At 57.1% G+C, this 54203-nt stretch carries 45 protein-coding genes, 1 tRNA gene and 1 rRNA gene; 24 read left to right on the top strand and 23 right to left on the bottom strand.

Annotated features, from left to right (window positions below; genetic code table 11):
• Positions 1-977: DUF4231 domain-containing protein (locus tag GTP90_RS21830; RefSeq protein ID WP_161085515.1), on the top strand; the 977-nt coding region annotated here is incomplete at its 5' end.
• A gap of 18 nt (positions 978-995) precedes the next feature.
• Here GTP90_RS21830 and GTP90_RS21825 read toward each other — a convergent pair.
• Together GTP90_RS21825 and GTP90_RS21820 are read right to left on the bottom strand one after the other, a co-directional pair.
• Complete coding sequence (locus GTP90_RS21825) at positions 996-1706, bottom strand: DUF4386 domain-containing protein (protein ID WP_161085514.1); 711 nt, start codon at positions 1704-1706, stop codon at positions 996-998.
• 118 nt (positions 1707-1824) lie between these two features.
• Entirely contained in the window at positions 1825-3171 is a 1347-nt protein-coding gene (locus GTP90_RS21820) for a diguanylate cyclase domain-containing protein (protein ID WP_161085513.1), read from the bottom strand.
• A 171-nt stretch (positions 3172-3342) separates the two neighbouring features.
• On the opposite strand from GTP90_RS21820, the gene GTP90_RS21815 reads away from it, so the two are divergent.
• Positions 3343-4452 carry an alpha/beta fold hydrolase gene (locus GTP90_RS21815; protein WP_161085512.1) on the top strand — a complete coding sequence of 370 codons (1110 nt, stop codon included), beginning with the start codon at positions 3343-3345 and terminating at the stop codon, positions 4450-4452.
• Positions 4453-4465: 13 nt separating this feature from the next.
• On the opposite strand, the gene GTP90_RS21810 is transcribed toward GTP90_RS21815, so the two are convergent.
• Positions 4466-5212 (bottom strand): hypothetical protein, encoded by a 747-nt coding sequence (locus GTP90_RS21810; RefSeq protein ID WP_161085511.1) that lies wholly within the window; start codon positions 5210-5212, stop codon positions 4466-4468.
• A gap of 717 nt (positions 5213-5929) precedes the next feature.
• On the opposite strand from GTP90_RS21810, the gene GTP90_RS21805 reads away from it, so the two are divergent.
• The gene (locus GTP90_RS21805) at positions 5930-9775 is read left to right on the top strand and encodes an AAA family ATPase (protein ID WP_254451988.1); all 3846 of its coding nucleotides are present in this window, start codon (positions 5930-5932) and stop codon (positions 9773-9775) included.
• A gap of 1171 nt (positions 9776-10946) precedes the next feature.
• Here GTP90_RS21805 and GTP90_RS21800 read toward each other — a convergent pair.
• Both GTP90_RS21800 and GTP90_RS21795 read right to left on the bottom strand, forming a co-directional pair.
• Entirely contained in the window at positions 10947-11726 is a 780-nt protein-coding gene (locus GTP90_RS21800; protein WP_161085510.1) for a hypothetical protein, read from the bottom strand.
• A gap of 75 nt (positions 11727-11801) precedes the next feature.
• Positions 11802-13892 (bottom strand): DNA primase family protein, encoded by a 2091-nt coding sequence (locus GTP90_RS21795; protein ID WP_161085509.1) that lies wholly within the window; start codon positions 13890-13892, stop codon positions 11802-11804.
• Positions 13893-14625: 733 nt separating this feature from the next.
• Between GTP90_RS21795 and GTP90_RS21790 the strand changes: the two genes are divergently transcribed.
• The 3 genes from GTP90_RS21790 to GTP90_RS21780 all read left to right on the top strand — a co-directional run bounded on the left by GTP90_RS21790 (position 14626) and on the right by GTP90_RS21780 (position 16866).
• Positions 14626-15891 (top strand): hypothetical protein, encoded by a 1266-nt coding sequence (locus GTP90_RS21790; protein WP_161085508.1) that lies wholly within the window; start codon positions 14626-14628, stop codon positions 15889-15891.
• A gap of 141 nt (positions 15892-16032) precedes the next feature.
• Positions 16033-16194, top strand: a complete 162-nt coding sequence (locus GTP90_RS21785; protein WP_161085507.1) for a hypothetical protein — start codon at positions 16033-16035, stop codon at positions 16192-16194.
• Positions 16195-16299: 105 nt separating this feature from the next.
• Positions 16300-16866: a hypothetical protein gene (locus GTP90_RS21780; RefSeq protein ID WP_161085506.1), complete on the top strand. Its 567-nt coding sequence runs from the start codon at positions 16300-16302 to the stop codon at positions 16864-16866.
• Positions 16867-16907: 41 nt separating this feature from the next.
• On the opposite strand, the gene GTP90_RS21775 is transcribed toward GTP90_RS21780, so the two are convergent.
• Positions 16908-17357 (bottom strand): hypothetical protein, encoded by a 450-nt coding sequence (locus GTP90_RS21775; RefSeq protein ID WP_161085505.1) that lies wholly within the window; start codon positions 17355-17357, stop codon positions 16908-16910.
• Between the two features lie 178 nt (positions 17358-17535).
• Here GTP90_RS21775 and GTP90_RS21770 point away from each other — a divergent pair, with 178 nt between their 5' ends.
• The 4 genes from GTP90_RS21770 to GTP90_RS21755 all read left to right on the top strand — a co-directional run bounded on the left by GTP90_RS21770 (position 17536) and on the right by GTP90_RS21755 (position 20878).
• Positions 17536-18075, top strand: a complete 540-nt coding sequence (locus tag GTP90_RS21770; RefSeq protein ID WP_161085504.1) for a hypothetical protein — start codon at positions 17536-17538, stop codon at positions 18073-18075.
• A gap of 280 nt (positions 18076-18355) precedes the next feature.
• The gene (locus GTP90_RS21765) at positions 18356-19534 is read left to right on the top strand and encodes a radical SAM family protein (RefSeq protein ID WP_161085503.1); all 1179 of its coding nucleotides are present in this window, start codon (positions 18356-18358) and stop codon (positions 19532-19534) included.
• Positions 19535-19547: 13 nt separating this feature from the next.
• Positions 19548-20285 (top strand): hypothetical protein, encoded by a 738-nt coding sequence (locus GTP90_RS21760; protein ID WP_161085502.1) that lies wholly within the window; start codon positions 19548-19550, stop codon positions 20283-20285.
• Between the two features lie 296 nt (positions 20286-20581).
• Positions 20582-20878, top strand: coding sequence for a hypothetical protein (locus GTP90_RS21755; protein ID WP_161085501.1), 297 nt, complete (start codon positions 20582-20584; stop codon positions 20876-20878).
• 98 nt (positions 20879-20976) lie between these two features.
• Here GTP90_RS21755 and GTP90_RS21750 read toward each other — a convergent pair whose 3' ends face one another.
• Positions 20977-21213 (bottom strand): hypothetical protein, encoded by a 237-nt coding sequence (locus GTP90_RS21750; RefSeq protein WP_161085500.1) that lies wholly within the window; start codon positions 21211-21213, stop codon positions 20977-20979.
• 342 nt (positions 21214-21555) lie between these two features.
• On the opposite strand from GTP90_RS21750, the gene GTP90_RS21745 reads away from it, so the two are divergent.
• Positions 21556-22722, top strand: coding sequence for a tyrosine-type recombinase/integrase (locus GTP90_RS21745; RefSeq protein WP_161085499.1), 1167 nt, complete (start codon positions 21556-21558; stop codon positions 22720-22722).
• Positions 22723-22942: 220 nt separating this feature from the next.
• Here GTP90_RS21745 and GTP90_RS21740 read toward each other — a convergent pair whose 3' ends face one another.
• The 6 genes from GTP90_RS21740 to GTP90_RS21720 form a co-directional block, all read right to left on the bottom strand.
• Positions 22943-24028: a DUF3644 domain-containing protein gene (locus GTP90_RS21740; RefSeq protein ID WP_161085498.1), complete on the bottom strand. Its 1086-nt coding sequence runs from the start codon at positions 24026-24028 to the stop codon at positions 22943-22945.
• 44 nt (positions 24029-24072) lie between these two features.
• Positions 24073-26289, bottom strand: coding sequence for a DEAD/DEAH box helicase (locus tag GTP90_RS21735; RefSeq protein WP_254451987.1), 2217 nt, complete (start codon positions 26287-26289; stop codon positions 24073-24075).
• Positions 26246-26776 (bottom strand): DEAD/DEAH box helicase family protein, encoded by a 531-nt coding sequence (locus tag GTP90_RS37055; protein ID WP_254451986.1) that lies wholly within the window; start codon positions 26774-26776, stop codon positions 26246-26248. Before GTP90_RS37055 ends, GTP90_RS21735 begins: the two co-directional genes overlap by 44 nt.
• Before the next feature lie 20 nt (positions 26777-26796).
• Positions 26797-28368, bottom strand: coding sequence for a site-specific DNA-methyltransferase (locus GTP90_RS21730; RefSeq protein WP_161085497.1), 1572 nt, complete (start codon positions 28366-28368; stop codon positions 26797-26799).
• A 205-nt stretch (positions 28369-28573) separates the two neighbouring features.
• Positions 28574-29740, bottom strand: coding sequence for a helix-turn-helix domain-containing protein (locus GTP90_RS21725; protein WP_161085496.1), 1167 nt, complete (start codon positions 29738-29740; stop codon positions 28574-28576).
• A 4-nt stretch (positions 29741-29744) separates the two neighbouring features.
• A complete protein-coding gene (locus GTP90_RS21720) occupies positions 29745-30386 on the bottom strand; it encodes a hypothetical protein (RefSeq protein WP_161085495.1) in 642 nt (213 codons plus the stop codon).
• A gap of 434 nt (positions 30387-30820) precedes the next feature.
• On the opposite strand from GTP90_RS21720, the gene GTP90_RS21715 reads away from it, so the two are divergent.
• Together GTP90_RS21715 and GTP90_RS21710 are read left to right on the top strand one after the other, a co-directional pair.
• Positions 30821-33247, top strand: a complete 2427-nt coding sequence (locus tag GTP90_RS21715; RefSeq protein WP_161085494.1) for an AAA family ATPase — start codon at positions 30821-30823, stop codon at positions 33245-33247.
• A 60-nt stretch (positions 33248-33307) separates the two neighbouring features.
• Positions 33308-34072 (top strand): DUF4365 domain-containing protein, encoded by a 765-nt coding sequence (locus tag GTP90_RS21710; protein WP_161085493.1) that lies wholly within the window; start codon positions 33308-33310, stop codon positions 34070-34072.
• 224 nt (positions 34073-34296) lie between these two features.
• On the opposite strand, the gene GTP90_RS21705 is transcribed toward GTP90_RS21710, so the two are convergent.
• Positions 34297-34372 (bottom strand) — tRNA-Phe (locus GTP90_RS21705).
• A 77-nt stretch (positions 34373-34449) separates the two neighbouring features.
• Between GTP90_RS21705 and GTP90_RS21700 the strand changes: the two genes are divergently transcribed.
• The 7 genes from GTP90_RS21700 to GTP90_RS21670 all read left to right on the top strand — a co-directional run bounded on the left by GTP90_RS21700 (position 34450) and on the right by GTP90_RS21670 (position 42936).
• Entirely contained in the window at positions 34450-35667 is a 1218-nt protein-coding gene (locus tag GTP90_RS21700; protein WP_161085492.1) for an FAD-dependent monooxygenase, read from the top strand.
• Positions 35668-35705: 38 nt separating this feature from the next.
• Entirely contained in the window at positions 35706-36431 is a 726-nt protein-coding gene (locus GTP90_RS21695; RefSeq protein ID WP_161085491.1) for a DsbC family protein, read from the top strand.
• Between the two features lie 38 nt (positions 36432-36469).
• Positions 36470-36928: a (2Fe-2S)-binding protein gene (locus tag GTP90_RS21690; RefSeq protein ID WP_161085490.1), complete on the top strand. Its 459-nt coding sequence runs from the start codon at positions 36470-36472 to the stop codon at positions 36926-36928.
• A 10-nt stretch (positions 36929-36938) separates the two neighbouring features.
• Positions 36939-39158, top strand: coding sequence for a xanthine dehydrogenase family protein molybdopterin-binding subunit (locus tag GTP90_RS21685; protein WP_161085489.1), 2220 nt, complete (start codon positions 36939-36941; stop codon positions 39156-39158).
• Between the two features lie 10 nt (positions 39159-39168).
• Positions 39169-39735, top strand: coding sequence for a nucleotidyltransferase family protein (locus tag GTP90_RS21680; protein ID WP_161085488.1), 567 nt, complete (start codon positions 39169-39171; stop codon positions 39733-39735).
• 13 nt (positions 39736-39748) lie between these two features.
• The gene (locus GTP90_RS21675; RefSeq protein ID WP_161085487.1) at positions 39749-41569 is read left to right on the top strand and encodes a M61 family metallopeptidase; all 1821 of its coding nucleotides are present in this window, start codon (positions 39749-39751) and stop codon (positions 41567-41569) included.
• Positions 41570-41751: 182 nt separating this feature from the next.
• The gene (locus tag GTP90_RS21670) at positions 41752-42936 is read left to right on the top strand and encodes a GGDEF domain-containing protein (RefSeq protein ID WP_371875106.1); all 1185 of its coding nucleotides are present in this window, start codon (positions 41752-41754) and stop codon (positions 42934-42936) included.
• On the opposite strand, the gene trpC is transcribed toward GTP90_RS21670, so the two are convergent.
• The 7 genes from trpC to rpe all read right to left on the bottom strand — a co-directional run bounded on the left by trpC (position 42933) and on the right by rpe (position 49147).
• Positions 42933-43733 carry an indole-3-glycerol phosphate synthase TrpC gene (gene trpC, locus GTP90_RS21665; RefSeq protein ID WP_161085486.1) on the bottom strand — a complete coding sequence of 267 codons (801 nt, stop codon included), beginning with the start codon at positions 43731-43733 and terminating at the stop codon, positions 42933-42935. The two genes, GTP90_RS21670 and trpC, sit on opposite strands and share 4 nt — an antisense overlap.
• 13 nt (positions 43734-43746) lie before the next feature.
• Positions 43747-44406, bottom strand: coding sequence for a LysE family translocator (locus GTP90_RS21660; protein WP_161085485.1), 660 nt, complete (start codon positions 44404-44406; stop codon positions 43747-43749).
• A gap of 11 nt (positions 44407-44417) precedes the next feature.
• Entirely contained in the window at positions 44418-45455 is a 1038-nt protein-coding gene (gene trpD / locus GTP90_RS21655; protein WP_161085484.1) for an anthranilate phosphoribosyltransferase, read from the bottom strand.
• Positions 45456-45520: 65 nt separating this feature from the next.
• On the bottom strand, positions 45521-46084 hold the full coding sequence (locus GTP90_RS21650) for an anthranilate synthase component II (protein ID WP_090326971.1): 564 nt from the start codon (positions 46082-46084) through the stop codon (positions 45521-45523).
• Position 46085: 1 nt separating this feature from the next.
• Positions 46086-47582, bottom strand: coding sequence for an anthranilate synthase component I (gene trpE, locus GTP90_RS21645; protein WP_161085483.1), 1497 nt, complete (start codon positions 47580-47582; stop codon positions 46086-46088).
• 213 nt (positions 47583-47795) lie between these two features.
• Positions 47796-48479 carry a phosphoglycolate phosphatase gene (locus tag GTP90_RS21640; protein ID WP_161085482.1) on the bottom strand — a complete coding sequence of 228 codons (684 nt, stop codon included), beginning with the start codon at positions 48477-48479 and terminating at the stop codon, positions 47796-47798.
• A 2-nt stretch (positions 48480-48481) separates the two neighbouring features.
• The gene (gene rpe / locus GTP90_RS21635) at positions 48482-49147 is read right to left on the bottom strand and encodes a ribulose-phosphate 3-epimerase (protein ID WP_117015849.1); all 666 of its coding nucleotides are present in this window, start codon (positions 49145-49147) and stop codon (positions 48482-48484) included.
• A 181-nt stretch (positions 49148-49328) separates the two neighbouring features.
• On the opposite strand from rpe, the gene apaG reads away from it, so the two are divergent.
• Positions 49329-49703, top strand: a complete 375-nt coding sequence (gene apaG, locus GTP90_RS21630) for a Co2+/Mg2+ efflux facilitator ApaG/CorD (RefSeq protein WP_117015850.1) — start codon at positions 49329-49331, stop codon at positions 49701-49703.
• A 142-nt stretch (positions 49704-49845) separates the two neighbouring features.
• The gene (mltA, locus tag GTP90_RS21625; RefSeq protein WP_161085481.1) at positions 49846-51060 is read left to right on the top strand and encodes a murein transglycosylase A; all 1215 of its coding nucleotides are present in this window, start codon (positions 49846-49848) and stop codon (positions 51058-51060) included.
• Here the strand turns inward: mltA and GTP90_RS21620 are convergent.
• Positions 51057-51494: a universal stress protein gene (locus GTP90_RS21620; RefSeq protein WP_161085480.1), complete on the bottom strand. Its 438-nt coding sequence runs from the start codon at positions 51492-51494 to the stop codon at positions 51057-51059. The two genes, mltA and GTP90_RS21620, sit on opposite strands and share 4 nt — an antisense overlap.
• Positions 51495-51557: 63 nt before the next feature.
• Positions 51558-52790 carry an MFS transporter gene (locus tag GTP90_RS21615; protein WP_256369116.1) on the bottom strand — a complete coding sequence of 411 codons (1233 nt, stop codon included), beginning with the start codon at positions 52788-52790 and terminating at the stop codon, positions 51558-51560.
• A gap of 153 nt (positions 52791-52943) precedes the next feature.
• Here GTP90_RS21615 and GTP90_RS21610 point away from each other — a divergent pair, with 153 nt between their 5' ends.
• Together GTP90_RS21610 and GTP90_RS21605 are read left to right on the top strand one after the other, a co-directional pair.
• Complete coding sequence (locus tag GTP90_RS21610) at positions 52944-53720, top strand: enoyl-CoA hydratase (RefSeq protein WP_161085479.1); 777 nt, start codon at positions 52944-52946, stop codon at positions 53718-53720.
• 372 nt (positions 53721-54092) lie between these two features.
• Positions 54093-54203 (top strand): 16S ribosomal RNA (locus tag GTP90_RS21605); the annotation flags it as partial.

Here is a 54203-nt window from a genome sequence, read left to right as displayed (position 1 = left end):
TGCGCGCGGCCGGCCACGCCTACCTGGCCAGCCTGGCGCTGCCGGGCGTCGCCACACTGCCGGCCGGGATCGGGCTGGGACTGGAGCCGCTGCTGCGCGCCTTTTGCGCGGTCGACGTGCTGGCCGAGCGCAGCAAGCGCTACTGGAGTTATCGCTGGCGCCTGCTGGCGTCGGCGGCCGTGCTGGCGGCGGCCTCGTCGTCGCTGCGGCTGCTCAGTCCCGCGCACGGCGACCTGATCGAATCGCTGGCGTTCGCGGCCGGCGCCTGCGGGGCCGTGGCCATCTACCTGTGGGTGGCGCTGTCGCGCCAGCGCAATGCCTACCTGGACTACCGTGCGCTGGCCGAGGGCCTGCGCTTCCAGATGTACTGGCTGTGCGCCGGCGAACCGGCGCTGGTGACCGACCACTACGTGCACAAGTACAGCGGCGAGATCGGCTGGGTGCGCCACGCGCTGGACGCCTGCCTGGTGGCGCATCCGGTGTCGGGCCTGCCGGCGCTGCGCGTGGTGCGGGGCTGGATCGCCGATCAGCTGGCCTACCTGAACGGCAACGGCAACCGCCGCCGGCGCCGCCACCACACCCGCGCGGTGGCGATCGGCAACGATCTGCTGTTGTCCGGCCTGCTGTGCGCGGCGGCCGCGCTGACGCTGGTGCTGACGAGCGGGCGCAGCTACGCGTCGTTGCTGGCTTTACTGTTGTCGGGGATGAAGCTGGCGACCGGCGTGGGCGCGGCCTGGCTGTCGCTCAACAACAAGATGGGGCATGGCGACACGCTGGCCCAGGCCGACCAGCTGCGTGGCCTGTATGGGCGCGCCCGGGTGGCGCTGGAGGAGATCGAGGCGGGCGCCGGTTCCAGCGCGGAAAAGGAGCGCCATGCGCGCGACCTGCTGTTCGCGCTGGGCAAGGCGGTGCTGGAGGAAAACGCCGGCTGGCTGGCGGCCCACCAGCAGCGCCGCCTCAGCTGGCATGGCAAGTGACGGCGGGCGAGGGCAGGTTTATGCGGCCACTGCGGCGGGCAGCGCGGCGGCTTTCCCCTGCTTAGCGCCGCGCAGCAGGATCCACAGCGCGAAGGCGACCTCACCCAGCTGGCAGGGGAAGGCGATGCCGGCCATCATGTCGTTCCATTCCGGGCGCAGCAGGCCGGCGTAGCTGAGCGCCAGATAGGCGAAGCCGTTGATGGCCAGCCAGACCGCCAGGAAGCGCGGCAGGAAGCCGCTGCGGTACACCAGCGCCGCCAGCGGGAACAGCCACAGGCCCCAGAAGATTTCCGAGGCATAGGTCATCATGCCGTGCACCCGCAGGAACATGGTCGCCAGGCCGTCGCGCTGGACCTTGCTGAAGCCGGCCAGGAAGTCGGGGCCCTGCACCAGGATCAGGGTGGCCATGTCGTTGAGCGTGTTGAAGAAATACAGCGGCGTGTCCATGAAGCCCAGCATCAGCATCAGCAGGGCGGTGTTCCTGTTCACGTCCCGGAACAGGCGGTACAGCGTGAAGGTCAGCACCAGGCTGACGGCGCCGGTGACCAGGTCGCCGGCGATGCCCAGGCGGAACAGCTGTTCGTGGCTGGCAATGCCGGCGATGGTCGCGGCGGCGTCGCCGCCCACGAACAGCTTGCTGGGGATGTAGACCAGGCGTAACGGCGCGATCAGGATGACCAGCAGGTAGAAGAGGCCTGCGACCCTGGCGTTTTTGCTGAGTGTGTTCATGCGGCTGCCCTTGGCGAAAGTGGCGCGAAATGTGCGCTTGGTTAAAAGATTTTCAATTTCATGTGTCAACAATATCTGACATATGAAATGAGCGCAAGATAAATTTGATGTGGGCAGCCTAAGGCACGTGATCGTGGTGGGGGCGCGAGTAAAACCTGAAGCAGTTGCATCCGGCTTCCTTGGACAGGTACATGGCGTGGTCGGCGTCGCGCATCAGTTCCTCTGGCGTATCGGCGTCGAAGGGCGCCAGCGCGATGCCGATGCTGGCCGAGATGTGGATCGCCTGCTGCCTGACGTGAAACGGCCTTTGCATCTGGACCAGGATCTTGCGCGCCACGTTCTCCGCGTGGCCGTTTTCGTTCAGGTCCTGCAGGATGATGGTGAACTCGTCGCCGCCGAGGCGGGCGACGGTGTCGGTTTCGCGCACGCACGCGCACATGCGCGCCGAGGCGTACTGCAGCACCAGGTCGCCGGCGTCTTGGCCGAACCGGTCGTTGGCCGCCTTGAATTTGTCGAGGTCGACGAACAGCAGCGCGATCGGCCCGCCGCTGCGGGTGGCGTGCAGGACCTCCTGCTCCAGCCGGTTGTGGAACAGGCAGCGGTTCGGCAGGCCGGTCAGCGGGTCGAAGTTGGCCTGCTTCCAGTTCCTGATTTCCGCCGCCTTGCGGTCGGTGACGTTGCGCGAGGTGCCGGCCACGCCGTCCATGCGGCCGTTTTCATCATAGACCGGGGTGAGGATGTATTCGTACAGGTCGCCGTCGCCGGGGCGGTGCGCGAAGCAGCACTCGCCGCGCACCGGCTGGCCTGTCTGGATGACCTGCTTGACCTGGCGGTCTTTTTCGGCGGCGTTCGGCATGCCGCAGTCCGCGTAGGTTTTCCCGACCAGGCCGCCGAGCTGCATGCCCAGCAATTCAAGAAAGACCTTGTTGGCGTAGGTGAACCTGCCTTCCAGGTCGAAGATGCAGCTCAGATCGGGCGTGGACGACAGGATGGCGTCGAACAGGCGGATCTTCTGTTCCTTCTCGTCGTAGTAGCTGGTGACCGAGTCCTTCAGGGCCTGGTCGATCGCCTCGTTGAACCGCACCAGGTCGACCACGGCCTCCGGCGGCATGGGCTGGTTTTCGGGCAGATCCTCCCACAGCCGGGTGACGCTGGCGCGCAGCGCCCGGTATTCGGACACCGTCGCGTTCAGCGTGAAGCCGGACTCCTCGCGCGCCGCGCCGTGCAGGCTGGCCGCGCTGATCTCCGGCCCCCTCGCCAAGCGCCCCATGGATTTCTCGGTTTGTTCGAATGCCGATTCCGGAGTCAGCAGATCGGTGGCGATGGTTTCCAGCATCAGCCTGGCGTGATCGATCAGGGCCTCGCGATTGAATTGGCGCTTTTCGGGCACCAGGGTGGAGGCAAACTCGGCCCACTTGTCGAGGATGACGTCCATGTTTGCCAGGATGAAGTGTGAAAGTCCCATATTGCTTATCTCTTCTCATCGTCATCACTCGCGGGAAAGCAGAAAAGGCGGCGAGAGTCGTCTACTGACTTGGACTGCCGGCGGCGATAATAGTTCGGGCCGAGCGTCTGGCACGGACGCGCGCCCACTACGCTAGAATCGCATTTTCCTCATGTTCAGGGTTGTGAGCCGATGAAAAAAATTCTGATGGGCGGTGTTCTGCTGGCGTCGCTGTGCGGCGGCGTTTGGGCGCAAGAGTGCAAGAGCCAGGCTGAGTATGCCAAGGCGCGGGAAGTGATCAAGGACCTGGGCCGCATCGTCGCGCCGTCCGGCGTGCAGGAAGCCTACAAGGCCAGGATCGGCGGCATCGACCAATGGATCAACGTGCGCGGGCAAGACAAGGACAATCCCGTGATCCTGTTCGTCCATGGCGGTCCGGCCTCGCCGCTGATCCCGGCTATCTGGCAGTTCCAGCGTCCCCTGGAAGAGTACTTCACCATCGTCAATTACGACCAGCGCGGCGCCGGCAAGACCTTCAACGAAACCGCGCCGGACACCATCAGCGACAGCATCCACATTCCGCGCTACATCGACGATGCGATCGAAGTCGCCGAGTACATCAAGGCCCGCTACCACAAGGACAAGGTGATCCTGATGGGGCACAGCTGGGGCACGGTGATCGGCATGGGCGCGGCGCTGAAGCGGCCGGACCTTTTCTTTGCCTACGTCGGCATTGGCCAGGTGATCAGCACCCAGGAAAATGAGCGGATCAGCTTTGACTACGCGGTCGAGCAATCGAAGGCACACAACAACGAGAAGGCCGTCAAGGAGCTGGCGGCGATCGCGCCTTATCCCGGCGACCAGCCGCTCACCCGCGAACGTATCGTCACGGAGCGTACCTGGGCGCAGTATTACGGTGGCTTGAGCGCCTATCGCGACAGTTCGGAATACTTCTATGACGCAGGCAAGCTGTCGCCGGAGTATAACGACTGCGACGTTGGCGCCATTGACGCCGGCAATGTGTTCTCGCTGGGCCGCTTGCTGCCGGAGTTCCTCCGCGTCGACTATCGCAACGTGCGCAGCTTCCCGATCCCGGTGGTGATGTTCATGGGCCGCAACGACTACACCACGCCGTCGGTGCCGACCGACCAGTGGCTCAAGCGCGTCAAGGCGCCGTACAAGCGCGGTGTGTGGTTCGAGCATTCCGCCCACATGATTCCATGGGAGGAGCCGGGCAAGACCCTGGTCAGCCTGCTGGAGACGGTGCGGCCGCTGGCGGTGGCGCGGTCCAAACGCAAGTAGCCGTCCTGGATTTTCAATCCATCGCTGCGGAGACTACCCTCGACTTGATGGCCTGGATAATCGTGCGGTAGTGTTTTTGTATCGTCCCGTGCCTGCCGAATCTTGCTACCGCAGGATGCAGCGTCCTGAAACAGTCAATACGGCCGTACGTGAAATGCCACAGCTCTTTCGGCACGTGGACACGCACGGTCCTGCGCTTCGGCGCCCCGAACAGTGACTTGACGACAGCGTCGTGGGTTGCGCTGCAGCCGAGAATAATCACATCCGGCTGCAGTAGTTCAAGCTCGTAGCGGAACAGATCGGCGGAAAACTTCGTCAGCGCTGCCGAGTGATTCCGGGCGTTTCTGGATTTACCTTTTCCCCTGAATACGTCCATTTTGGATAAATTGTTCCAGATGACCGAGCCGGGGACGCCGCCAGCCAGTTCACGCTCGAGAAGGAGCCGCGTCTTCAGGAAGTGTGAGCGGCCGGGGACCCCAAGCAGGCTCTTTTCGTAACCGGCAAGCAGGGCGGGCATGCGGTACTCCGGATCATCGAGCACCTTCGGCAGCCGGCAAAGCCAGCCCTTGGTTTCCTGGCCTATGTACATGACCCGGGGGCGAGCGGTGAAATAGGCTCTTGCAGCGCAGAGGTTCAGCAGGAATGGGGCGGAAAGCATGGCCGCCTTTTCTTCCTGAAAATCCGGGGAATGGCGCAGGGCGGAGAGCTGCTCCCGATAAAAGCCGGATAACCGGGCCTGCATCGCGTCTACATCGGTCATGTCCGGCGCCGCCTTCCCTGTGTGATGATAACGGGGCCAGAAAGCAAAAACGCCAACCTGCAAGGGGTTGGCGTTCTGTTTTGACACTGTTCTTGGTGGCCCGGGGCGGAATCGAACCACCGACACAAGGATTTTCAAGACGGCTGCCCGCACTTTAGCCGACAGTCTACAACCTCAGCGCCAGCGCCATCCAGATAAAACCGTACAGGAGGCGGGCTTACAATGCTCAAGCCGCGACTAAGCCAATGAAAAATGCTCGAGGGGAGCGTTAGGTATTGTTTCAGGGCATACGCGCAGAAGTTGCTGATCTGCTTCAGGCGCTCATCAGGCGATCCTAGCCCAAAAAACCTGCTGCGGACCGCCGATTGGCTGGTTCTGAATTTGGCCCCGCCAACTACATTCCTGACCAAACCGTATTCGTGAGAATGCTAATTCCTCCGCTGGACCAGAGTCACAACCAGCTTGGAACCAGCGCTGGCTATTTCTCGCAATGACGATGGGGCAGTAGCAGTAAATTTGATCGACAAGCCTGCTCGTTAGATCAGTATATACTTGCTCCGGTGAATGTTTTTTCGACAATGGAATAAAATCAGAAGTTAGTCATTTTTTCGTGAAGGTTAGAGTGAAGAGAGCTGCCGTCCGTGCAAAAGATGTCGATTGTCTGCGTGGCTCTAGTCGATTTAAATAACAACATCAAGATTATCGTTAAGGGAAACCATGACTGAAGGTTCGCGCAAATTACCCGTGCAACATCTGACTATCCGCGTGCCTTGGCATGACTCCGGTTGGCGGGGCAATATCTGCCGGCAGTGTTGTGCCAATACGAGCTGCACGATCCTGCCGCGCATTGCAACTGGGCGTGATGATGCGTTTGAAACAGATCATGCGGACGAGAGCATAGAAAATTTCACGCAGGAACAACGGCCGCCTTGCGTCGATGAACACGGTACTTTCATGGCACCGTTCCCGCTCTCGATGCAAAAGAAGCATCCCTATGCAGAAAGCGCCACAGTCACCCACGGCCACTTCGCCGAAACACCCTACACGATTCGCCCGTTTTCAGTGGCAGCAATTCCTTTTCGTTGGATGTTGCGCGAGCATGTCGAGGGGAACAAATGGGTTGGGAAAGGCTTCAAAGAAACCCTGCAGTTTGACTACCAGGCGGATCGCGAACCGGACCTGACATTGAATCCGTCCTACAAAAAAGACGCGAAAACCTGGGTGCAAGCAGGTAACAATCAGCGCGCCATTCTGGACACTTTCTTCAGTGCTGCTAAGCCGGATGAATCTTTGGTGTTTTTTTACGCCAAGCGGACACCGCTGGTTGAAGACACCGGGCGAGTTATTGTAGGGGTTGGGCGCATCAAGTCGATAGGTGCGCCAATCGAATATCGCTATGCAGGAGGTGTGCGTCCAAAGGATAAGATCAGCGGATATCTGTGGGAGCGGAATATCGAGCATTCAATCCGTGTCCAAGGCGGGGAGGGTTTTCTACTGCCTTATCAACAATTGCTGCTGACTGCGGAAAAGGACGAGTCAATCGACCTCACCGCGTGTACGGCATTTGCACCCAGCGAATACTTTGGCAGCTACTCCTACGGCACAGAACACCTCGCGCATGACGGTGCGATTGCATCATTGCTGAGCATCGAAAAGGCTATCAAGGCGATGCGACAACATCTGCCAGACGTTCCTTGGGATGACTATCTGGCATGGATCGATTCGGAGTTAAACCGTTTGTGGAAAGTGCGTGGCGCATTCCCGGGCCTGGGGGCAGCGTTGAATGCCTTTGGTTTTGCACACGGGAATCTGCTGGCATGGTATTTGGCAAGCCATGAGGACGAAAAATTTGATCCGTGGCCGGTTTTGAGCGCCGTACTTAAGGCACCCGATACGCTGCCTGCATACCTGCGTGATGGCATCGGCGATACGTTACGGAAGAAATGGGAAAAGCTCCCTGATGAACGACGCGCGCTCCTGATGCTCCTCGCGCGATTCAATCTGACTGATTCGCAGGCTTCGCGTTGGTATCAACAGACTGATCGCGACAAAGCAGGTATCGAATTGGGTGACACAGCGATTCTGAGTAATCCGTATCTGGTGTATGAAGACGATCGCTTGCAGGCCGATCCAATTGCTTTCGAGATCGTAGACCGTGGCCTGTTCCCGCCCGAATCGATCCGTGCGGATTTCCCCCTTGCCGAACTTAGTCGAGTGCGTGAGGCGGTTGATGAGCGTCGAGTGCGTGCTCTTATGATCCTCACGTTGGAGGATGCCGCTAGCGATGAAGGCCACACCTATCTTGTGGCCAATTGGCTTGTGCAGCGTATTCGGGATCGCACACTGCAACCGGATTGTCCATTGGATATGGATACGTTGGCCGTCGTGGACGATCTGGCACCAAAGATTGCGATCATCAAATCGAAGGAGGTCACGGAAGCCTTCCAGCTCGATCGCTACGTCGAGACATCCTCCGTGATTAAGACAAAGATCCTCAAGCGCAAGAACGCTAAATTCAACCCGGGCAACCACGAATGGGCGAACTTGGTTGATAGCGTCATTGAAGAAGCTCAAATGCAAAATCATGAAACGCCTGAGGAGGATCCTAGCGATCGTGATTTGAAAGCGCGCAAGGAAAAATCCGCTGCACTTGAAGTTATTTTCAAATCCAAAGTATCTGTGTTGATGGGGGCTGCGGGAACAGGCAAGAGCACGCTTCTCAAGGCATTGTGTCGCATTGAAAGCGTGAAGGATGGTGGCATCCTGCTGTTGGCTCCGACGGGTAAGGCGCGCGTTCGTGCCGAGCATACGACTGGATTGAAGGGGCGAGGACAGACAGTTGCCCAGTTCCTGAACAAGTGGGAGCGTTACGACGGGAGTACCGGGCGATATTTCGTCAATACGGACGCGGATCGTTCCGCGATCCATCGTACTGTCATCATTGACGAGTGTTCGATGCTGACTGAGGAACAGCTCGCTGCATTATTGGATGCGGTTGAGGGAGTTGATCGACTCGTGCTGGTAGGTGACCCCAAGCAGTTGCCGCCTATTGGCGCGGGCCGCCCTTATGTAGACATTATCCGGTTTCTGAAGCCGGATATGATCGACAGTGTTTGGCCCCGGGTGGCAGACTGTTTTGCGGAACTGGCGGTGACGATGCGTCAGGATGCTGAAGAAGGAAAAACGCGTGACGATGTGCTGCTTGCCGAGGCTTTCAGCGGTCAACCTCTGGATGCCGGCTCTGACGAGATCTGGAACACGGTTATTAGCGGCCAATCGAAGTTCGTAAAGCTTGTTCAATGGAACAAGCCAGACCAGCTTTTGGATCTGCTTTTGCAAGAGCTGAAAACTGAGTTGCCGCTTGATTCAATAGATGACGAAGTGAAGTTCGAAGAATCGTTGGGTGGAGTGTTTTCAGAGTATGAAGGTGGGTCAACGGTCTTTTTCAATACCGAATATAAGGATCGACCAGGGGCATCCAAAAAAGCTGAAGCATGGCAGATCTTATCGCCGATCAAGCAGCTACAAGCAGGTGTTACTGCAATAAATCGCGCCTTGCAGCAGCAATTTAGAAAAAATTTCCTGACGATGGCGTCGCAGACCGGATGGAACAGGAAAATTACAAGCCCCGCTGGACCGGAAGGGATTATCTATGGGGACAAGGTAATCAATGTCGTCAACAGCAGCAAGCGTGAAACTTATCCAGAAAAAGATGACGCCTATGTCGCTAACGGCGATATCGGGATCGTGACCGGGCACCGCAAGACTAAGGCGAGAAACTGGAGTCCGAACGAAATTGAAGTTGAGCTGGCATCGCAGCCCGGGGTCGCTTACAAATACAAGTCTTGGGAGTTCGATTCGCAGGAGAGCTCACCGCCACTGGAGCTGGCTTATGCCCTGACTGTCCATAAGACGCAAGGCAGCGAATTTGGAACGACGTTTGTCGTAATCCCCAACCCCTGCCGCAACTTGTCGCGCGAGATGCTTTACACGGCGCTAACGCGTCAGAAAAACAAGCTCGTAATCCTGCATCAAGGAGATTTTAGGGAGTTGCTTCACTTCAGTCGTGAGACCGCATCGGAAATTAATCGGCGGATGACTAACCTGTTCGACTCTTCTTTGCCTGTTGAAATCAAGGTTCGTAACAAGTCGGTTTTCCTGGATAAAAAGCTGATTTACCTGACTGAGAACGGGGAGCTAGTTCGCTCGAAATCGGAATGGATCATTGCGGACAAGCTGAAGAATGCAGGTATCAAGTACCAATACGAGCAGCCGTTGATGCTCGATGGGGTGGAGCGTTATCCGGACTTCACGATACGTGACGAAGATGCTGGTACCGTCTGGTATTGGGAGCATAACGGCATGCTAGATGATGATGAATATAAGGCTCGTTGGAAGCGAAAAGAGGCTGCGTATCTCAAAGCGAAGATCTGGCCGTTATCGCAGCAGAGTAAAGATGATGAGTCCGTCGGTACTCTGCTTGTGACAGAAGAAGGCAATGGAACTGGCTTGGATCTGAATACAATTAATGCCAACATCAACCTGATTCTTGGATGTGTCTAATGCATAAAGCCATGTCGGGCATTGGTTGATTATCTGCAATGGCTAAAGCAGAATGATTCTGGTCCCTCTGTCGCAGGAACGGTGCAGTCTGATGGGGCAATTTGCATGCAAATTGCCCCATGTAAGAGCGAGAAATTTGAGGAAAATCAAAGCCTTGATAAGGCTGATTTGTACGATGTTTACCTGAAAATGATGTTTGAAAATTGCAGCCATTGATCGGTAATGATCGACTGAGGCGGCCGACCCTCGGTGCAAGCATCACACCGATTTCTTCGATGGATAGACGCCGGAGAAAAAATGGATTCATCAGGGGTGGAAAGTCGGCGTGCGCGATACGCTCGATATCGTAAGGCCGTGGCAATAGATCGCCTTCTAGGAACTAGATCTGCCGAGGCACAGCGATGGGCAACGCGCTGGGCAATTGCTTGGGGGCGTGTGAGCAAGAATCTGGCCCCAACATCTTCATAAGCACGCCGCCACGTAAGCAACGGGAAATTGACGTATCCATATTTGCGCGCTCGTACGCGAATCGGATGTGCCGAAGAGATGCGGTTGTCAGTGATACAGGTACGAAACAGTCATGGCAGTCGCCGATGGCGGGAGTAATCATGTCTATTCGCTGGCTGGATGCGGAGTGACGGCCCAGTAGTATACGGCGGAAAATACCATCTACTTTTTCTAGTATCGCCTTCCGCTACGCCGCCTTAGTGAATCAGGATGAATTTGTCGTTAAGGGCAGCGTGTAGATCAGCTGCTGTCAATATACGAAAGCAGCCGACGCCATTCAATGTAAGCCCTGTACTAGCATACGGACTGGACGTACTGCGACTCATCATGAACGAACTCGCGCGCGTGCTTGAGGGCACTGAGGCATAATTTGCCGAGGCACTCAGCATAGCGGCAGTCATCGTAGTAATAGTGGTGCCAGAGCGTCCTTTCACCCGCTATAGAAACTTGAATGTAAAGGCCGGGAGTACTAGGGTCCGGATATTCTCGTCCTGGCGGCAGTCTAAGAAATCGCGAGAAGTCACGCATTAAGTTTTCTTGCTTAGCGATCTCAAATTTTGATGGTTTCGTGCGGAAATAGTTCTGGCGGGTCATGATATTTTCATAGAAATTTTAATGCCTCCATCCTGTCGAGGATGGAGGGGAGCTCTTTCTTTTTAGCTGGTCACTTGCGCAGTTTTTTGCGCGCAGCCGCAGCCAAGTCGAGATTAGGGATCATGTCCTCCATGAACTCTTCAGCGATCTGAACTGAAATAAACGGCAGGGCGCGGATGCCATTTTTATGCTCAACTCGGGCTGCCCAATTTTCTTTGTACCTCTTCATCTGAGACGCGTAAGCAGCCAAATTCTTGACCTCTGATTGGCAGTTCGCTGGCGCTTTAGCCGAAAGTTTAATTGGTGCGAAGTCATGCTGGTCTCGCGTGGCCGTAGCTGGAATGATTAGTCCATTGGACAGGACGATAAGCTCACTAAGATACATTTCACAGACGCTGCCCGATGCGAGCAGCCTACCGCCCTTGATCCAATAAAGCTGGTTTCCGGCGTGGATTGTGACTTGACGTCCCTCCGTACCTTTAAATGGGAAAAAGAGATAAACGTTGAGCTTTTCGTGCGCGGCGGGGATTGCATCACAGGCGGCATCCATAAGAGCAAACGTGTGAGGGTTTGCCGCCTCTTTGCTGAGGAGTTTCATCTTGAACTCATCGCACTCAAGGACTTGTGCTGAATAGTCCACCATGCCCCCGTTTTCCCAAGTTCCAATATAGCCTCGCTCCCGCTGGACATAGAACTTGATTGCACTGGCATCCACCAACTTGCCACCGAAGGCTTGCATGAGATGTGTAATGTCCATCGCCATACATACTTCACGCTCAGAGCTGGCGATGAAGGATGCGGCCTGTTGGTCGAAGCAAGTGGTACGCGAATTCGAATTTTCGTTAAGCATATTGATTCCTTAGGGTTCGTGTGACGCCTGCCAAGTGAGAGGCGGGCGCGCTGCCGTGGTTTCGTATGAGGCGAATTAGCCTTCGGTTCCGGTCATCAAATCGTCGCCGAACAATTCGGCGGCGCTCACTTTGGTGCCGCTGCGGACCAGGTTCACTACCTTGCTGCCGGCCGTTGCTGAGATCGGCTGAACAGGTTGTTCGCTGGCCTCACGGAATTTGGCGGCACGGATTGGCTTACCGGCCGACTTGCGGAGTGTCGCGACACCAACTTCAGTCAGGCGGCGACCAAAGATCGCAACGTTAGTCGGGTGGAAGCCGTTGGTGGTGCAGTACTCGCGGTATTCGGCATAGAGGATGCCGGATGCAGTACCCACGTCGCATGCGTCGAGGCAGTCATGATTGAACATGGCGACGGAGTCTGCCTCAGTGCGGTACGTTTGCACCATGGCGTCAGAAGATGGCGGCGGCACGAAGCGACCGCGTTCGAGCAGACGCGCCAAGCCATCCAGCGCCCAGACCAGGATGCCGTCCAACTCGCCGGCAAGCGTCTCGGTGAGATTTGCATCTCGCTCTTCAGGCGCGAAGACTTTGTTGCAAGACAGGATGATGGCGCGACGCGCGAATCCACCCGACGTGTCCTTCAGGCGTGGCAGGTGATTAGTGCCTGCCACCAGCTTGACGGTGGGGATGAAGGAGTAGGGATCCTTGTATTTTGGCTCAGCATCGACCGCCTCGCCAGACGTAATGGACTTGAGATAGCCATCTGCCATGGTGCCATCGGCATTCATTTCAGTGGAGATGTTCAGCATCACGCCTTCGAGCGCGGCGCGGACAGCAGTTTTGTTTAGGCGGTCGAGATGTGCCCAGGTCGTATTCGCGTTACCGACCAAAGCCGCCATTAAAGCCAGCAGTACACTCTTGCCATTCGCTCCGGAGCCGACCAGCCACAGAAAGCGTTCAAACTTATTGCTCGGCAGGAGCGTATAGCCCATGAATTCTTGCAGGGTCTTAACGCGATGCTGGTAATCGTCCTCGGCGCCCCAGATCTCGTACAGAAACTTCAGGAAGCGCTTGGCCTTGGCGGAAGGGTTCCAGTCGATATCAAGGGCGCACAAGCGGCGGTGCTCCGGGCTATGCGGCAGCAGCTCACGGGTAACGGGGTCGAGGGTGCCGTTTTTCAGGCAGATCAGGCGGCGCATCACGTCCAGATTGGCCTTGTCGCCCACGCGGTTCGCTTCCTCGCCCAGTTGGGAGCACAGAATTTTCAGGGTCTCAGTGACTTCATAGGCACCTGCGGCCGACAGACCGGCGTAGCTTTCAAGAATGGCTTTAGTTACTTCAACGCGCTGGTCGATCTTGCGCCAGTAGCCGTTCTCGTACATGCGGAAATTTTCGTGGTAGTACCACAGGCCGCCTGCGAAGGAGGCTCGTACTTCTTCGGCGATGTCGCGACAGGAAAGGTCGTCGGACGAGCCTGCCGACGACTTCTTCCGGCTCTTCTTCACGACTTCTTCGATCACGGGCGTCAGGAGCAATTGGTCAACATCCAAAGGTTTGTCACCGTCGATAACTTCAATGAACGCCTCGCCTGCAGTTTCCTTTGGATGGCTTGGCAAATAGAACATGCGGCTCAGATCGCGCGTGACCTTGTCGGCATTCGCACCAAGCAAATAATTCATAGCATCCCAAACGATCTTCCACTCGCCCGGCTGAATGGCGCGCGAAGGTTGGAATACGGCGCGGAAGCATGGCTTGCTAGTCGTGTGGCTGTGGGTGGAGTAAATGATGCACTTCCAACCCAGCGCTTTGCACTTTTCTTTAAATGCCTCGACGTTGCCGCCATCAACGTCAAGGATCGCCAAGTTGAGCTGGATAACGTTTTCATTCTTGCGCGGCGTGTCCGGCTGGTACTCTGCGCCGGAAAATGCAGGACCGTCCTTGTCTTCGCGAACCTCGTGCGTGGACAACATGCCTTCCAGCTCAGAGCTATTAATTGACATTTGCTTCGGACGCTTGTCCTTGCAATTTTCGTAAGTGCTGATCGAAAATGACGGCACTTCATCAGTGCTGTTGACCGCGCTGCGGACTGCTGCTTGCACGTCAGTCTTGCGGGGCGCTGGGGTAGTAGCGGCTTTCTTCGAGGCGGTAGTGATAGATCTTTTCATGCTGTCGGTCCTATAAAGTCAATTTAGGGTTGTCCGACGCCGTTATTAAAACTGGGCCGCGAATTGCCAAATGCCTTGACGACTCGCAAGCGATACCCGCGTCGCTCTTTTGGGAGCGGAAGGGTTTTAGTGAGAGGGGAATAGCACCACGGCGCCGGCGACATGCCACGTTAGATAACGCTGCATGAAGTCCATCGAACCCGACATGACGTGACAGATTGCGCTAGTTAGCGCGCCTGGCAAGTCGTGTAGATGGGATCGACGATACGATTCCCAAAACACTAATCTCGGCAGATGTGTACGAACAAAATCAGTTCGCGGCATTATGCCTGGTGCTTTGCTGGTGCGATTGGATGCTAGGTCAGCCTAGTTCATCTGCTCGCTGAATCGTCCGTGCTGGCTTGAAGCCTTAGGACATGCCTGTCTGTATAGGGTTGTGTTGCATGAGAATGTTGCGGCGCTCGCGACAGGCGAGAAAGAGCTGCTCTCAATGCAGTAATGAGCCGAAAGAATAGCCGAGTAACTTTCGAGATGTCAACAACTATTTTCAACCCCATGTGCAGTGTTTGTTCGGCGAACCCAGTGCGGGCTAGCTAAAGTTCGGGGGGATTTGTATCGATCTGTGACCAAAAGTGGGCGGCTGGCCCTTATTGATAGACTCTCCATTCAGTTGCTAGCTTGAAATTTCTTGTACTATTGTCGTCTCAGGCATTCGAACCAGAAAGGAAGAAAATTGAGTACCTCTACATTGGCGGCATGCGTTGTTGTACTTATCTCGGTCGTCATAGGGATCGCAGTTTGGAGGGGCAAGCGTGGCAGCAAATCCACGACGGTAAAACAAGAGGCCGCTCCGGATGAGATGCCGCATTTACCTGGTAATTTCTCCATTTTGGATCAAGCTGGATTGGTCGTTTTTCAGGGGGCTGAGATCAGCACCATCCCCTCAGGGGTGCAATATCTCGATCTGGGGAACAGCATGGTGCAGAGGACCGGGCGCCTCGTATCTGAAGTTTTCCGGGGTGTAGTTAGCCTTCCTAACAAGTCGATAGAATTGCTCTTCAAGCCGGAAATACAATCTGGCCTGAGTGAGGGAACCTATACGTTAATGAAAACTAAAGCAGGCGAGACGTTGGCCGATGCTATTGACGCGTCCGGCAAAATTGTCGGCAAAGGAAGAGTAATCGAAACTGGCAAGTTGCGTCAGCTTGCTGCTGGCGGCTATCAACTTGTGAGTATCATCGTTGCGCAATCACATTTAGCGGATATCGAACGCAGTTTAGCCGCCCTACAGAACGCCGTCAGTTCCGTACTCGATAACTTGGAGGCCACAGACAGAGCTAATATTACTGGTTCTATAAGCTATTTGATGAAATTGGGGCAGTACATTAAGCAGCATCAGGCGCCGGAGGATATGCCTGTTCAGATGAAGCACGTAATCGAGGGATTAGTTTTAAAGTCGCATATTTGGCGGGATAAATTGCATGAGGACGTCGCAATGCTTACCAAGCGAATTGGCGAGCAGTCGGATATCGATAGCTGGGGTGGAACGGAAAACACCTATAAGGCGCTTGGTAGTCACGCGGATGCTGCAATAGCTTTGCTTATACGTCACGAATTGGTAATGCAATTACTTGCGATGATCAATTTCATTGTTACTTATGTTGACCCGATGGGTAAGCAATATTCACGCCCTGACGGTGGTGGAAGTGTTTGGGCCGTAAGGGTGGAATCACTTTCAAACACCCTGAATAAGAAGGCTGAAGATTTTCTAAGTTCGGCAGTCTTTAACAGCGAGGAGATGCTGGATCATCGGAAGAACGATATTGCCCGCAAGGCGCAGTCTTTCCGTCAGCGTGCTCTTGAACAGCAGAAAAATCATGATAGCTCAATGGGTATCCTCACTTCCAAGGTGAACAAGTACTTTAGCCGTAGTGCTGAGATGCGCATTGCTCTTACATTTGATGCCAATGGTGAGGTGCAGACTGCTGCAATGGTTTAATTTATATCCGTGCGTCATGCCTCCCCGAATCGATGGGGATTTCCGACATATATAATTTTGACGGTTAAATCCATCCAGAGCCCGAAGTCCCGTACAGGTCTTCGGGCTTTTTAATTCAACGTAGAAAAGGAAGTCCCACCAATGATCGATATCACGGCAAAACCGACCTGGACGTGGTCAAGCCAGAGCTCGCCCACACGCTCGCTCAACACCCGAACAAGCAATGTCGGCGCAACGCTTCTCAAGCAGGCATTGTTGCCACGTAGCCTTGATCTGGCCTTCTCGCTCAAGTACCGTCGCTGACCGACCAACAACGCTCAGCAGCAAACCATTTGAATCCCCATGACCGCAAAGTCATGGGGATTTTTGCTTTCTGAATCATCGATACATAACAGGAGATTGACAAAAATGTTCCCCATGGATTCATCCGCGACAAGTACCGAATCATCGATACCCACCGACGCGACCTCGCCGGAAGCCGCCATCGCACAATCGTTCTGGCTGCTCAAGGAAGGCATTGCACCCAAGCTGAGCGCGCGCTCTGAAGGCAGCATCGGCTACAACGTGCTCGCTGACATTGATCGTCAGCAGCTTTTCATCGCCATCACATCGAATAGGGGAGGTGGGTATTTTAGCAAGGAGCGGGTGGGCTTTACGAAGATCGAAGCGTGCCTGGACACATCCTTGCCTGCTAAGCCCTTTCCGTCAAAGACCTTCAAGCAAGCCTTCGTCGGTCGGAGTAGCAACAACGCGGGCTTCTTGACTACAGCTTTGCGCAATGAGGGGCTGATAACGGCGGCGCCGGAGGCCGAAACGCAGCATGTTTGGTCTGCCTGGAAAAAAGCGATGTTTGCCGAACCAGGAAAACTGATCGAGATTGGCATCAAGGACGCTGACAAAAAACCGCTCGAAGCCGAGCCAGTTGCGGATCACATGGAACACAAGAAAACGCTGACGGTTCCACGAAAAAAATAACGCCAGCGTCCCATTGCCGCTCAGATCAAGAGCCGAATCGTTCAGTGCTGCGTGTCCTGCTCATCAAGGACGCAGCGCACGATCTTTTCCACCAGTCGCACGTTTGACGGCGACAGCCGCATCAACAGATCAACGACAGGCGCTAACGCGGCCTGCTGCTGGCTGACGACAACGCCTCCCGGAGGAATGGAGGCATCATCATGTGCCATTCCGCTGGGCTTCGACACCTTTCGTGCTCCCATCCCAAAGCGCAACCATTGCGGCGATACGCCTAGCATATCGGCAAGCGCTAGCAGCTTGGCCTGAGTCGGTATCGCCTCCGCGAATAGCCACTTCCGCATCGTCTGGGCGGCCATCTTGTGTTGCGGGTACTGGCGATTGAACTCGTTCGTTATCTGCGTAGGGCTGGCAACAGGTAGCCCAGCGCGGGCTAGCTCCTTCTTTAGCCGCTCGCTGAACTGCTGCCTGATTGTTTCGTTTGTGTCATCCATGAAGCCGGACGGTACCAACTTGTACAGTAACTATGTAGTACCAAGAAGTTTATTTGAAACCATGTAGTTACTGTAAAATTACTCTGCGGCATATAACTGGCCCGGCACTAAGACGGAAATATCCAACGTGGCCGGGTACGCAGCCAATTCTTAAATCACATCTCATAGGAAAGCCATCGTGAACAAAACCAAACTCGCCGTATTCGCCGCTGGGCTGTCGATCCTGTCCGCGTCGGCGCTCGCGGCAAACCCATGTATCCCCTACGCAACCGAGGCCAACGCCGCAATCGCCAAGGCGCTGGCCGCTGATGCAGTCAGAACGTATAACGACATTTACTTCAACCGGAAGGGCGCGTTCATCCTCAAATCGGATTACAGCGGCGAGAACTACGACTTCATCCTGAAGTCTTATACGCTCCCTGCCGGCCTGGGCAAGAAGATGTACTACCGGTTCACGGATGCGGTCTTCAAAGGCACCCGCAACGACACCGGCGCTATCGTGTGCAGCATGCGCGGCGAGTATAGCGATGGCTTCTCAGTCCGCACCGATGTACGCAACTTCGATATCAACCACGAAATAGTCTATAGCCGCGAAGAGCCACGAGGTGGCGCAACATTCGTTCCTGCTGGCGTGGCACGCTGGGTGATCATGTGGGCCATCACCAAAACGGTGGTTAATGATCCTGGCTACAAGGCCGAGATGGCGAAGATCCAATAGCCGCTGACAGGAAGCGCCGAACTCACTCTAACCTTCATCGAGCCGACAAGGCTCCCGCCAAGCGCCCGACGATCCCTGTGGATCTTCGGGCGCTTTTCATTTTCCCTTACCAAATCGAGACTTCAATCATGAGCAATCAATCGCCGCGTCCAATCCTGACCTGGTCACGTAATCCTCCACAGCCATCGCGCGTGCACTTCGAGCAGCGTTGCGCCGACTTCATCCGCCATTTCACTCAACTAGCAAGCCACATCATCGCCCTGCACCGAAAGGACCGGACATGAAACCGGACATCAGACCGGCATCGCCAAACTTTACGATTATCGTAAACTGGAAATCCAAGGGATTCGGCTGCACCAAGGCATGCTCTTACTGTAACTGGCGCGATTCGCCGCTGCTGCCACATGGTGGTCAAAGTACAGGTGCAATTTCCGCGTTCATCACGCAATGTGATAAATCGTTTATCACGATTAGCGGTGGAGCCGATCCACTATACCGATTCGAGGAGTATGGCCCGCAATTGCTGGCAATGATCCAGGCCATCAAGAAACACGGCTACAAGGTCCGCATCATCACCCGCGAAATCCAGCACATCGCCAAGCTGCGGGACATCGTGGACTACGTCTCAGTGTCCCTGGACACTGACGTGCTGGACGACATCGGACGCTATCAGCTGGAGTGGGATGGGATTGATATCGAATACTCACTGGTCCTACCTCCGCTGCCCACCTTGGACATCGCCACGTTAAAGCCCCAGTATTTTGCGCTCTACCGCCGTCTGGGTAAGCGCCTCGTGCTGCGTGAAAACCTCAACAGCATCCACCCGCTCAATTTTGGCGAGCTGACCTTCGGACACAGCGGCATCGTGTTCGTCTCCAAGGAACTATGCTTATCCGGTCGCTACCTGTCTACGGTGGATTGCGTGGGGCATGACATCGTACTGGATACCGAGCGGCTGGCGCAGTACCTCATGAACGAACCGCGCCTGTATCTGTTTGGTGGCTTCGCCAAGCACCTGCTATCGCCAAGGGTTCATCCAGAATTTTCGGACATCGACCTTATCTCGCTGAGCGCCGATGTGATGCTGATTCTGGAAGATCAGTTTGCTTTCAAATTCAAAGAGGTATCGCAGTCAGTGGCCAGCTATCCACGCTACTTTCTTGGCAGGTCAGCTCGCGCAGGAAAAACCATCCAGCTCATTTTGATGAAGTCACCAGCAGACGCAATGAAATTTATTGCCGGTGCACAGTACGACGTGGACCGTGTGAGTTTCAGCGCCGGTCAATTCCATTTTGACGGCTCGGTTGGCGAGCAGGTCATACGCCGTGCCGTTAGCACCAAGCAGATAAATCTCGTCAGCGGTACGCGCGATCTCTGCTTGTTCAACATCAATCGCCCCATCGTCGAGCAGCGTCACAAAGTCAAGCTGCTGCGCAAGGGATTCACCATCAACGAATAGAGGAAATAAAACTATGCAAGCCACAATTTACATCAGCCCGGAAGCGATGACGACGATAAGCGTCATCAAGGATATGGACTACTATGACCGTGTCAGCTTGAGTGACGATCCAACCACTGACCTCACCAAGTCTCCGGGGTATTACCTCAACATCAATGCACTCAATCTTGCCAAGCTGCCCGTTGATGCTGAGGTGGTGATTCGTCTAACGCCTGCAGATGCCGCAACCTATCAACAGCATGTAAGAATAAAGTCTGAATTACGGGGCGTGATATTTTCCGGCGCGCCAAATTTGCCGAACGACTATGCAAAGATCATCGCGTACTGGTCGCCGCTTATCGCGACCTATCACCATCGCGGTGCCGTGTACTACCAGAACGTGTTGAATTCCTATTGCGTACAGCTGGTCGATCCTGATGGTATGGAGGATGCCGTCGACGTGAACGATGCCGAGCACGCTACCGACTTCCTCGTCAGCGACGGCCTTGTCGTTACCGTAACCGGCCTAGCGTTGAACCTGGAGGGTATGAATCCTCAGCAATTCGTTGCGCTGACCATTCCGATCAATCCAACCATGCTCGGCATCGAGATGGAGGGCTATCATTCCGAGGAAGACTACTCCATTCATCCTGCTCCGCAAATGGAAACCCTGTACCTGCGTATCGCTGATATCTTGGCGTCGCCTGACGTCAACCATATCGAAATTTCGGCAGTCAGAACAGAGCTCTTTGACTATGGTTACACGTACTGACGCCAATTGTCAGCGCACCTATGACCGCAACGGTCAGCAAAACGTCCATACCCTACCAGCATTCGCTTGTGCGCCATCGCCAAACAAGTAGGCTCCTCCCGCCTCAAGAAAACTTCCTGAACTTGCGCCACCGCAGGAACGTTTGGACTACTGCCGTGCTGCCGGAATCGATTACCAAAAAAATCGTGACGGCACATTAACAAACAATATCCCGAAGCCTGAATAAGCGCCATCCTGCACCGCGTTGTGCTGGGTGCGAATGCTTGCCATGTCTACTCACCAATAGAGGATTTTCTATGAACCAACCCACTACCAGCAATGCCATGCTATTCCCCTTGGGCGATCTCGTCGCTACACCCGGCGCGCTCCATGCCCTCGAAAAAAATGGTGTCGTTCCAATGCGCCTTATCTCTCGGCACATGCGCGGTGACTGGGGCGATGTGCCTCCCGATGATGCCGTTTCGAACACCGATGCCCTGCGTATCGGCGCGCGTCTGCTTTCGAGCTACACATTGGCGGATGGCGCGCGTATTTGGATCATTACCGAAGCCGATCGTTCGGCCACCACGTTGCTATTGCCCGACGAATATTGATCCAGCCGCCGTCGATAATGCGGCCCGACTTTTTGGCGCACTCTACATCGCTGCCGAAAAGTCTTGGTTGCTGCCTCCCTCCCTCCCCGGATCGAAATTCACATCACTGTTGACGATTTCAACCGCACCTTGAAAATCACGGCGCGGGGAGGGAGGTGACCCCGGAAAATTTTGGAGGCGGTCACAGGACTTGCTGAGTCTGCATCGCGGTCAACCAAGTTCATCGCCGCATCAGCTGCGCGGGGAGGGAGGGAGGCAGGTTTTGAAAATTTCTGGCAGAACGAAAACAGATTTACCAGAAATGGACCAGAGAGGGACTTGATGCCGGTTTCCATAATTTCCGTTTCTGCTGGAGCCCTTGTGGATGCTGGCTCTGTGGAGTACACGACCCGCCGCGTAGCACGCGGACACAAGGTCTAGTGAAACCACCGTCACGTTGTCTTACTTTGCTTCTCTTTTTCCCACCGATGCAATTTTCTAATCAATAGCAGAAGACGGCGGCGATACAAAGAAGTCGTTGCCGCCCCGTTCCATCGGTGCATCACAAACAGCCTTCTTGGAGGAATCGTGAACAACATAATAGGGAGGAAATTTCAGTAGGTCTTCCTTCAACCAACAACAGCCGCCTGTGGTGTAGCCATTGGCGGCTTTTTTTATGCAATTTCAGGAGAACTTACATGGCAAACCGCAAATACAATTTCACGACCAAGATCTGCGAAAAACTGGCTGGACCAGCACCAGGGTCGAAGGCAAAGGAGATTGAGTATACTGACATAGCGACAAGCGTTAAGCTGATGGTATCGAAAAACCGCAAGACGTGGTACCACCGTTATACCTTCAATGGCAAGAAGCCCGCGATTCGCATCGGGGAATTCCCTGGCATCACGGTTGACGAAGCACGTCAAAAATCGATCGAGTATGGAGCGATGGTAGATCGCGGCATCGATCCAAAATCTCAGCTTGATATGGTCAAGGACATGCCGTCGTTTGCAGAATTCGCAAACGACGAGTACATGCCTTATGCTGAGAAACATAAGCGTTCTGCCGACATGGATGAGAGCAAGCTGCGTCTGCACATGCTCAAGGTCTTCGGTCATAAGCGCATCTGCGACATATCCCGTCGTGATGTGGATATGTACCGTACTGCGATCGCGCAAAGTCACTCGAACGCCACCAGCAACAGACATGTGGCGCTTCTGTCGCGCATAATGGGTCTCGCGATCCTGTGGGAACGCGGTGTCGTAAAAAATCCCTGCGCCGGCATTAAGAAATTGCAGGAATCGAGCGACGTCGGGCGCGCGTTAAAGTCGGATGAGATCAAGCGTCTGCAAATGGCCCTCGATGCCGAGCCCAACCGTCTCGGTGCTAAGGCGGTCTTGCTTTTGATGTACAGTGGCCTGCGGCACGCAGAGGTGCTTACCTTGCCGTGGAGTGCGGTCGATTTGAAGGAGGGAACGATTTTCTTAAGCCACACGAAATCGGGCCGCTCAAGGTATGTAACCTTGAACTCAGTGGCGATCGACCTGCTCAGGACCATCAAGCCAGTTGTAGGAAGTCCATGGGTGTTTCCAGGTGTAGACCCGAAAAAACCCATGAATAACATTCGTAAAGTCTGGGTGCGCGCTTTAGCCTCGGCCAAAGTCAAGCACGCGCGCATACACGATATGCGCCATAGTTTTGCATCGGCAGCCGCCGTTGCCGGCGTTAGTCTTTACACGATTCAAAAAATGCTCGGTCATGCCAGCAGCCAAACGACCCAACGCTATGCACATTTGGCCGATAGCAGGGCCATGCGCGAGGCATCGATGGCGGCTGTGACCATGCTCGCTAACACGGATCGCTGATCCACAACGTTTCACATTTTCCGCATGGGTGCCTTCAAGTTTATCGAAGGCGCCCATGCGGGTTTTTTTTTGTCGCCGAACACCGCAAGCGATCCGTGTGAAAGACTCGCATCGGAGTGGCAGCGCGCGGCTCGTGCGTATCAGGCCTTGTCACTGAATGCATGCAACGCTTTGTTTCTCTCTTTATGGACGGACAAGTTGTTGGCTTGCGCGCCGACAGCTACTTCGCAGCAGCCCCAACTGCAACCGGTGGACGAAACAATCCTTCATACTCACCGTCGATCTTCATTTTTTCAATTAAGAATTTGACCCAAGCACCTGTATAAAGATAATCTTTATGTGGTTCATCATAGACGCAATACTCTTTAACGGTATCGGCGGGTTTCTTCGCGCCAGCTGGAGGTCTAATCTTATAGCGTTTCCAGAATAGCGAATGCGTCGTCACGTTGAATTTATTTGTTTCGCCGGTAGGCCGCATTATCTTGGGGTTGCCTAGCCCCGCTTGTACCAGTGTCACTACAACTGCGGGTTTGAGTAGGCCTCCATTCACAACAGTGCCTTCCTTAGTTTTGATCATGACGGCAAACTTATCGAATTCCTGCTTCTGGGCATCGGTAAGTTTGTCGCGATGAAAAAATTGAATTGGCAACGCGTCGTTGGACTGATGATTGGTTACCTGGATCAGAAATGCCTTGAAGGCAAATTGACTGCTGCCCATGACCTGCGTGGAAATCATCGCACGATAACCGTCAATAAATTTCTTTACGTCTGCAAGTTTCTTGTTGGCCTTGACGGCTTGGGCAAAGGACTCGCCACTGGGAAATAACTGCAGGGAGAAGGATAGACTTTCGCGCAGTTGTTGTGCCGCCCCAAAATGCTCCCCAAGCAGCTCGTCAAAATTGAGCAACAAGGCCTGGCACTCACCAAAAATTGCGGTGTCAAGCTCGGGCAGGTGACGGTGCTCAATCTTGTTGCGCAGAGGGATGAAGAATTCCACGTTACTGCGCACTGGATGGTTGGGCTCGGCCTTCCAATACTCAGCCACGCATGTGGAAAGTTCCCAGTGTCGAAAATCACCATCTACTTCTTGGAACTTTCCGTTTGTATTTCTGTAGTAGGGTTTAACTCCCTTCCGAATAAAAATGGCATGCAGAAGCGCTGTCCAAGCAATCACCATTAAAGCGATGTAGCCAGAACTTCTGAACTTAATAGCAGGCTTGTTGTAGACCTCAATCGCGAGAAGTGCAGAGTCCCGGGCCTTCTCCAAATATGGGCGTAACAATGGTCCGATCCGCTTGCTGGTCATCTAAGCCTCCCTGTTGTAACCGACTTCAATACCTCATCAGCGAACTATGCCAGCTTTTGCTCAAGTTGTTGAAATACATCTCTCCCCACAGAGTCTCGCTCAACGGCAAACAGAAACAGGCAACGCCCGTCGCTGGATTGCTCCCATTGATGCCCCACTTGCTGCTTTTCGCGCGAATCGTCGTTTGTCCGGTATGGCTCGCCTTTGTATTCGACAGCCAGCACGCGGCCATCGGTCAACTCGGCGACGAAATCAGGGTAGAAGTAATCCGTAGCCGTAGGCAGCCAGAACGAGAATTTTTCCTGCCGCTCGATATTGCGCACCCACTGCTTGATCTTGGCGTTGGCGTCGATGGCCTGCGCGCAGCGGAACTCTTCCGCAACTTGGCCAGCCTGCGTCTTTTCGTGCAGGTCGTGGATCACGGGATAGAAGTGCTTTGAAAATTCGTAGCTGCCTTGATAAATCTGACGCGCCGGGTATTGGCCAGGCTGGTAATGGAAACTGAAATGCGCCAATTCCTCCAACGTCGGCACCGCCATGTCCATGAGTCGACCTTGGAAGCCTCGAGCCATGGCGATACCGCGCACCCGCCCAATTTCCTTGTTTAGCGCCTGCGCCAATTGGAAGCGAGCGCGAACTAGCGCGGTCAGGGTGAAACCACGCTCGGCGGTCAGGTGGGTAATCATCTTAACCAGATACGCCTGCATCTGCGCCTGCCCGATGTCGCTCTGGCGCACCTCCACGTCCAGCCACCGCACCAGATCCTGCTGGCTGGTGTGGCTGATGGTTTCATTGAGCAAAAGCTGTTGGGCGTCAATATGGCGCCATTTCACTTTTTCTCCATTCACGTCGATCTCAAACGAATTTACGGTCTCGGTGATGCTAAATCTGGCAAGCTGCACTGGCTGATCTAACAGACTCCAATCGCCTAAAGCGGAAAGCGTTTCGCGCTCAACGACTTCGAGGTGGCCGTCCAGGTTCAAGCAGAGCTGGGGAACAGCAACAAAGTTCAAGCCCAACTGTGCAGGAGCTCGCATGGCTTGGCGCACTGCTCTGTGGGTGTCGAATTGCTCTTTAACTTTCTCGCGCGCTTTGGGAGGCATGGCGTTGCTAATGAACACCTCGGCCTGCGCAAGTATCTCGCTGCTGATTTCGCCATTGAGCAAGACTGTGGCGCCTTGCGTAGTCTGCATGACCCGCACAACTTGCCTCAATTCCTCAGGCCAGTTCTGCGTGTCCGGTGCTTGCGGCAGGTCAATATGACAATCCGGCATCGCTGGCGTGGCAGCGCCACCTGCGCGGACGGCTGCTGGCGCCGCGCCTTCGCCTCCCGTCAATGGCAGCGACTGCTGAGGAATGATGAAGGAGGCTGTCTCCAACCTCTCAAATCCCATATTCTGCACCATGCGATCTTTGAGGGTAGCCGCAGCCTGCGCGAAGTTGTCTGCCACAATGTGGGCATAGGCTCGGTTCAGCGAGTCCTGCGTCCGATTCTTTGCGTACGGCATGCGCAGCACGCGGCCCAGCAACTGCTCCACGTCCTTGGACGAGTTGACAGATTGCAGGCTAGCCAGGACGTAAGCAAACGAGCAGTCCCAACCTTCTTTTAGTGCCTCGACAGTGATGACATATCGAATGGCCGTCGCAGGATCAAACAGGTTGATGCCGTCCAGCTCCTTCTGCGTTCCGGTGGCCACTGCGATTTGATTTTCCGGGATATGCTCCTGCTCGATCAGGTGTTGGCGCACTACGTCCACCACGGCCTCGCCGCCCTTGGGCTGTGCCTGAACTAGCACGATCGGCCGAACATAATCCGGCTCACGCTGCGCAGCAAGCTCCAATCGATCACGGGTCAAGACAGCGTCGCGCATACACTCGCGCCAGCCCTGCGGGTGCTCGGCCAGTACGATAGGAAGCTTGATCATTTGTTCTGCCTTCAACTCGGCGGCAGCGACGTGATACAGCACATTATTGCCTGGCACCGGGGTAGCGGTCATCTCAATGACGCAGCTTGGATTGACACGCCCCAGGGATTTGAAAAAGCGGTCGGTGCGGTTGTTGTGTGCTTCGTCCACGATTACGACAGGCCGTTGCAGGTGCATCCAGTTCGCCACCGAATACTTCACCCGGCCTATGTCCTTTGTCGTCAGGTAAGGCTGGGTCAACAAATCGGCTTCGGTCACTTTTTCCAGGCCAGCGGTCAGGTGCGGCGGCAGGTTATCGAAATGCGGCGCCAGTTCCTCGAAAAACGAGTAAACCATTACGCTTGGCGGTGTCGGTGACGTTGAAAGACTGAATGGTAGCAACGATCACGATGGCCGCCTTACCGACATCGTGCGGGCTGATAGTTTGCAGACTTTCTAAGTCGCACACCTGCACGCGGTCGCCAAAGTAGTGGGCCAGCGCTTGCCGGTAAGGGTGACGTGCATCAGCTAGTGCCTCCAGAGTCTGGGTGCGGATAGTGTCCGATGGCGTAAGCCAGAGCGCAATTGGCGCATCGCTGTCCAGCACGGCCTTGCCTGCCATAGCCACAGCATGCGCTGCCATGATGGTCTTGCCGCCGCCGGTGGGGACGCGCAAGCACACACAGGGCACACCGTCAAACAAGGGCTGATAGGCTTCATCATTGCGGTTCTGTTCCGCAAGTGTTTCCGCGTAGGCGTCCGCCACCGACTTGCTGCGTGTGTCAGTCAGAAATTGGGTCAGCACCGTTAAAGCGGTCTGCTGGTAGGTTTTGAGTGTAAGCATGTTTTTGTTATTTTCCTAAATCAACGCATTTTCACGTCATACGGTATTTGTTTGAAGATGATGCCCTCGGCGGCAAGGCGTGAAGCGCCAAGCCGGGACATTTCTCCGTAGACTACCTTCTGACCGTCGTGCGGGAATATCTCATTGATTGCGTTCAGCACAGCATGCGTCAAAACATTGCCGCTTGCCGGTCGCCGGTCGCCCAAGATGCCGTTGTAAAGCAGGTAGTAAGCAGTGCCGTTGTGAATACCCAGCAATGGTTTGTCAAACACTTGATGGCCTGGCTCGCCCGATTCGAAGTGCCAGACATAAGCCGCAAGCGTAGAGAACTTCACATCAGCGCTGATGCGACCATGATCGTCAAAGGCTGGTTCACCTAATGTGCAAAAGCGGAAGCCACCGCCGCCAACCCACGCGACGCTGGCACTTATGCCGCCTTGCTCACCTTCGACGACCTTCTGCAAGCGGGGCAAACAGTGGGTGCTTGCGTGTTCACCCATCTCGATGCCTATGTAGCGGCGCCCCATCTTGTGAGCGACCGCAGCAGTGGTGCCTGATCCCAGGAACGAATCTAATACGATGTCTCCGGGTTGACTGGCTATATGGATGATCCGGGCGAGCAATCTTTCAGGCTTCGGCGTCTCGAAAGCCGCTTTTGCACCAAACAACTTTTCGATTTCCGCGCTGGCGTGCTGATTGAGGGCCAAGTCATCCCAGATGCTGGGCGATGACATTCCTTGCTTGGCCTCGGACGCAAATAGCTTACGCATTGGAGTCTTAGCGGTGCCTTTTACACCCCAATAGAGGCGTTTATCAGCCTGAAGTCTCAGCATTTCTTCGCGGCTATGGCGCCAACAAGTGCCTTGACGAGGAAATACTTCTTCCAAGGTATAAGGGTTGACTATGCCGTAGTAGAGGCTCTCAACGAAACGTCCACCCTTACCGTTGGCGGTTGTGTCGATCTTCCTAAATGGTCCCCGTGAATCTGGGCCATCAGGTTCGCTGAACACAGAATATTGTGCATTTGCCTTCTCGGTTCTCTCCATCAAATTGAACGACAGCTCGGCGCGAGACTTCTTCGAGTTCGCATCCCGGCGTTTAGACCATACGAGAATGTGGTCATGCACTAAGCCGATCTTGCGGTCATTCGGTGGCCCGTCTCGCTTACGCCATGCAATATCAATAATGAAGTTATCCCTACCGAACACTTCGTCCCCGAGCACTCGGAAGTAATGAGCTTCGTTGTCGTCCAAAGTTACCCACAAACTTCCATCATCTGACAGTAGCTCGCGCATAAGAACAAGCCTGGAATACATCATTGATAGCCACTGGCTGTGCTCCAGGCGGTCGTCATAATGTCCAAAATCTGTTTTTGTATTGTATGGGGGGTCAATAAAAATGCACTTGACACGGCCTGCGTAAAATGGAATCAGAGCTTTCAACGCCAACAGGTTGTCGCCCTGAATCAGTTGGTTGTCGGCATTGGCACCAGTCACGTCGCCGTGGATGGATTCTTGTTTGAGCAAGTGATAGGGCACCTCGCGGGTGATTTCCTTCGCTTGATTCTTGTTTACCCAGTCTAAAAATGGCATGTGTTCTGTTTTTCTAAGTTATAAAATCGCCCGGTCTCGCCGGGCAATTACACTTCAAACTACTGTGTACGGAAAGCTATGTTAAGTTGATGCAGAAAATATGGTTACGTTAATCGACTAAGTGTTTCCGTTTCCACTTGTTCCAGCATACCCTGATGAAGCCGATCCTGAGTGGTTGGGAGTTTGTCAGGTTTTGATATCCCGCTTATTTAACTATGCTAAGTGTCTGTATTTTAGGAGAAGATTGTGCGTCCATGGATTTTCCACCGCGCAATACATTAAGCATAAGGCCGAATGTAAGAGCGTTGATTTCCTCCGTTGAAATATGCAGTTCGCTTGCGACCGTCTGTTTCGAAATTCCGTCTTCACGTAATGCCGAGAAAACCTTTTCTAAAATTACTGACTTCTCGTGAGGACTACCGTCGGGCTCCTCCTTGCGATATCCCTTTTCACCTAGCTGTATACATAAAGTTCTGTACGTCCAATCACTCGTCATTCCCAGTGAATGCATTCTGTAGTTCAAAGCAGCAACCGAAACGTTCCAAAACTTCTTGTGGCGAACTAACGCAGGTAAAGTCGCTGCCCTAGGAGCATTGCTCAAGACACTCTTCCTGGGCATCAAAAATGCTGACGCGAATGCGTTTGCCTCTCGTTCCAATTCTGGGCCATGAGATTGTCCATGGCGATGGAGTACTAAGTGCCCAAGTTCATGTGCCGCGTCAAACCGACAATGTTCAGCAGATTTATATGTATTCAAGAATATGAAAGGCTTTCCTCCGTACCACATGGAAAAGGCATCCACCTCTTTTGCATCAATAGCTAAAGAGTAGACTCTAATGCCCTTTGACTCTAGCAGGGCGATCATATTTTTTGCAGGTAGTTCTCCAAGCCCCCATTGTGATCGTAGCGCTTCGGCTGCTGCCTCGGGTTCATTTGCCGACGTTGGCGTTGGAAATGGTATGCCCTCTTGCAGAGTTGAACTTTGCGCTAACCGAGTAAGCCGGATAGGCTCTCGTCCCAAATCCGGTAAATCATGTGAAGGTAAGTTGAATTTAGACTCAATCCATTCATTCAACATCAATGCTATAGATCCGGCCCCAAGTGCCACATCCCGTTGACGGGCGCTCATCTTGGTCATTGACCTGAAACTAGCGATGTCAGGAGTAAGCTCCTCAGGATCAGCATCTAAGAAAAATGACTCAGGAAAACCGAGTGCACTAGCGATTTTAGTTAAGGACTGCGACTCGGGTTGCTGATCGCCCTTTTCGTAGGCGGAGATGGAGCGCTCGCTAATCTCTACAAGTTCAGCGAGGTCTTTCTTTTTCATTCCTCGCCGTTTTCGGGCGAGGGTTAGGCAAGTGGGATTAAACATTCAACTAAGCGGACTTTTTGCTAATGACGATATCGATATCAGGTTGATCAGGTGGATTGATTTGCACAGGGTCGCCGTCCAACTCGATCTTGCCTAACAAGATGCGCTCAGACCACAAGGCGATCATCCCATCATCGCTGATTTCCGTAGGGCGCGAAAGTTCCGAATGAATTCCGCTTTTTGTAACGCGGTGCAGCAGCACCCAGGTGTCACGGGGAGTCTCCGTGTCCACTTCTTTCACAGGAAGCAAATCCGCAAACATATCGGCTTGGCGATTAGACTCAACAGCAGCAATAGTGTGGCGACCTTTCGGGCTTTTATTCGATGGCGTGCGCTCGACCTGCGCAACATTATCATCCCCCGACGCTACGGCAATAGCCATCGTTCCACTTGGATTACGGGTCAGTTCATACTGGCCTTCGTCCAACTTTTGCCATCCCTCCGGCACCAGCAGATCACGTAATGCCGCAATTGTCTCCGCAGTCATCACTTGGTAGCGGTACAAGCGAGGGTGATGATTCGTTGTGCGAACGCGGTATAGATTGGCTTGCCTGAGCGCTTCCAAAAGAAGTTCTTCCTTCAGGCCCAGTTCTGCTAGACGTGTCGAGACATCGGCGGGGTCGTGCACAATTTTGGCAGTCTGCATAATGTTCCTTTCAGGATTGATGGCTTCCGATAATTTTACCGCATTTGTGGTTGGAAAAACGGAAGTGTGCGAGCTATTTTCGCATGAGCTCTTAATTGTACTCAGCCGGACGGTCTGGAGTTCGCTTTCGTAACCAGTGTTTTAAGCGGAAGTTAGCTGCGTACACCTGACTGCCGATGAGGAGACGCTGATGCAGGTAACACGATTGTGAGCTGATCGCTATGCAGTAGGGGAGCAGTCCCTTGGACAATGGGACAATTTGGACGGCCGAACACTTTGGCGGCCGAATCGCCGGGAGCACTGAAACAACAGAGGATGTGAGATTTCGCGTGTTTTTCAGATGAGCAAGAATGTTACCCTCCTAGTAGCCGAGCTAGACCAGGCGCGGCCGGTTGTTAACGCCGGCCACTACAAGACCGCTACCGGAGAAATTAGTGATCAATCAGATAGATATTGCGAGCTTTGGAAGCTTCCAAGGCTTGGAATGGAAGAAGAGCGTTCGGGACAGTGGTAAGAACGTCAAGTCCTTCCAGCGTCTGAACATCCTTTATGGACGCAACTACTCAGGCAAGACGACTCTCTCCCGGGTTTTTCGTGCGCTGGAGATGCGTAAGATCCCGCTAAACCACTTCAGTACGTCCTTTACCATTTACGGCGACAAGGGTAACGTCACCCAGGCGGGACTTGGTAGCCATAATTACGATGTGCGAGTCTACAACCGCGACTTTGTGAACGACAACCTGAGCTTTCTGGTCAATCAGCAGATCGGCGGCGAGATCAAGACGTTTGCAATTGTCGGTGAGAAGAATAAGGAAATTGACGACGCCATCGCCGCGATCGAGGCCAAGCTTGGGAGTGTGGAAGCCAAGGTGGGCCTTCGCTTTGACCTTGAGGCAAAGAAAAAAGAACGTGATCGCAGCAAAAGCAGTTACAGCACCGCGTCCAGCGCACTTGAAGACAAGCTGCGCTCCCACGCCAACGACAAGATAAAGAAGAATCGTCAATACGGTGCGGCTGTCTATAACATCGAAAGCATTAAAAAAGACATTATCACAATCAAAAAGCCAGGATTTATTGCGCTGACGACTGAAGAACAAGCGGCCAAACATTCCCTTCTCAAACAAGAGGCGCTACCAGACATTACAAATACCCTTACCATCGCCCTACACTTCGAGACACTAAGAGCGGTCGTCGAGCCGCTGCTTTCCCAAACGATAACGCCTACAAAGCCTATTCAAGAGCTACTTAACGACAGTGTATTGCAACTTTGGGTCAAACAGGGCATCGGACATCACCGTGACAAACGAGACACCTGTGCTTTCTGCCGTCAAGAGTTGCCCCCCGACCTATGGCAAGTGCTTGACCAGCACTTTAGCAAGGAGTCGGGCGATCTTGAAACGGCTTTGGAGGCAGCAATTTCTTCTGTCTCTGACGAGATCAAAGCCATTGCTGGCTTAGTCACTTTTGAAAATGCGCAGTTCTACGCTGAGGAACGCGCCGCTTTCGAATTAAGCAACAAGGCCATCTTTGATGCGCTGGGAATTTACAAGAAGGACTTGGATATCCTGAAGAAGTCGCTGGAAACTCGCAAAAACAACCTGTTCCAGCCAGTAATGCTGAAGCAGTCGTCGCATGACCTCACAGAAATCGAAAAGCATGTTGATGCTATAAATAGTTTGATTGTTGCAAACAACGGTAAGACGAAAACTCTGGAGAAAGATAAGGCGGCCGCCAGGGATTCATTGCGGTTGGCTGATGTGTCCGCGTTTGCTGACGCGATAACATATGATGCGGAGCTGGTGCGGATAGGGACACTCAAAACCGAGTCAGAGGCGGCGAGTACGGCCTATACCGGCGCGGAGGAGGGGATTCGTGACGCAGAGGCAGAGGTCGACAAGCTTCGAGCTAAGCAGAAAGACGAGCGTAAGGGAGCCGAGCGGGTCAACTCCCTGCTCAATAATTTCTTTGGTCACGACGGCATCAAACTTGAGGCCAGAGACGGTACGGATAAAGTCACCGTCAAGTTTGAAATCACTCGGAACGGCAAGGCTGCGTACAACCTCAGTGAAGGCGAGTGCAGTTTAATCGCGTTCTGCTACTTCATTGCCAAGCTTGATGAGCCGGAAAGTAAAGGCAAGGAACTAATCATTTATATTGATGACCCGATCTCGAGCTTGGATGGCAACCATATTTTCTTCATGTTCAGTTTGATTGAAAGTTTGATTGCAAAACCTACAAAAAATGACGACGGCTCTAACGCGTACCGATATAAGCAGCTTTTTATATCAACACACAATCTGGACTTCCTCAAGTATCTCAAACGCTTGTCAATTCCCAAGAAGAAGATACCTGCTGGAGAAGGCAAGACTAAGAGTGCCGATGACAATGAGCACTTCATGATCGAGCGCAATGGAGCCTCAAGCAATATCTTACTGATGCCGTCCTATCTAAGAGATTACATTACTGAGTTCCACTATCTTTTTCATCAGATATATAAGTGCAGGGACCAAGCTGCGGCGCAAGTGAGCCACGAACCGTTTTTTGGTTTTGGAAACAATCTTCGTAAATTCCTTGAGGCTTTCTTGTTTTTCAAGTTTCCCTATCATGACGATAAAAACGACGCCTTTGAGCGTATCAGGAAGTTCTTCGGAGAAGAGGAAGATACGGCTATAGCGCTTATAAACCGCCTTAATAATGAGTTCTCTCACCTTGAAGCCGTGCCCGACAGAGGCTTTAAGCCGGTAGAGATCCCTGAGATCGCTAAGGTTGCTAACTATGTCTTAGACAAAATCTACAAATCCGACTCAGTTCAATATAACGCTCTGCTAAAGAGTATTGGTGAACCCGAGCGAGTCGCGTGATCGCATCGCGCGGTCAGCCTTTCATCGATGAGTTTTAAATGTTGTGTACTAGGAGCGTTAATGAAATATGCGTTGCGAACTGCGAACGGAGATGCTGGCGAATTTTTCTTTGCCTACAAAATCGCAAGTGTATTGAAGTGGCCGTGTAGGCTGTTTGATATCGACATTGGAATTGATGCCCAAGTTGAAATTGTTGATGAGGAGGATGAGACAAGCACCGGGAGGTTCGTTGCTTTTCAAGTGAAGGCGACGAGTGTAGAAGAACAGAATTGTCGATATGTCAGCACGCGACAACTCACCTATTGGCAGGCACTTGATCTGCCTGTTTTCGTTGTGCTTGTAGATCTGTCGGCGGAGAAACTGTATTTGCATCAAGTGCTTTCGAATAGAAATTATCCGCCCGCAACCGAAAAAGGGCTGGTGCGCATCGAGTTCGATCTCGTTAATGATGTTTTCACGAAAGATAGTGGAGCGGTCATTGCTGCTGCGTCTGAAAAAATGGCACTATCCCATGTTCGTAGGCACCTTGACATAGTCGAGGAAGGCATTAAGGAGATTCGTGAGGCCATCGCGGACGCAGACGAAAACCCTGATGCGCCGGGGCTTATCGAGTTGATGGAAGGACGAACAGTGTTGCGCAAGGAATTAGCGCAGGCGGGGGCGTTGGTACGTGCGCTGCGGGCAGGCAAAAAAGAGTGGAAAGCGGTGGCAGACGATCTTGATAAGGCATTGCAAGAGTTAGGCGGCTATATGCAGGATTGGAACATGCATAGGGACTGGGATGATCATGGCAACATCATGAGATTCATCGAAGAACTGAAGTGATTCGCAGCAGCCCGGGCTTGATCTGTCCAAATAAAGTTGAGCGAGAAAATCCGGTCTGTATTGTCAGGGCCCTCATTCTGCGCGATGGGGGCGGACACTTGGGCGACTTGGTCGATAGCGGGGCGGGAACTGCGCGAGCCGGAAATAGACCGGACACGAGGACTTTCTGTCGCGGAAACAAAAACGCCGATCTGCATGGATCGGCGTTTCTTGAGGTATTTTCTTGGTGGCCCGGGGCGGAATCGAACCACCGACACAAGGATTTTCAATCCTCTGCTCTACCAACTGAGCTACCAGGCCAAGGAGCAGAATTATAGCAGGCTTAAGCGAAATTGCAAGGGCGAATTTCTCGGGCGCACAAACGTTATAATATTCGGATGACTATTCCATCCTCCCCCGCCGCGCGCGTTACCGAGAGCGATATCTGTATTGTTGGCGATGGCGCGATTGCCAAGACCGCCGCGCTGGGCCTGGCCCAGGCCGGCTTCAGTGTCACGCTGCTCGGGCCGCCGTCGCCTCCGGCCCGGCCGGCCGCCGCCGATCCCGGCTGGGATGCGCGGGTTTATGCGCTGAACCACACCGCCCACAATCTGCTGTCGTCGCTGAAGGTCTGGCAGGCGCTGGACCACGCCCGCGTGGCGCCGGTCGACGCCATGATCGTCCACGGCGACGGCGCCCAGGCCGGCGGCCTGGCCTTCGACGCCTACGGCGCCCACACCGGCACGCTGGCCTGGATCATGGAAGACCGCAACATAGGGCAGGCGCTGGACGCCGCCCTGAAATTCGCGCAGAACGTGCGCATGGTCCAGGGCCGCGCCACCGGCCTGCTGCGCGGCGACGACAGCGCCTCCGTGCACCTGGACGACGGCTCCAGCATCAAGGCCGCGCTGGTGGTCGGCGCCGACGGCGCCCAGTCGTGGGTGCGCGGCCAGTGCGACATCGGCCTCGATTACCGCAGCTACAACCAGCGCGCGGTGGTTTCCAACTTCGCCTGCGCCAAGCCGCACCACGGCGCCGCCTATCAATGGTTCACCGGCGCCGAGGGCATCGTGGCGCTGCTGCCGCTGCCGGGCGACCAGGTGTCGCTGGTGTGGTCGGCGCCGGAGGCGCTGGCCGATACGCTGCGCGCCGAATCGGCCCAACAGATCGCCGACCGCCTGGCCGTCTACGCCGCCGACAAGCTGGGCGCCCTGACGCCGCTGCAGCCGGAGCTGGTGCGCGACTTCCCCCTGCGCCTGATCCGTCCGCACGCCATGAGCGCGCCGCGCGTGGCGCTGGTGGGCGACGCCGCGCACGTGGTCCATCCGCTGGCCGGCCATGGCATGAACCTGGGCTTCGCCGACGTGGCGCAGCTGGTCAAGACGCTGGGCGAGCGCGAGGCGCAGCGCGGCATCGGCGACACCCGCGTGCTGGCCCGCTACGAGCGCGCCCGCAAGGAAGACGTGCTGCTGATGCAGCTCACCACCGACGGCCTGGCGCGCCTGTTCGGGGCGGATATCGAGCCCCTGCGCGTGGTTCGTAATTTCGGATTAAACTTGCTGGATAAATTACCCGTGCTGAAGCGCCGCCTGATCTCCCACGCGATGGGAAAATAGGCCCGCGCCAGTGGGTTCGTGTAGTCATCGGAGATGTTATGAGAAAAAGTAAGACCGTTTTGCTGTTGTTGTCGGCGCTGATGGCGTCCTGCGTGAGCGCGGAAACCCCATCCACGGATGCGATCAAGAAGCTGGTCGAGCCGCGCCTCGGCGCGAACGTGAAAGTCGATTCGATCAAGGAGACGCCTTACAGCGGCCTGTATGAAATCCGCATCGGCAACGACATCCTGTACACCGACAAGACCGCGACCTATCTGTTCTCCGGCCACGTGTTCAACCTCACCACCAGCACCGACCTGACCAAGGAACGGCTGGAGGAGATCAACAAAATCAAGTTCTCCGACCTGCCGCTGGACAAGGCCATCAAGACGGTCAAGGGCGACGGCAAGCGCGTGATCGCGGTGTTCGAGGATCCCAACTGCGGCTACTGCAAGCGCTTCCGCCAGACCACGCTGAAGGAGACCGACAACATCACGGTCTACACCTTCATGTACAACATCCTGGCCGACGACTCGTTCACCAAGTCGAAGAACATCTGGTGCGCGCCGGACCGCAGCAAGGCCTGGGACGACTGGATGGTCAACAACAAGGCCGCTCCCGCCGCGGCGGAAGCCTGCGAATCGCCTAACCAGGACGTGCTGGCGCTGGGCCACAAGCTGGGCGTCTCCGGCACCCCGGCCATCTTCTTCGCCGACGGCACCCGCGTACCCGGCGCGATCGACACCAAAGCGCTTGAAGAGAAGTTCGCCAAGATCAAGCAGTAACAGCAGCCAAACCAGCGCATCGCCCACAGGAGAACCGAATGATCACTTTGAACATCAATGGTAAAGACATGCAGATAGACGCCGATCCCTCGACGCCGATACTGTGGGCTTTGCGCGATAACCTGAATATGACCGGCACCAAGTTCGGTTGCGGCGCGGCGCTGTGCGGCGCCTGCACCGTGCACCTTGGCGGCCAGCCGGTCCGCTCGTGCGTGACGCCGATTTCGGCCGCCGCCGGCCAGAAGATCACCACCATCGAGGCGATGGAGTCCGACAAGGTCGGCAAGGCCGTGCAGGCGGCGTGGGTCAAGCTGGACGTGCCCCAATGCGGCTACTGCCAGAGTGGCCAGATCATGAGCGCGACCGCCCTGCTGCGCACCAATAAATCCCCCTCCGACGCCGACATCGACAACGCCATGAGCGGCAATATCTGTCGATGCGGGACGTACCAGCGCATCCGCGCAGCCATCAAAGACGCAGCTAAAACCATCGCCTAAGGAGAATCGCATGCGTATCGAATGGCTTAACCAGGAATCGATGGCGGGTGTGGAGACTTCCGGCGGCGTGTCGCGCCGCGGCTTCATGAAGGCGGGTGCGGTGGCGGGCGGCGGTTTGGTGCTGGGCTTCTTCATCCCGGGCGCGGGCCGCTTCGCCAATGCGCAGCAGCCGCCGGCCAAGGTGTATCAGCCGAACGCCTTCCTGCATATCGCGCCGGACAACAGCGTGACGGTGCAGGTCAACCGGCTTGAATTCGGCCAGGGCGTGCAGACGTCGCTGCCGATGCTGATCGCGGAAGAACTGGATGCGGATTGGTCGAAGGTCAACGGCGCGCTGGCGCCGGCCGGCGATCAATACAAGGATCCCCTGTTCGGCATCCAGATCACCGGCGGTTCGGGCAGCATCGCCCACTCCTACACCCAGTACCGCGAGATCGGCGCCAAGGCGCGCGCGATGCTGATCGCGGCGGCGGCCCAGGAGTGGAAGGTCGCGCCCGAGCAGGTCAAGACCTCTAAAGGCACGCTGACCGGCCCCGCCGGCCAGAAGGCCACCTACGGCGCGATGGCCGATGCGGCCATGAAGCAGCCGGTGCCCGCCGCCGTGAAGCTGAAGGATCCCAAGGATTTCAACTTCATCGGCAAACCGGTGAAGCGCCTGGACGCGAAAGACAAATCGACCGGCAAGCAGCAGTTCGGCATGGACTTCAAGGCGCCGCACAGCAAGGTCGCCGTGGTGGCGCGGCCGCCGGTGTTCGGCGCCAAGGTCGCCAAGTTCGACGCCTCGAAGGCCAAGGCCATCAAGGGTGTGATCGAAGTGGTGGAAGTGAAGACGGATCGCGGCGGCAGCGGCGTGGCGGTGGTGGCCGACGGCTACTGGCCGGCCAAGATGGGCCGCGAGGCGCTGGTCATCGACTGGGACACCAGCGGTGTGGAAAAAGTCAGCACCGACAAGCAGTTCGCCGAGTTCAAGGCGTTGGCGCAGAAGCCCGGAACGCCGGCGCGCAAGGCCGACACGTCCAAGCTGGCCGGCGCCGCGAAGAAAATCTCCGCCGTCTATGAGTTCCCGTATCTGGCGCACGCGCCGATGGAGCCGCTGAACTGCGTGGTCGACCTGCGCGCGGACGGCTGCACCGTGTGGGCCGGTTCGCAGTTCCAGACGATGGACCAGGGGGCCGTCGCCGCCACCGCCGGCCTGAAACCGGAGCAGGTGGTGCTGAACACGATGATGGCCGGCGGCGGTTTCGGCCGCCGTGCCGTGCCAACCTCTGACTATCTGGTGGAAGCGGTCAACGTCGCCAAGGCCTGGAAGGCCGCCGGCAAGACGGAGCCGATCAAGGTGATCTGGAGCCGCGAGGACGACATCAAGGGCGGCTACTACCGTCCGTCGCACGTGCACCGCGCCGACATCGGCATGGACGACAAGGGCAATATCGTGGCGTGGGATCACGTCATCGTCGGCCAGTCCATCCTCGCCGGCACGCCGTTCGAGCCGATGATGGTCAAGGACGGCATCGATTCCACCATGGTCGAGGGCATGGGCGAACCATATGAGGTGCCGTTGAACCTGAGCGCGCATAGCGTCAAGGCCAATGTGCCGGTGCTGTGGTGGCGTTCGGTCGGCTCCACGCACACGGCCTTCGTGATGGAGACGCTGATCGACGAAGCAGCGCACGCCGCCAGGATGGACCCGGTCGCGTATCGCAAGAAGCTGCTGGGCGAGAAGGGCAAGCGCCACATCGCCGCGCTGGACCTGGCGGTCGCCAAGTCCGGCTATGGCAAGAAGGCTTTACCTAAAGGCCAGGCTTGGGGCGTGGCGGTGCACGAGTCGTTCAACACCGTGATCGCGTATGTGGTGGTGGCATCCGTGAAGGATGGCACGCCCAAGCTGCACAAGGTCACGGCCGGCGTGCATTGCAACCAGGCGGTCAATCCCTTGACGATCGAAGCGCAGATCCAGGGCGCCGCGTTGATGGGCCTGGGCATGACGCTGCCTGGCGCCGCCATCACGCTCAAGGACGGCGTGGTGGAGCAGCAGAACTTCAGCGACTACACGGTGGCGCGCATGACGGACATGCCGGCGATCGATGTGCACATCGTGCCGTCCAACGATCCGCCGACCGGCATGGGCGAACCTGGCTTGCCGCCGCTGGCGCCGGCCTTCGCCAACGCGCTGTTCAAGTTGACCGGCAAGCGTTTGCGCAAGCTGCCGTTCGATCTGGCCAGCGCTTGAGCCGCACTGGATGGCACTGGTAGGGATATTGCTGGCAGCCGGGCGGGGTAGGCGTTTCGATCCGTCCGGCGTACAAAACAAACTGCTGCAACCGCTGGAGAATGGCGACGCCGTCGTCGCGGCCAGCGCAAGGAACATGCTGGCCGCGCTGCCGCGCGTGGTGGCCGTGGTCCGCCCGGACGACGGCCAGGTGGCGGCGCTGCTGGGCCGCCTGGGGTGCGAGGTGCGCGTGTGCGCGGACGCCGATCTTGGCATCGCCGCCTCGCTGACGACGGCGGTCGACTACACCCGGGGCGCGGAAGGCTGGCTGATCGGCCTGGGCGACATGCCCCACGTGCAGCCTGATACCATGCGGGCCCTGGCCGCGACCATCGAACGGGGCGCCCGCATCGCGGCGCCCATCCATGAAGGACGGCGCGGCAATCCGGTCGCCTTCAGCAGTTATCATTTGCCGTTGCTGCTGGCGCTGGAAGGCGACCAGGGCGCGCGCGAGATTTTAAAAAGCCATGCGGTGAGCGAACTGGTAGTCGACGATGTCGGCGTGGTGCGCGATATCGATACGCCGGGCGATTTGTAAAACAAGGACCGAGATGAAGAAACCTAACAAGAATACCCCGGCGATCGCCTACAGCATCGTCGGACACGACCTGGCCGCCCACCTGTTCCACGTCACGCTGACGGTGGACGCGCCGGCCGAAGGCGGCCAGGTGTTCGCCTTGCCGGCCTGGATCCCTGGCAGCTACATGATCCGCGAATTCTCGCGCAACATCGTGCGTATCCGCGCCGAGTCGGATGGCCAGCCGGTGGCGCTGGCCAAGCTGGATAAGCACTCGTGGCAGGCCGCGCCGCTGAAGGACCACGCGGCCTCGCTGACGCTGCATTACGAAGTCTATGCCTGGGATATGTCGGTGCGCGCCGCGCATCTGGACCAGAACCACGCCTTCTACAACGGCACCAGCGTGTTCCTGCGCGTGCTGGGCCAGGAAGACCTGCCGCACGTGGTGGACATCCAGCGCCCGGCCGACGAAGCGGCCAAGACCTGGCGCGTGGCGACCTCGCTGCCGGAGCTGAAAGCGAAACGTTATGGTTTTGGCACCTACATCGCGTCGAACTACGACGAGTTGATCGACCACCCGGTGGAGCAGGGCGACTTCGCGCTGGCCACGTTCAAGGCGCACGGCATCCCGCACGACATCGTCATCAGCGGCCGGGTGCCGAACCTGGACCTGCCGCGCCTGAGCGCCGACCTGAAAAAGATCTGCGAAACCCAGATCGCCTTCTTCGAACCGAAGTCCAAGAAGGCGCCGATGGACCGCTACGTCTTCATGACGCAGGCCGTCGGCGACGGTTACGGCGGGCTGGAACACCGCGCCTCGACGGCGCTGATCTGCGCCCGCGCCGACCTGCCGAGCACGGCGTCGGCCGGCAAGGAGATCAGCGACGGTTATCTGCAATACCTGGGCCTGTGCAGCCATGAATACTTCCATACCTGGAATGTGAAGCGCATCAAGCCGGCGGCATTTGCTCCATATAACCTGCAGGTCGAGAATTACTCGCCGCTGCTTTGGCTGTTTGAGGGCTTCACCAGCTATTACGACGATTTGATGCTGGTGCGCGCCGGTGTTATCGCCGAACCGGCTTATTTCAAATTGCTGGGTAAAACCATCGGCAGCGTATTGCGCGGCAGCGGCCGCACCAAGCAAAGCGTGGCTGATTCCAGTTTTGATGCCTGGGGTAAATATTATCGCCAGGACGAGAATGCGCCGAATTCAATCATCAGTTATTACACCAAAGGTTCGCTGATCGCGCTGGCGCTGGATTTGAGTATCCGCGCTAAAACCGGCGGCAAGAAATCGCTGGACGATGTCATGCGCGCATTATGGCAGCGTTATGGCCGCGATTTTTACGAGGGCGGTGGACGTGGAGTTACTCCGGCCGAAGTGGAAGCATTATTCGATGAAATCAGCGGCGGCCGCTTCAAGCCATTCTTCGATAAATATATCCGTGGTACGGAAGATCTGCCGTTGGCGAAAATGCTGGCGCCTTTCGGCGTCAAATATAATGACGAGCGCAAATCGGCCAAGCCCAGCCTCGATGTTAATCTCGGCAAGGACGGTAACGACTGCAAATTATCCAGCGTGCACGAGAATGGCGCCGCGCATCGGGCGGGATTATCGGCAGGCGATATATTGATGGCGGTCGATGGATTGCGCGTCACCGCCGCCAATCTGGAAACGCTGCTATCCCGCTATGGCGTGGGATCGGAAATTGAAATCCACGCCTTCCGCCGCGACGAATTAATGACCTTCACCGCCACGCTGCAAGGCGACCGGGTTCCGGGCATCAGCCTGTCGCTGGACCCGGCCGGCAAGAAATCCACCGGCCCGTTACGGCCCAGCGCAGCGCGTTAATTTCACGTCCGGGGCGAGTCCCCGGATTTTTTTGCCCTGTTCATGCCAGAAATTGGCACGTACTAGCCATATTCCGGCATGTGTTGGGGCATTACGGGGTTGGTGTAGGTTTAATCCTACGCCTCGCTCTGGTTCTGGTTTAGAATTTGGCTGACCTTTTCTGCCCGAGGATAGACCCGCAAGTGTTCCAACTTGATTCCGCCACGATTATCCTGATGTCGACGCTGATGGCCGGCGCGATGAGTGTCGTCCTTTATTCCGCCCACGTCAGTTTTCCAGCTGAGATCAAGGGCTTGAATTATTGGGCGGCGGGATTGGTATCGCTGGCTTGCGGCGCGTTTCTATTCAGCTTGAGGCATAGCGTCTTCAACGAAACGCTGGTATTGCTTGGCGCTAATTCGGCCCTGGTTTGGGGCGTGGGCCTGGCGATGATCGGTACCCGGAAATTTTATGGGCTGGCGCCGTCCTGGTGGTTATTTCATCTGGTTTGGTTATTGGCCATGCTGGGGGTTGGATATTGGTTGTTAATTCAGCCGCTTTTTGCCGCGCGCGTCGCCGTATTCTCTTTCCTGGTTTCGATATTTTATATAAACCAGATTCTGGTGGTGTGGCGTCACGGGGAACGTCATTTTTCCACCATATTCTTCGGTTCGTTATTGCTGTTTCAAACGCTGGTGGTATTAACGCGAGGCATACTGGCGTTATTATTTGGCGGCGTCCAGGTTAATTTGACGGCTGTCGGGCCATTTCAAAGTATTTATCTGGCGGCCGGCCAATTCATGGTGTTGCTGCTGGCGGTGGGTTTTAAGGCGGTAACCACCCGGCGTCTGCAAGCCATCCTGGAACGCCGCTCCACGCTCGATCCCCTGACTCAGGTTTTAAACCGGCGCGGTTTTGCCGATATTTACGCCAAAGAGCATGCGTTGATGCGGCGTGAATCCACCGCCATGACGATGCTCAGCATCGATCTGGATTATTTTAAGAAGATTAATGACTGCTACGGCCACGCTACCGGCGACCGGGTTTTAGTCGATGTGGCGCAAGTAATCGGCAAGGCGCTGCGAGTATCCGATCACGTCGCCCGTTTTGGCGGCGAAGAGTTTATTGTTTTGCTGCCGGTGACCGGCGTGGACTGGGCCCGCGATATCGCCGAGCGCATCCTGGCGGCCGTGCGCGAACCGGGCCGCGGAGACTTGCCTGCCTATACCGTCAGTATTGGAATTGCTTGCCAGACAAGTTCCGATGAGGACTTGGACGCCATCCTGATGCGCGCGGACGAGGCGCTATATCGCGCCAAGGAACGGGGACGCGACTGTATCGAGATCGCGCCCACGCCGGTGCCGCCCTTGAAGGCGATTAAAGCTTAGTTGAACAGGCGCGCCAGTTCCGCACCCGGATCGGGCGCGCGCATGAAGGCTTCGCCGACCAGGAAGGCGTGCACATTCGCCTCGCGCATGCGTTTGACGTCGTCCGGCACCATGATGCCGGATTCGGTGATGACCAGTTTATCGGCCGGAATGCGGTCCAACAGGCCCAGTGTATTCTCCAGCGACACCTCGAAAGTGCGCAGATTGCGGTTATTGATGCCCAACAGCGCGGTTTTCAGGCGCAGCGCGGCGGTCAGTTCGTCGCCGTCGTGGGTTTCCACCAGCACGCCCATGCCCAGTTCGTGGGCGCAGGCTTCCATTTCCGCCATCAGCCCATGGTCCAGCGCCGAGACGATCAGCAGGATGGCGTCGGCGTCCATCGCGCGGGCCTCGTAGATCTGGTACATGTCGATCATGAAGTCTTTGCGCAGCACCGGCAGCGAGCAAGCGGCGCGCGCCTGCTGCAGATACGCCACCGAACCCTGGAAGAACTGCTCGTCCGTTAGCACGGACAGGCACGCGGAGCCATGGGCCTCGTAGCTGGCGGCGATATCGGCGGGGCGGAAATCGGCGCGCAGCACGCCTTTGGACGGCGACGCCTTTTTCACTTCGGTGATCACGCCAGCCTTGCCGGCGGCGATCTTCCCGCGCAGGCTGGCCTCGAAGCCGCGCAGGCCGGCGCGCAGTTCGGCGTTGTTCTCAACGTCGGCGCGCAGGCTGGCGAGGCTGCGGTGTTTTTTTGCGGCGGCGACTTCGTCGGCTTTGACTGCAAGGATTTTATTCAGGATGTCGGACATGGTGAGCCTAAGTTTAATGTTGTTCGGCCAGCGCCAGGCGCAGGCCGAGAGCCAGGAACAGGCCGCCCGTCACGCGGTTCAGCCACAGGGCCACCAGCGGCTTGACCTTCAGGCGCGCGCTGGCGAAGGCGGTGAAGATGGCCAGGCCGTTACACCACAACATACCGTTGAAATTGAAAACGCAGCCCAGGACGATGAAGGCTAGCGGCTTGCTGGCGGAATCGGCCGAAATAAACTGCGGGACGAAGGCCAGGAAGAACAAGGCCACCTTCGGGTTCAGGACATTGGTCAGGAAACCCTGGAAGAAGATTTTACGATACGCCAGTGGTTGCGCCGCGCCGCGCACGGCGATGTCGGCGGCCGCCGCGTCATCGGCTTCGGTGCGCAGCCTGGCGCGCAGCATGCCGATGCCGACGTAGACGATGTATGCCGCGCCTACCCACTTCACCGCCGTGAACGCGGCGGCGGACGTCGCCAGCAGCGCCGACAAACCCAACGCCGCAGCGATAATGTGGATCATGGTGCCTGCGCCGATGCCCAGCGCGGCGGCCGAACCGGCGCGCCAGCCCTGGGTGGCGCTGCGCGTCATGATCAGCAGCGAATCGGGGCCGGGCATGATGTTCAGCAGCAGCCCGGAGATGATAAACAACGTCAGATCGTGGATGCCGAACATGCTGGCCGCCCTTAGTTGGTATTGCCGAGGCTTTGCGTGACCTGCACGAACTGCTCGACCTTGCGCATCGCGTCGCCGGAGCTGACGGCTTTGCGCGCGCGCGCCAGGCCGTCCTCGATCGAGCTGGCCACGCCGGCCGCGTACAGCGCGGTGCCCGCGTTGAGCGCCACGATATCGTAGGCCGCGCCAGGCTCGCCGCGCAGCGCCTCCATCATTTTCGCTTTCGACTCCGCCGCATCGGCCACCTTCAGGTTGCGGCTGGCGATCATCTGCAGGCCGAAGTCCTCGGGATGGATTTCGTATTCGCGGATCTCGCCGTTAACCAGTTCGCCGACCAGCGTGCCGGCGCCCAGCGAGACCTCGTCCATATTGTCGCGGCCATAGACCACGATGGCGTGCTGCGCGCCCAGGCGCTGCAGCACCCGCACCTGGATACCCACCAGGTCGGCGTGGAACACGCCCATCAGGATATTCGGCGCGCCGGCCGGATTGGTCAGCGGCCCCAGGATGTTGAAGATGGTGCGCACGCCCAGCTCGCGGCGCACCGGCGCCGCATGCTTCATGGCCGCGTGGTGGTTGGGCGCGAACATGAAGCCGATGCCGGTCTGCGCGATCGATTGCGCGATCTGCTCGGGCTTGAGGTTGATGTTGGCGCCCAGCGATTCGATCACGTCGGCGCTGCCGGACGACGACGACACGCTGCGCCCGCCGTGCTTGGCCACGCGCGCGCCGGCCGCAGCGGCGACGAACATCGACGCGGTGGAGATGTTGAAGGTGTGCGCGCCGTCGCCGCCGGTGCCGACGATGTCGAGCAGGCCGGTGGTGTCGGCCATCGGCACCTTGGTGGAGAACTCGCGCATCACCTGCGCGGCGGCGGCGATCTCGCCGATGGTTTCCTTCTTCACGCGCAGGCCCATGGTCAGGGCGGCGATCATGGTCGGCGACATTTCGCCGGACATGATCTGGCGGAACAGGTGCAGCATCTCGTCGTGGAAAATCTCGCGGTGTTCGATGCAGCGCAGCAGTGCTTCTTGATGGGTGATAGGCATGGCTATTCCTTCTCTGAATTTGGGCGTGGGCGCGCGCGGCGGCGCGCCGGTACGAACAGCGCTGGTCAGCGGACCAGGAAGTTCTTCAACAGTGCGTGGCCGTGTTCCGACAGGATGGACTCGGGGTGGAACTGCACGCCCTCGATGTCGTAATCCTTGTGGCGCACGCCCATGATTTCACCGTCGTCCGTCCACGCCGTGACCTCAAGGCAGGACGGCAGCGAGCTGCGCTCGATGGCCAACGAGTGATACCGGATCACCGTGAAGGGGGAGGGCAGGTCCTTGAAGACGCCCACGCCCGTATGCGCGATTAAAGAAGTTTTGCCATGCATGACCTGCTTGGCGCGGATGACTTTTCCGCCGAACGCTTCGCCGATGGCCTGGTGGCCCAGGCACACGCCCAGTATCGGCTTCTTGCCGGCGAAGTGCTTGAGCACCTCGATCGAAATACCGGCTTGCGACGGATCTTTCGGGCCGGGCGAAATGCAGATGTGGTCCGGGTTCAGCGCTTCGATTTCCGCGATCGTGATTTCGTCGTTGCGGTACACGCGCACATCCTCACCCAGCTCGCCGAAGTACTGCACGATGTTGTAGGTGAAGGAGTCGTAGTTGTCGATCATTAGCAGCATCTCAGATCTCCCCATCCAGGCCATCTTGCACTTGTTCGGCGGCGCGCAGCACGGCGCGCGCCTTGTTTTCAGTTTCCTGCCATTCCATCTCCGGTATCGAATCGGCGACGATGCCGGCGGCGGCCTGCACGTGCAGCATGCCGTCCTTGATCACGCCGGTGCGGATCGCGATCGCCACGTCCATCTCGCCGCCGAAGGACAGGTAGCCGCAGGCGCCGCCGTAGATGCCGCGCTTGGAGATTTCCAGTTCGTCGATGATTTCCATCGCGCGCACTTTCGGCGCGCCGGTCAGCGTGCCGGCCGGGAAGGTGGCGCGCAGCACGTCCAGGTTGGAGAGGCCGGCTTTCAGCTTGCCCTCGACGTTGGAGACGATGTGCTGCACATGCGAGTATTTTTCGATGACCAGGCGGTCGGTGACCTTGACGCTGCCGATCTCGGAGATGCGGCCCAGGTCATTGCGCGCCAGGTCGATCAGCATCACGTGTTCGGCGATTTCTTTCGGATCGGCCAGCAGTTCCGTGGCCAGTTCGGCATCGCGCTCCGGCGTCGCACCGCGCGGGCGGGTGCCGGCGATGGGGCGCAGCGTGACTCTCTTCTCGCCGTCCGGCAGCGTCTCGTTGCGGACCAAAATCTCCGGCGAGGCGCCGACGATCTGCATGTCGCCGAAATTGTAGAAGTACATATACGGCGACGGATTCAGCGAACGCAGCGCGCGGTACAGCGACAGCGGCGAATCGACGTAAGGCTTGCGCAGGCGCTGGCCGATCTGCACCTGCATCAAGTCGCCGGCCATCACGTATTCGTGGGCCTTGGCGACCGCCTTCAGGTAGTCCTCTTTCGGGAAGTCGCGCGTGATGTCGGTGCGAACCGAGGCGCTGGTCACCGGTGCGTCGAGGCCGCGGCGCAGCATCATGCGCAGGTCTTTCAGGCGCTGGCGCGCTTTGGCGTACGACTCCGGCTGCGTGGTGTCGGCGTAGACGATCAGATATAGCTTGCCGGACAGGTTGTCGATGACGGCCAGTTCCTCGGTCACCATCAGCTGGATGTCGGGCAGGCCCAGGTCATCCTTGGGCTGCGAGTGGGCCAGCGTTTTTTCGATATGGCGCACCGTGTCGTAGCCGAAGTAGCCGGCCAGGCCGCCGCAGAAGCGCGGCATGCCGGGACGCAGCGCGACCTTGAAGCGCTTCTGGTAGGCCTCGATGAATTCGAGCGGGTTGCCTTCGTGGGTCTCGATCACCGTGCCGTTCTTGACGATTTCGGTGCGCGTGCCGAAGTTGCGCAGCACCGTCGTCGCGGGCAGGCCGATGAAGGAGAAGCGGCCGAAACGCTCGCCGCCGACCACCGATTCAAGCAGGAAGGTGTTCTTGCCGGCGTTCTGGGTCTGGGCCAGTTTCAGGTACAGCGTGAGCGGGGTTTCGAGGTCGGCGAAGGCTTCGGCGATCAGCGGGATGCGGTTGTAGCCGTCGGTGGCCAACGATTTGAATTCGAGTTCGGTCATGTCTTCTCTCCATGCCGCCAAGGGCGTGGTTGTGGCTTGGCGGTGGTTTGTCAAAAAACCTGTCGGACGCGCGGATGCGGACGACAGCAATCAGTTCGGCTCAGTTTTGCCAGGATTGCCAGCGTCGCCAAAGCCAGGCCTCAATCGAGCCGGTTTGGTTGACGTTGTGTTTTTTGGTGAGAGACATGTTGGTCAGGTTAGTTCAGCTAAGGGTTAGTTTTGCGAACGTATCAGGCTGGACGCTTCCAGCAATGTGGCTACTATACCATCGGAATCCGTTTTGTGTATAGCTTCTCCGTGATTGTAACCGTAAGGTACCGTCAACACCGGGCAACCCGCTGCCCGTGCGGCTTGCGCGTCGTTCGAGGAGTCGCCGATGGCCACCACCTGCGCCGGCGCCAGGCCGAAATCGGCGCACACCGTTTGCAGCGGCAGCGGATCGGGTTTCTTGCGCGGCAGCGAATCGCCGCCGTAGACCACGTCGAAAAATCCGTCCAGGCCTTTCAGTTTGAGCAGCGGCGCGGCGAACGCGATTGGCTTGTTGGTTACACAGGCCAGGCGCAGGCCCTGCGCCTTCATCGCCGTCAGGCCTTCGACCACGTCCGGATACAGCGCGCTGTGGTCGCCGTTGATGCCCAGGTAGTGGCGCTGGTAGGCGTCCATCGCCGCGTCGAAATGCGCTTCCACGCGGGCCGCGTCCCAGTCCAGTCCCAGCACGGAGCGGATCAGGTTCTCGGAGCCTTTGCCGACCATCAGCGCGATCTGGTCCTGCGAGATCGGTTGCAGGTCCAGCTCCGCGCGCATGCCGTTGATCGCGACGTGGAAGTCGGGGATCGTGTCCAGCATGGTGCCGTCGAGGTCGATGATTGCGGCGCGTACGCCTGCCAGCACGCCCATGTTTACACCGTCGCCAGTTGGGCGCGCATGGCGTCGATGACGGCCTTGTAGTCCGGCTTGCCGAAGATGGCGGAGCCGGCCACGAAGGTGTCCGCGCCTGCCGCCGCGGCTGCCGCGATGTTGTCGATCTTGATGCCGCCGTCCACTTCCAGCAGGATGTCGCGGCCCGATTCGTCGATCAGGCGGCGCGCTTCGGCGATCTTCTTCAGCGCCTGCGGAATGAAGGACTGGCCGCCGAAGCCTGGGTTGACGGACATGATCAGGATCATGTCGATCTTGTCCATCACGTGTTCCAGGTAGCTCAGCGGCGTGGCCGGGTTGAACACCAGGCCGGCCTTGCAGCCGTGGTCGCGGATCAGCTGCAGCGAGCGGTCGATGTGGTCCGACGCCTCAGGGTGGAAGGTGATGATGTTGGCGCCAGCCTTGGCGAAGTCGGGAATGATGCGGTCGACCGGCTTGACCATCAGGTGCACGTCGATCGGCACTTGCACGTGCGGGCGGATCGCTTCGCACACCAGCGGGCCGATGGTCAGGTTCGGAACATAATGGTTGTCCATCACGTCAAAGTGAATGATGTCCGCGCCGGCGGTGACGACGTTGCGGACCTCTTCACCCAGGCGGGCGAAATCGGCGGACAAAATGCTGGGAGCGATGCGGAAAGTGGTCATGGCTTAGGGCTGGCAAGAAAAAAGATGCGCTATTTTACGCTGCCCGGCGCGACCTCACCGATTTTCAGCCGCGCCGTCCTTGCATACGGGGCGGATTTGCGGTGCAATGGGGGTCTGACGATATACAATCGCCAATTTTGCATAGAGCGATTACGCTTTTACCAAGCCTTAAGGAATTTCGATGGCCACTTACGAATTTACTGTGTCGGTCAGAACCCAGTACCTGCCGGATCAATCGGACCCGGATCGCACCAATTTCGTGTTCACGTATTCGATCACGATCAAGAATACCGGCACGGTGGCGGCGCAGCTGATTTCGCGCCACTGGGTCATCACCGACGCCAACAACCACGTGGAAGAGGTGCGCGGACTGGGCGTGGTCGGCCATCAGCCGCTGCTGCAGCCCGGCGAGCATTTCGAGTACACCAGCGGCACGGCGCTGCAAACCCAGCAAGGCTCGATGGTTGGTGAATACTTCTGCGTGGCCGAGGACGGCCATCAGTTCGAAGTCAAGATCCCGGAGTTCGTGCTGTCGCTGCCGCGCACGCTGCACTGATTACTTCGGCTCGTTTTCCTGGTCCGGCGGGGGCAGCTGTTTAGTCTTGCCCTTGCCTTGGTACATGGTCCACCAGACGATGAACACCAGCAGGAAAAACGCCACGCATGCTTCTATCATTAAGACCCACATAGCCATCCTTATGTCATTAACTAGCCGTAGTCTACTCGTTCCGCTGACCATCGTCGCGCTTTCCCTGGCCGCCTGTACCACCACGCCGCCGCCAGCCCAGGCGCCCGCGCCTGCCGTGACGCCACCAGTCACGCCGCCGGTCACGCCTCCGGTCGTACCGCCGGTGCCGCCCAAGCCGGCCGCGCTGCAGATGGTGCCGGCCACCTTCGCTTCGCTGCCGGGCTGGGACAAGGACGATGTGCGCGCGGCCTGGCCGGCGTTCATGTCCTCGTGCTCGGTGCTGGTCAAGCAGCCGAACTGGAAGGAGTCCTGCACCATCGCGCGCACCGTCAACGGCGGCGACGAGCAGGCGATCCGCACCTTCTTCGAGGCGTTCATGGAGCCGAACCAGGTAATCGCGCCGGACGGCGCCACCGACGGCCTGATCACCGGCTACTACGAACCGTTGTTGCGCGGTGCGCGCAAGAAGGGCGGCCCGTACCAGACGCCGCTCTACAAGGTGCCGGACGATATGCTGACCATCGACCTGGCCAGCGTGTACCCGGAGCTGAAGGGCATGCGCCTGCGCGGCAAGCTGGTCGGCAAGAAGGTGGTGCCATATGCGACCCGCGCCGATATCGAGAAGGCGGACTTCAGTGGCAAGGAGCTGCTGTGGGTGGACGATCCGGTGGAGTCCTTCTTCCTGCAGGTGCAGGGCTCGGGCCGCGTGCAGCTGACCGACACGCAGGAAACCGTGCGCGTGGCGTATGCGGACCAGAACGGCCATCCGTATAAATCAATCGGCAAGTACCTGGTGGAGAAGGGCGAGCTGACGCTGGAACAGGCGTCGGCGCAGGGCATCAAGGCATGGATCGCCGGCCATCCCACGCGCATGCAGGAGCTGTTCAATGTGAATCCGAGCTATGTGTTCTTCCGGGAGGAGCGCCTGCCCGATCCGAAGGTAGGACCGAAAGGTTCGCTGGGCGTGCCGTTGACGCCGTCGCGTTCGGTGGCGGTCGACGCGTCGCAATTGCCGCTGGGTGCGCCGGTGTTCCTGTCGACCACCATGCCGAACAGCGATATCCCGCTGCAGCGCCTGGTCATGGCACAGGACACGGGCGGGGCGATCCGTGGCGCGATCCGTGTCGATTACTTCTTCGGCTTCGGCACGGAGGCGTCGGAGAACGCGGGCCGCATGAAGCAGCGCGGCAATGTCTGGGTGCTGCTGCCGAAGCAGCCGCTTTAACGCAGGACCATCACGGGCAGCGTGGTGTGGGCCAGCACCTTCTGCGTCTCGCTGCCCAGGAACAGCCGGTTCAAGCCGCGCCGTCCGTGCGACGCCATCATGATGATGTCGCATTCAAACTTCTTGGCCGCCTCGACGATTTCTTCGTAAGGGCTGGGCGACATCGTCACCACGCCCTCGAACGGAACTTCCGCGGCGCGCGCGGCGGCAGCCACTTTGTCAATGTGATGCCGGGCGGCGTTCTGCATCTGCGTGGCGAACTGGCCGGAATCGATGACCGCGCCGCTGTCGCCCATGGACGCGAACGGCAGCGGCGTGATGACGGTGATCGCGACCAGGCGCGCCTGATTAAGTTGGGCAAACTGGACCGCCATCGCGGTGGCTTTGTCGGACAGCTCGGAGCCGTCGGTGGGCAGCAGGATGGACTTGAACATGGCGTACTCCAATGTAGGGAACACAAAAACAGCCTAATGATTTAGAACGTTCGACGGCGCACGTTAGGACGTTGCAGGCGCCGTATGTTGCTGTACGTTGCGCATGGACGAGGCCATCGCAACAGTCAGCGCGATGCCGCCCACCGCCACGCAGGCCATGCCGGTGCGGATGCTGAAGTGCTCGCCGATATAGCCGGCCGCCAGCGCGCCGATCGGCGCGGTCGCCACGGTCAGGAAGCGCATGGTCGAGACCATGCGGCCCAGGTAGGCGTCCGGCGTGACTTTCTGGCGCATCGTCATATATGGCATGAAAAACAGCATCACGCCGCAATCGAGGAACAGCGACAGGCCGCCGCACGCCACCGCGCTGGCGGTCGGGCTGCCGAACAGGTTGGCCGGGATCATCGGCATGGCGGCGAACGCGAAGGCGGTCAGGCCCAGGCCGGTCAACATGGTTGCGCCGGGGCCGAAGCGCGTGTTCAGCGGCTTCAATAAGAGTGAACTCATCAGTACGCCGACGCCACCGACCATCTGCGCCATGCCCAGCATGCCGGCCGTCATGCCCAGTTCGCGCGTGGAGAACAGCACGCTGAGCGCGGCGAAACCATAGAACAGCATATGCCACACGCCCGCTCCCCAGGCCAGCGTGCGCAGCAGCGGCTGGCCCCAGATGAACAGCAGGCCGTCGTGGATGTCGCGCAGTGGATGCTTGTTGGACGGCGCCGGCTTGGGATCGTTGGCATTCAGGTTACGCAGCAGCAGGATGGAAATCACAAAGCCGATGGCGTTCAGCATGACGGCGAACGGTGCGGTCAGCCATTGGATCAGCACGCCTGCGACGCCGGGCGCGATCAGGCGCGAAGCCGAGTCGGTGGCGGCGAACTTGGATTGCGCGTCGGTCAGTCGGTCGCGTCCGATCAGGTTGGTGAGGAAGATCTGTTCCGCGCCGCCGCCCACCACCGAGCAGGCGCCGCTGATAAAGGAGACCACATACATCCATTCGATGGACAGCCGCCCCAGCCAGTAAGCCAGCGGGATGCTGGCCAGTGTGAGCGCCATGATCGCCTTGCTGCCCAGGAGTACCGGCAGCTTGCGGTTGCGGTCCAGGAAGACGCCGGCCGGCAAGGCCAGCAGCGCGAACGGAATTGCCGCGGATGCGCCAAGCATGCCCATCTGCGCCGGCGTCGCGTGCAGCAGCAGGACCGAGCACAGCGGCAGGGCCAGCGCGCTGATATAGGCGCCGAAGCCGTTGAGGATGGCGCTGGACCAGTAGCGCATGAAGTCGCCGTTGCGCAGCAGGGCGTCACTGTCCAGCTTATTGCTCAGGTGGCGGCGTAAGACGGTAAAAATAGGAGGCTCTTAAAAGCAGGTTGCTATCGTTCAATGATACCAGCGCGGGAGTTAGGCGCTACAATCCTTCAGGAATATTCCACTGTGAAGGAGACACCGATGCAATATGAAGACCTGATCGTTGAAGTGCACGATAAAGTAGCCCTGATCCGCCTGAACCGTCCGAAGGCGCTGAATGCGCTGAACGACCGCATGATGAACGAGCTGGGTGATGCCTTATATAAGTTCGATGCCGATCCGGCCATTGGCTGCATCGTGCTGACCGGCAGCGAGAAAGCCTTTGCCGCCGGCGCGGATATCGCCGCCATGGCGGACTACACCTATGTGGATACCTATCGCGACAACTACATCACCCGCAACTGGGAGCACATTCTGCGCATCCGCAAGCCGGTGGTGGGTGCCGTGGCCGGCTACGTGCTGGGTGGCGGCTGCGAGCTGGCGATGATGTGCGATTTCCTGATCGCTGCCGATACCGCCAAGTTCGGTCAGCCGGAAATCAAGGTTGGCGTCACGCCTGGCGCCGGTGGGACCCAGCGCCTGCCGCGTACCATCGGCAAGGCCAAGGCGATGGACATGCTGCTGACCGCACGCACCATCGACGCGGTGGAGGCGGAGCGCATCGGCCTGGTGTCGCGCGTGGTGCCGGCCGATAAGCTGATCGAGGAAGTGCTGACTGCGGCGAAGCAGATCGCATCGATGCCGACGTCGGTGGCGATGATGATTAAAGACTCCGTCAATCGCGCGTTCGAAACCACGCTGACGGAAGGTGTCAATTATGAACGCCGCCTGTTCCAGGCTGCCTTTGGCACGCCTGCGCAGAAAGAAGGCATGCATGCCTTCCTCGAAAAGCGCTTGCCAAACTTCGAGGGTCTTTGATATAGTTCGCCTCCCCGCAAAACGGTGCATGCAAATGCAGTGTTGAGTGGGGAGAAAAAGTTTTTTAGTACGGGGTACTAAAAAACGGGGTTGACGAAACGATCTAAACGCTTCATACTCTTTCTTCTTCGCTGACGGACACAACGCTTCGCAGCAAACGCAGTACCGAATAAGTTCTTTAAAAATTAACAGTCGATAAGTGTGGACGTTTGATGAAAGTGCACAGCAGACTAGTTCTGCTGATACTTAAAATATCAAATGTTCACAAGAAGTAATGAAATAGGCGCTATGAAAATAGTGGCCTGTCAGTATTTTGAGTGAGCGACCCGTCAGCAATGACGGTGACACGAAAGTGTCAAATAAACAGAGATTAAACTGAAGAGTTTGATCCTGGCTCAGATTGAACGCTGGCGGCATGCCTTACACATGCAAGTCGAACGGCAGCGCGGGGCAACCTGGCGGCGAGTGGCGAACGGGTGAGTA

This window comes from Duganella vulcania, from assembly GCF_009857655.1.
Taxonomy (GTDB): Bacteria; Pseudomonadota; Gammaproteobacteria; order Burkholderiales; family Burkholderiaceae_D; genus Rugamonas; species Rugamonas vulcania.
This window is presented reverse-complemented; position numbering and strand designations above follow the sequence as displayed.

Coding starts and splice junctions, on each gene's coding strand:
- GTP90_RS21825 (WP_161085514.1), bottom strand. CDS start 1,706: ATGAACACACTCAGCAAAAACGCCAGGGTCGCAGGCCTCTTCTACCTG.
- GTP90_RS21820 (WP_161085513.1), bottom strand. CDS start 3,171: ATGGGACTTTCACACTTCATCCTGGCAAACATGGACGTCATCCTCGAC.
- GTP90_RS21815 (WP_161085512.1), top strand. CDS start 3,343: ATGAAAAAAATTCTGATGGGCGGTGTTCTGCTGGCGTCGCTGTGCGGC.
- GTP90_RS21810 (WP_161085511.1), bottom strand. CDS start 5,212: ATGACCGATGTAGACGCGATGCAGGCCCGGTTATCCGGCTTTTATCGG.
- GTP90_RS21805 (WP_254451988.1), top strand. CDS start 5,930: ATGACTGAAGGTTCGCGCAAATTACCCGTGCAACATCTGACTATCCGC.
- GTP90_RS21800 (WP_161085510.1), bottom strand. CDS start 11,726: ATGCTTAACGAAAATTCGAATTCGCGTACCACTTGCTTCGACCAACAG.
- GTP90_RS21795 (WP_161085509.1), bottom strand. CDS start 13,892: ATGAAAAGATCTATCACTACCGCCTCGAAGAAAGCCGCTACTACCCCA.
- GTP90_RS21785 (WP_161085507.1), top strand. CDS start 16,033: ATGATCGATATCACGGCAAAACCGACCTGGACGTGGTCAAGCCAGAGC.
- GTP90_RS21780 (WP_161085506.1), top strand. CDS start 16,300: ATGTTCCCCATGGATTCATCCGCGACAAGTACCGAATCATCGATACCC.
- GTP90_RS21775 (WP_161085505.1), bottom strand. CDS start 17,357: ATGGATGACACAAACGAAACAATCAGGCAGCAGTTCAGCGAGCGGCTA.
- GTP90_RS21765 (WP_161085503.1), top strand. CDS start 18,356: ATGAAACCGGACATCAGACCGGCATCGCCAAACTTTACGATTATCGTA.
- GTP90_RS21760 (WP_161085502.1), top strand. CDS start 19,548: ATGCAAGCCACAATTTACATCAGCCCGGAAGCGATGACGACGATAAGC.
- GTP90_RS21755 (WP_161085501.1), top strand. CDS start 20,582: ATGAACCAACCCACTACCAGCAATGCCATGCTATTCCCCTTGGGCGAT.
- GTP90_RS21750 (WP_161085500.1), bottom strand. CDS start 21,213: ATGGAAACCGGCATCAAGTCCCTCTCTGGTCCATTTCTGGTAAATCTG.
- GTP90_RS21745 (WP_161085499.1), top strand. CDS start 21,556: ATGGCAAACCGCAAATACAATTTCACGACCAAGATCTGCGAAAAACTG.
- GTP90_RS21740 (WP_161085498.1), bottom strand. CDS start 24,028: ATGACCAGCAAGCGGATCGGACCATTGTTACGCCCATATTTGGAGAAG.
- GTP90_RS21735 (WP_254451987.1), bottom strand. CDS start 26,289: ATGGTTTACTCGTTTTTCGAGGAACTGGCGCCGCATTTCGATAACCTG.
- GTP90_RS37055 (WP_254451986.1), bottom strand. CDS start 26,776: ATGCTTACACTCAAAACCTACCAGCAGACCGCTTTAACGGTGCTGACC.
- GTP90_RS21730 (WP_161085497.1), bottom strand. CDS start 28,368: ATGCCATTTTTAGACTGGGTAAACAAGAATCAAGCGAAGGAAATCACC.
- GTP90_RS21725 (WP_161085496.1), bottom strand. CDS start 29,740: ATGTTTAATCCCACTTGCCTAACCCTCGCCCGAAAACGGCGAGGAATG.
- GTP90_RS21720 (WP_161085495.1), bottom strand. CDS start 30,386: ATGCAGACTGCCAAAATTGTGCACGACCCCGCCGATGTCTCGACACGT.
- GTP90_RS21710 (WP_161085493.1), top strand. CDS start 33,308: ATGAAATATGCGTTGCGAACTGCGAACGGAGATGCTGGCGAATTTTTC.
- GTP90_RS21700 (WP_161085492.1), top strand. CDS start 34,450: ATGACTATTCCATCCTCCCCCGCCGCGCGCGTTACCGAGAGCGATATC.
- GTP90_RS21695 (WP_161085491.1), top strand. CDS start 35,706: ATGAGAAAAAGTAAGACCGTTTTGCTGTTGTTGTCGGCGCTGATGGCG.
- GTP90_RS21690 (WP_161085490.1), top strand. CDS start 36,470: ATGATCACTTTGAACATCAATGGTAAAGACATGCAGATAGACGCCGAT.
- GTP90_RS21685 (WP_161085489.1), top strand. CDS start 36,939: ATGCGTATCGAATGGCTTAACCAGGAATCGATGGCGGGTGTGGAGACT.
- GTP90_RS21680 (WP_161085488.1), top strand. CDS start 39,169: ATGGCACTGGTAGGGATATTGCTGGCAGCCGGGCGGGGTAGGCGTTTC.
- GTP90_RS21675 (WP_161085487.1), top strand. CDS start 39,749: ATGAAGAAACCTAACAAGAATACCCCGGCGATCGCCTACAGCATCGTC.
- trpC (WP_161085486.1), bottom strand. CDS start 43,733: ATGTCCGACATCCTGAATAAAATCCTTGCAGTCAAAGCCGACGAAGTC.
- GTP90_RS21660 (WP_161085485.1), bottom strand. CDS start 44,406: ATGTTCGGCATCCACGATCTGACGTTGTTTATCATCTCCGGGCTGCTG.
- trpD (WP_161085484.1), bottom strand. CDS start 45,455: ATGCCTATCACCCATCAAGAAGCACTGCTGCGCTGCATCGAACACCGC.
- GTP90_RS21650 (WP_090326971.1), bottom strand. CDS start 46,084: ATGCTGCTAATGATCGACAACTACGACTCCTTCACCTACAACATCGTG.
- trpE (WP_161085483.1), bottom strand. CDS start 47,582: ATGACCGAACTCGAATTCAAATCGTTGGCCACCGACGGCTACAACCGC.
- GTP90_RS21640 (WP_161085482.1), bottom strand. CDS start 48,479: ATGGGCGTGCTGGCAGGCGTACGCGCCGCAATCATCGACCTCGACGGC.
- rpe (WP_117015849.1), bottom strand. CDS start 49,147: ATGACCACTTTCCGCATCGCTCCCAGCATTTTGTCCGCCGATTTCGCC.
- apaG (WP_117015850.1), top strand. CDS start 49,329: ATGGCCACTTACGAATTTACTGTGTCGGTCAGAACCCAGTACCTGCCG.
- mltA (WP_161085481.1), top strand. CDS start 49,846: ATGTCATTAACTAGCCGTAGTCTACTCGTTCCGCTGACCATCGTCGCG.
- GTP90_RS21620 (WP_161085480.1), bottom strand. CDS start 51,494: ATGTTCAAGTCCATCCTGCTGCCCACCGACGGCTCCGAGCTGTCCGAC.
- GTP90_RS21610 (WP_161085479.1), top strand. CDS start 52,944: ATGCAATATGAAGACCTGATCGTTGAAGTGCACGATAAAGTAGCCCTG.